The organism is Rathayibacter sp. AY1C5 (assembly GCF_002931705.1).
In the GTDB taxonomy this organism is placed as follows: Bacteria; Actinomycetota; Actinomycetes; order Actinomycetales; family Microbacteriaceae; genus Rathayibacter.
This window is the reverse complement of record NZ_PSWD01000024.1, coordinates 1-51,870: the sequence shown is the minus strand read 5'-3', so window position 1 is coordinate 51,870 and position 51,870 is coordinate 1. Positions and strand designations below refer to the sequence as shown.

The window sequence follows — 51,870 nt, the reverse complement described above, 5'->3', positions numbered from 1 at the left end:
GCGAACGGCCGCCCCCGCCGCTCCGGGAGGAGCAGGGGGACGGCCGTTCGCGGCGGTCGCGGAGGACTACTCCGCGGCGCCCGCCTCACGCTGCGCCAGGGCGCGGCGTCGGAGGCCGGTGATCACAGCACCTGCACCGAGGAGGGCGAGGGCGGCGGCTCCGAGGAGACCGCCGTCGAAGCCCGTCGACGGGAGGCCGCCGGCGCCGTGGCCGGGCGCGCCCGGTCCGGCGGTCGGCGTGGAGGTGGGCTCCCCCGGTCCGGCGGTCGGCGTGGAGGTGGGCTCCCCCGGTCCGGCGGTGGGGCCGGCCGTCGGCGTCGCGGTCGGCTCCGGGGTGCCCGTGGGCTCCGGAGTCGCGGTCGGCGTCGGGGTGGGGGTGACCGCCTCGGTGACGTCGACGCTCACGAGCGACGCGAGTCCCGAGTCGGTGTAGGCGACACGGCCGAGGTAGCGGGCCGGGCCCGCCAGGTTCGACCAGGAGACCGCGTACGCGATCGGCTCGCCCTGCACGGCGTCGACCACGGCGGGGTCGGTGCTCAGCGAGCCGAGACCGTTCTCCGGAGTGATGACGAAGCTGCGGAAGTCGAACGTGACGGTCGAGGATCCCGGAGCGGTCGAGTAGACATCGGCCTGGACCGTGTACTCGCCCGGAGCGGGGTCGGCGATGTCGACGCGCTCGTCGGCCGAGCCGGTCGCCGAGGTGAAGACCTTGTCGGTGCTCTCGCTGGTGACGGTGAGGTCGAGGTCGGCCGCGTCGTCGAGCGAGTCGAGGTCGAAGCGGGCGAACTCGGCGCCCTCCGGCACCACGACGGTGGTCGTCAGCGACTTCCCCGTGGGGAGCGTCGCCGAGTGGCCGTCAGCGGCGGTGGCGTCCTCGGCGAGGACACCCTCGGCGAGACCGCTCGCGGTGAGCGGCAGCGCGCCGGTGATGCCGGGCGTGACCGTCACCGTGCCGGTGCCGGTCGAGCCGGTGCCGGAGACCTCGTAGGGCGCGTCCAGCAGGACGGGTCGCACCGCGATCGGGCTGCGGACGTCGTGCTCCGCGCTCGCCCAGGTCAGGTAGCCGGTGGCGAACTGGTTGAGCGCCGCCGAGCCGGTGGTGAAGGAGACCGTGTACTCCGCCGTCTGGCCCGCACCCGTGAAGGAGAGGGTCGAGGGCGAGACGACGGTGTCGATCCCGGCGAGGCCGTCGACCGAGGCGGTGTAGGTGCCCGCGCCGGTCGAGGTGACCGTGCGGGTCACGGTCTGCGTGCCCGCGAGGGCGCCGATCGCGATCGAGGCCTGGTTGAGGTCGGACGGGTCGATCGCGGCGATCGGGTCGATCACCGGGTTCGAGGTGAAGACGTAGCCCGCACCCTTGAGGAACGCGATCCAGTCCTCCGTGCCGCTCTGGTAGAGCAGTCCGGGGTCGAGGAACGCGGCTGGGTCGACGTGTCCGGCGCCCTGGGCGAAGACGTCCTCGGACGCGGCGCCCGACTGGTCGACGCTGTCGTAGGCGGAGGTCATCATGGCCGACTTCACCGCGGACGGCGAGGCCTTCGGGGTCGCGCCGAGGATCAGCGCGCCGAGGCCCGCCACGTGCGGCGACGACATCGAGGTGCCGGACTCGAACGCGAAGGCGGGGTCGTCGCCCTCGGCGTTGAAGCTGTCGGCGAGGATCGCGACGCCGGGCGCCGTGAGGTCGGGCTTCAGCACGTCGGCGCCGTCCGCCTCAGCGGGTCCGCGCGACGAGAAGCCGGCGACCTGCGGGACGGGGATGGAGGCTCCGGACGAGTTGCCCTCGGAGAGGGTCACGGTCGCACCGGCGGTGCCGGCGTAGGTCGTGATCGCCTGGTAGGCCTGCGAGTCGATCTGGATGCTCGGGACCGAGTGGTCGTCGACGTGCAGGGCGTTCGGGGTCGGGTTGAGCAGCAGCATGCCGATGCCGCCGGCCCGCTCGACCTCGGCCGACTTGGAGACGCGCGCGGTGACGCCCGCGGTGCAGGCGACGATCGTGCCCTTCACCTTGTCGGGGTCGAGGGTGCCGGTCTCGCAGATGGCGGGGTTCTCGGCGCCCGAGCGGACGACGTCGGCGCTGTTCACCAGCGGTCCGGTGACGTCCTCGTGGACCGAGATGGATCCTCCGACGAACTTCTGGCCGTCGCCGAGAGCGGCGGTCGCGGTGTAGGTCGGGATGGAGGACGCGGCGACCGTGGTGTACCAGGGCGACGCGTGGTCGAGCGTGGAGGCGCCCGCGCCCGAGTTGCCGGCCGAGGCCGCGACGAAGACGCCGGCGGCGGCGGCGTTGAGGAACGCCTCGTCGATCGCGGTCAGGGTCGAGGTGGCCGAGCCGCCGCCGATCGAGAAGTTGATGACGTCGACGCCGTCCTTGGTCGCGGCGTCGATGGCCGCGAGGATGCCCGCTCCGGAGCAGAAGTCGTCGTCGTCGGTGCCCTCGTCGGGTCCGTTCCAGCAGACCTTGTACGCGGCGACCTTGGCGGCCGGGGCGACTCCGGAGATCTTCCCGTAGTCGTAGCCGTCGACGCTCGCCTCGACGCCGTTGTTGCCGGCTGCCGTGCTCGCGGTGTGCGAGCCGTGTCCGTCGGCGTCGCGCGGGGAGCGGTACTCGGGGTTGTCCGTCGAGCCGACCTCCTCGTCCGCGAGGAACCAGCGTGCGCCGATGAGCTTCTGGTTGCACTCGTCGCCGTCCCACTGCTCGGAGGCGGGGAGCCCCGGCGAGCAGGAGCCGACGAAGGTGCCGCCGTCCGACTTCACGAAGGAGGTGGTGGTGCCGTCCGTGTAGGGGGCCGCTCCGGGCGAGGTCGCCAGGGGCGGGCCTGCGAAGGAGGGGTTCTCGGGCGCGATGCCGGAGTCGATGACGCCGACGACGACGCCCTCGCCCGCCTTGTCGATGCCGCCCAGCTTCTGCCAGACGCCGTTCTCGCCCTCGAGGCCGAGGAAGTCGGTGGAGCGCTGCTGTCCGGTGTCGGGCACGGGGGTACCGGCGGCGGCCGCGGCGAGCGGCGAGGCCTGCGCGGCGCGGTCGACCTTCAGGTTCTCGACCTTGCGGACCTGGGCGACGTCGCGGCGGCTCGCGAGCTCGCCCGCCTGCTCGCCCGAGAGGGTCGCGGAGAAGCCGTTGAGGGCGACGGTGTAGTGGTAGCCGATGGCGGCGTCGACCGCGGAGGCGACGTCCTCCTGGCGCTGCTCGAGGTGGGCGGAGTAGTCCTCCACCGGAGCCGAGGCGGCCTGCAGCTGCGCACCGTCGACGGGCGCGGTGCGGGCGAAGCGGGCATCGCTGCCCTGGTAGGTGGCCGCGGAGGGCTCGACGAGGGTGACGACGTAGTCGCCGTCGTCGAAGCTCTGGCCGACGGAGAGCCCGCCGACGAGCGAGGCGCTGCCGGCGAGAGGGGCGGCACTGGCGCCGGTGGTGGCGAAGGCCGCGGTCGCGGCGATTCCGAGGACGGCGAGGCCCGCGAGGATGCGCCTCTCAGCGCGGCGGACGGGTGGTCGGTGGGACAGGTGGATCGGCAATCGATGTCCTTACTCACATTCGCTGGGAACCGGATCGGTTTCCACACAGAAACGACCCTACGAACTCGATTGCCCAGCTTTGTTACGAACAGGTAACGAAGTCGACGCTGAAGGGGGCCGATCCGTTGGCACTCCCCCTCCCCGAGTGCTAATTTAATCGCGTTGAGCCGGGTCGGCTCAACTCTTGGAACTCTTCGTTGCACGACTGAATGGAGTGATCTCATGGCTGTCACCTACGACCCCGTCCGCGAGCTGGACCGCCTCGCCACCGCCCTCCTCGGCTCCGGCCAGGGGCCCCGCCGGATGCCGATCGACCTGTACCGGGACGGCGACCACTACGTCCTCACCGCCGACCTCCCCGGCATCGACCCCGGGTCGGTCGACGTCGACGTGGACGGCCAGCTCCTCACCATCCGCGCCCAGCGCACCGTCGCGGGCGGCGACGACGTCACCTGGATCACCCGGGAGCGCCAGTCGGCGACCTTCGTCCGCCAGCTGAGCCTCGGCCAGGGCGTCGACACCGAGCGCATCGCCGCGTCCTACGACAACGGCGTGCTCTCGGTGACCATCCCGGTCAGCGAGAAGGCGCGCCCCCGCCGCATCGAGGTCGTCTCGACCGCCCGCCCCGAGCAGGTGCGGATCGGCGAGGCGGCCGCCGAGTAGGACGACGAGCGAGGGCCCGTCCGCGATCGTGCGGGCGGGCCCTCCGCGTGTCCGCACGCCCTACGCTGGCCGGATGCGCGCCTCCTCCTCCGACACCGCTGTCGGCGTCCTGCTCCCCCGCGATCTCCCCGCCTCCGAGGTGCTCGTCTACGCCCGCCGCGCCGAGGAGCTCGGCTTCGACGAGCTCTGGGTGGTCGAGGACCTCGGCTTCCGCGGCGGCATCGCCCAGGCCGGCGCGGTGCTCGCCGCCACCGAGCGGATCGTCGTCGGCATCGGCATCCTGCCCGCCGCCGTGCGCACGGCGGCCTTCACCGCGATGGAGCTCGGCACTCTCGCCGAACTGTTCCCCGGCCGCGTCCACGCCGGCATCGGGCACGGGATGCCGCACTGGCTGCGCGGCCTCGGCGTCTGGCCGCGCAGCCCGCTCACCCTGCTCGAGGAGCAGTTCGACGCGATCCGCTCGCTGCTCTCCGGCGAGCGCACCGACCGCTCCGGCCGCTACGTGCACGTGGACGGCCTCGTCCTGGAGTCGCCGCCCGCCGTCGTGCCGCCGCTGCTGGCCGGCGTCCGCGGACCGAAGTCGCTGGCGCTCGCGGGCCGGATCGCCGACGGGGTCGTCCTGGCCGAGCCCGTCACTCCGGAGTACCTCGCGGCGGCCCGCGGCCACCTGGGCGGCACCGGACGGATCGTCGCCTACAACGTGGCCGCCGTGGACGACGACGCGGCCGCCGCGCGCGACGCGGTCCGGCCGGGACTCGAGTGGATCGGCGAGCCGGACTGGGCGCCGCACATCGAGCCGCTCCCCTTCGCCGAGGACTTCGCCCGCCTGCGGGTCGAGAGCGCCGACCGCGCCGCCTTCGTCCGCGACCTGCCCGACGCCTGGGTCGACCAGCTGGCCGTCGTGGGCACTCCCGAGGACGCTCGTCGCCGCATCGGCCTGCTGCACGAGGCCGGTGCGTCGAGCGTCGTGCTGATGCCGTCGGGGCCCGATCCGCTCCACGCGATGGAGGACCTCGCCCGGGCGCTCTGAGGCGCTCGGCCCGGGCGCGTCCCACCGGGCCCGGAGACGCGTCCGGCCCGCAGGATCCGAGGATCGTGCGGGCCGGACGCGTCTGCCGAAGCCGGAGATCAGGCCGACATGCGGGCCTTCAGGTTCTCGTCGAGGGTCGCGAGGAACTCCTCGGTCGTCTGCCAGCCCTGCTCGGGGCCGACGAGCAGGGCGAGGTCCTTCGTCATCTTCCCGGACTCGACCGTCTTGATGACCACGTCCTCCAGGGTGAGCGAGAAGTCGATGAGCTCCTGGTTGCCGTCGAGCTTGCCGCGGTGCGCGAGACCGCGCGTCCAGGCGTAGATCGAGGCGATCGGGTTCGTCGAGGTGGGCTTGCCGGCCTGGTGCTGGCGGTAGTGGCGCGTGACGGTGCCGTGCGCCGCCTCCGCCTCGACGACGCTGCCGTCGGGCGTGGAGAGCACGGAGGTCATCAGGCCCAGCGAGCCGAAGCCCTGCGCGACGGTGTCGGACTGGACGTCGCCGTCGTAGTTCTTGCAGGCCCAGACGTAGCCGCCCTCCCACTTCATGGCCGAGGCGACCATGTCGTCGATGAGGCGGTGCTCGTAGGTGAGGCCCGCGGCGTCGAAGCGCTCCTTGAACTCGGTCTCGAAGATCTCCTCGAAGATGTCCTTGAAGCGGCCGTCGTAGGCCTTGAGGATCGTGTTCTTGGTGGAGAGGTAGACCGGGTAGTTGCGCGAGAGGCCGTAGTTCAGCGACGAGCGGGCGAAGTCGCGGATCGACGCGTCCTGGTTGTACTGGACCTGCGCGATGCCGTCGTCCGGGGCCTTGTAGACCTCGAACCTCATCGGCTCGGAGCCGTCCTCGGGCGTGAACTCGACGGTCAGCGTGCCCTTGCCCTTGAAGACGAAGTCGGTGGCGCGGTACTGGTCGCCGAACGCGTGGCGGCCGATGATGATCGGCTTGTTCCAGCCGGGGACCAGGCGCGGGATGTTCGAGATGATGATCGGCTCGCGGAAGATCACGCCGCCGAGGATGTTGCGGATCGTGCCGTTGGGCGACTTCCACATCTTCTTGAGGCCGAACTCCTCGACGCGGGCCTCGTCGGGGGTGATGGTCGCGCACTTCACGCCGACGCCGTGCTTCTGGATGGCGTGCGCCGCGTCGATCGTGACCTGGTCGTCCGTCTCGTCGCGGTACTCGATGCCGAGGTCGTAGTACTCGAGGTTCACGTCGAGGTACGGGTGGATGAGGGTGTCCTTGATCTTCTGCCAGATGATGCGCGTCATCTCGTCGCCGTCGAGCTCGACGACCGTTCCCTCAACCTTGATCTTGGACATTGCTCTCCCATGGTGTCGATGACCCCGCACCTGTGCGGGACGGGCGGCTCTGCACCGCTCCGGATGGCCTCCGCCAGCCTACCCGAGGCCCGAACTGTCTCGATGTCGAGACAGTTCTCGATCGTCCGCGCCGGGGCCGGCGCACGTCGCCCGACAGGAGGATGCCCGCCGTCCTGCGCCGCCGGTACAGTGACGGCATGAGTGACCTCCGCCTGGAAGAGCTGTCCGCCTCGAACATCTCCGCCGTGAACGGTCTGAGCCTCAAACCCGGCCAGGAGCAGTTCATCGCGCCGGTCTCCTACTCCGCCGCCGCCGCGGTGATCGACCCGGGCGCCTCCTGGCAGCGGGCCGTGATGGACGGCGACGAGCTGGTCGGCTTCATCCACGCGCACTTCGACCCGGAGGCGGCGGAGGAGTTCCGCAGCTGCATCTGGCGCATCAACATCGACGCGGCGAAGCAGGGCCGCGGCGTGGGCACCTTCGCCGTCCGCGCCACCGCCGACGAAGCGCGCGCCCGCGGCTTCGACACCCTCACGGTGATCTGGGAGTCCGGCGAGGACGGCCCGGAGCAGTTCTTCCGCTGGATCGGCTTCGAGGTCGTCGGCGAGACGCAGTACGGCGAGAACATCGGGGCGCTGACGCTCTGAGCGCGGCGCCGGAGGCAGCGGAGCCGGCCGACTTCGTCTCCGCCGTCCTCGAGGTGGTCGCCTCGATCCCGCCCGGCCGCGTGATGGCCTACGGCGAGATCGCCGCGGTCCTCGGCACGCGTGCGGCACGCGCGGTCGGCACGGTGATGGCCCGCTACGGCTCCGACACCGCCTGGTGGCGCGTCGTCCGCGCGGGAGGAGCGCCCCCGGTCGGCCACGAGGAGCGCGCCCGCCGGGAGTACGAGCGCGAGGGCACGCCCCTCGTCGTCACGCCGGGCGGCTGGCGCGTCGACGTGCGCAGCGCCCGCTGGCGCCCCTGAGCCGGGAGCGGCTCCGGGACGTGAGTCGCGAGCGGCAGCCGATCAGACGAGCGAGTCCCGCCAGGCCGCGTGCAGGGTGGCGAAGCGGCCCTCGCCGGCGATGAGCGCCTCCGGGGTGCCGTCCTCGACGATGCGGCCGTGCTCCATCACCAGCACCCGGTCGGCGATCGCGACCGTCGAGAGGCGGTGCGCGATGATGACCGCCGTGCGGTCCGCCAGGAGCGTCTGCAGGCCCTGCTGCACCAGGCGCTCGCTCGGGATGTCGAGGGAGGAGGTCGCCTCGTCCAGGATCAGCACCGCCGGGTCGGCCAGGAACGCGCGGGCGAACGAGATCAGCTGGCGCTGACCGGCCGAGACGCGGCCGCCGCGCTTGTTCACATCGGTGTCGTAGCCGTCCGGAAGCGCCTGGATGAACTCGTGCGCGCCGACCGCCTGCGCGGCCCGGACGATCTCGTCGTAGGACGCGGTCGGCCGCCCGATCGCGATGTTGTCGGCGACGGATCCGGAGAAGAGGTACGCCTCCTGGGTGACCATCACGATCGCGCGCCGCAGGTCCTTCGGGTGCAGCTGCCGCAGGTCCACGCCGTCGAGGGTCACCACGCCGTCGCTCGGGTCGTAGAAGCGCGAGATCAGCTTGGCGAGCGTCGTCTTGCCGGCGCCCGTGGACCCGACGAGGGCGATGGTCTGCCCGGCGGGGATGTCGAGGTCGAAGCGCGGCAGCACCTCGCGGTCGGCGGTGTAGGCGAAGCGGACGCCCTCGAAGCCGAGGCGGCCCCGCGCCTGCCGCAGGTCGACCGGGCGGGCCGGATCCGGTACGCTCGGCTCCTCGGCCAGCACGCCCGAGATCTTCTCGAGCGCGGCGGCCGCCGACTGGTAGGAGTTGTAGAACATCGCCATCTCCTGCACCGGGTCGAAGAAGCGCCGTGTGTAGAGCAGGACCGCCAGCAGCGCGCCGATCTCGAGCCCGCCGTCGAGCACGCGGACGCCGCCGATGAACAGCACCACGGCGACGGTGACGTTGCCGATCAGCACGAGCCCGGGGTCGAAGGTGCCGAACACTCCGAAGACGCGCTTGTAGGCGAGCCGGTACTGCTCGACGACCCCGCCGAACACGGACTCGTTGCGCTTCTGCGTGCGGAAGGTCTGCACGGCGCGGATGCCGGTCATCGACTCCACGAACTGCACGATGAGCCGCGACGAGGCGACGCGAGTGCCGCGGAACAGCGCCTGCGACCGTTTCTGGAACCAGCGGGTGAGCAGCGCGAGCGGCACCAGGGCGCAGGCGAGCACGATGCCGCTCACGCCGTCCAGGGAGACCAGGGCGATCGCGACGAAGCCCATGTAGAGCGCACCCTGCACCAGCTGGTTGATGCCGGAGTCGAGCAGCTCGCGGATGGAGTCGAGGTCGCTGGTCTGGCGCGAGATGATCCGGCCGGAGGTGTAGTTCTCGTGGAACTCCAGGCTCAGCTTCTGGGTGTGCAGGAAGACCCGCTTGCGCAGGTCGATCAGGATCGCCTGGCTCACCCGCGCGGAGAGCACGGTGTACCAGGCGACCAGGAGCGCGCCGACGAGTCCGGTGAGGATGTAGGCGCCGACCGTGACCGCCAGCGGGACCGCGTTCCCCGCGAGGACCGCGGGCAGGCCGTTGTCGATGCCCGCCGCGATCAGCGCCGGTCCCGCGACCTGGGCAGCGGTCGCGACGACGACCACGACCGCGGTGAGCACCAGCCGCAGCCGGAGCGGCCGCAGCAGGGAGCCGAGCAGCCGCAGCGAGCGTCGGCGCAGAGCCGCCGACTCCGCTCTGCTGAGGTCGTCGCGCTCCTCGGAGGAACCGAGCGTGCTCATGATCGCGTCTCCTGGTGGGTGGTCGTGGGGCGGGAGCCGATGCGCTCGGTCCCGGCGGGCCGGGTCAGCTCGTCCTCCTCGAGGCTCGAGATGACGAAGCGGTAGTGCGGGCTGCTCGCGAGCAGCTCGCTGTGGGTGCCGACCGCGGTGATGCGGCCCTCCTCCATCAGTGCCACGCGATCGGCGAGCGCCACCGTCGAGGGGCGGTGGGCGACGATGATCGCCGTGGTGTCGCCGAGCACGCGGCGCAGCCCCGCCTCGACGCGCGCCTCCGTGTCGACGTCGAGCGCCGAGAGCGGGTCGTCCAGGACGAGCACCGCCGGACGCGCGGCCACCGCGCGGGCGAGGGCCAGGCGCTGGCGCTGGCCGCCGGAGAGGCTCATCCCCTCCTCGCCCACCTTCGTGTCCAGGCCCTCGGGAAGACGGTGGACGAAGTCGGCCTGCGCGATCTCGAGGGCCTCGAGCAGCTCCTCCTCGGTCGCGTCGGGTCGGCCGAGGAGGACGTTCTCGCGCACGCTGGTGGAGAAGAGCGTCGCGTCCTCGAACGCCATGCCGATGTGCGTGCGCAGCTCGTCGCGGCGGAGCCGGCGGATGTCGACGCCGTCGAGCTCGATGGCTCCGCCGGTCACGTCGTAGAGGCGCGGGAGCAGCGCGGTGAGCGTCGTCTTCCCGGAGCCGGTGATGCCGACCAGTGCCATCGTCTCGCCCGGCTCGACCTCGAGGTCGACGCCGTCGAGGAGGTCGCGGTAGCGCTCGGGGGCGTCCTGGTAGCGGAAGTGGACGTCGCGGAAGCGGACCCGACCGCGCGGCTCGAGGATCGTCTCGGGGTCCTCCGGGTCGGTGATGGTGTTCCGGCTGTCCATCACCTCGAAGTAGCGGTCGACCGCCGTGCGGGTGTCGAAGGTCATCGAGAGGAGGAAGCCGATCGACTCCACCGGCCAGCGCAGCACGGTCGCGGTGGCGAAGAAGGCGAACAGCTCGCCGACGCTCAGCTGGCCGGCCGCGGCGAGCCAGACCCCGCCGAGCAGGCAGAGCGCGAACGCGATGTCCGGCACCAGCAGCAGGACGAGCCAGATCCCGGCGATGGCGCGGGCCTTGTCGATCTCGGTGCCGCGGAGCTTCTCGGCCTGGCCGGCGAAGTTCTCCAGCGCGTGCTGGTGGCGGCCGAAGGCCTTGAGGACGCGGATGCCGTGCACCGACTGCTCGACGGTCGTGGCGAGGTCGCCCGCCTGGTCCTGGCTGCGGCGCGCGATGCTCGAGTAGCGCTTCTCGAACGCGAACCCGTAGATCCAGACCGGGATCGAGCACACGACGAAGAGCACGCCGAGGATCGGGTTCCAGTAGACGAGGACGCCGAAGCCGACGACGATCGTCAGCGCGTTGACCACGAGCAGGACGAAGCCGAAGGCGATCCAGCGGCGGATGAGGCTGAGGTCGCTCATCGCCCGCGACAGGAGCTGCCCGCTCTGCCAGCGGTCGTGGAACGAGACGGGGAGGTCCTGCAGGCGGCTGTAGAGCGCCGAGCGCATGCGCGCCTCGATCCGCGTGCTGGGGGTGAGGACCATCCGGCGGCGCAGCGCGATGGCACCGGCCTCGACGACGCCGAGCACGAGGATGACGGCGACCGGGCCGATCAGCGGCCCGAGGTCGCCGGAGCCGGCGGAGGCCGCTCCGTCCCCCAGCGGCCCGTCGACGAGCTGCTGCAGGACGATCGGGATGACCAGCGACACCAGACTCGCCACGAGCGCGACCGCGATGCCGCCGACCAGCCGGGGCAGGGAGTCGCCGACGAAGGGGACGAGGCGCAGCAGGGTCTGCAGCGTGCTCGGGCGCTTCTGCGCGGGGGCGCCGGGAGACGGGAGGGCGGGAGCGGACACGGCGGAGGGCTTTCGCGACGAGGGCGGGGCCTCCCCTGCCGGTTGGGCGGGGAGGCGGGAGGTGCCACCGGGCCGGAGAGCTCCGGGCAGCCTTGAAGGCTATACCCGGGCTATGTGCTCCGTCCAGCGGCCGCCGCGATCCGGCGGTTCCCCCGCCTCCGCCGTCAGCGGACGCGGACCGAGAGGCAGGTGACGCAGCCCTCGAGCTTCTCGAACTCCGAGACATCCACGGTGAGGACGCGGTAGCCCAGGCTCCGCAGCAGCTCGGCGCTCCGGGGAGCGGAGGCTGCCATCAGGAGGGTGTCGTCGTCGAGGACGACCACGTGGGCGCCCGGCTCCTCGGGCATCGGCAGGAAGGAGGGGAACAGGCGCGGCTCGTCGACGACCGGCTCCCAGCCGATGACCGTGCCGTCGGGCAGCGCAGTCACGGCGCTCTTGAGGTGCAGCACCTTCGTCAGCGGGACCGCGACGACGTCGTACCCGCGGGGGCGGAGGATCGCGCGCAGCTGGGCGACCCCCGCCGCGTCGGTCCGGCCTCCGCGGCCGACGTAGACCGTCGATCCCACCTTGAGGACGTCGCCGCCGTCGAGCGTGCCCGGCTCCTCGATGCGGTCGACCGTCAGGCCGAGGGCGCGGACGGCCTCCTCGGCGCCCGCCGTCTCTCCGCGGCGGGACTCCGCTCCGGACCGGGCGATCACGGCGTGGTCGCCGAAGACGACGACCGCGTCCTCGAGGAAGACGGAGTCGGCGAGTCCGGGCGCCGGTGCGGCCTCGACCGTCTCCCAGCCGGCCCGCTCGAGCAGGTCGACGTACGCCTCCCACTGCTGCTGGGCGCGCTGCTGGTCGACGGGGACGCGCTCGAGGTGGGTGAGCTCGCCCGCCGAGAGGTCGGCGGCCGGGGCCCGGACGATCGCGATGCGGCGGTCGGTGACGACGGCGGCCGGAGCGCCCGTGGTGCGGAGGCGGTTCCAGAGCGTGTGGCCGACGCTCGCCGCCGAGACGGTGAACGCGAGCAGGAAGACGAGGTTGAGTCCGGCGAAGGTCTGGAAGATGGAGGCCCAGACGGCGCCCGTGACGGCCTCGCCGGTGGCGCTGGCTTGGACGAGCGTGCCGAACACGGCTCCGACCACACCCGCGACGAGTCCCGCGAGGGCGGCGCTCCAGGTGCGTCCGAGCGTCCCCGCGACGGCGAGGACGAGGACGACCACGAAGCCGAGCACGCTCGAGAGCAGGAAGTAGGCGTTGACCTGCGGGATGGAGCCGGGCTGCAGCTGGTTGCCGATGAAGAAGGCCAGCACGTTGGCGAGGTGCGCCACGAGCGCGGTCGCCGCGGCGGCGAGCAGCGCGACGAGGATCCGGCGGCCCGTCCCGGGCGCGCGGTCCCGGTTCGGGGCGGTGGTGGTCGCTGCGGTCGGGGTGTCGGGAGTGGACGCGGGCGTCGAGTCGGAAGGCACCCGGCGACCCTACGCGCCCCCGCCCGCGCCTCGCCTGTCGATCCCCTAGCAGCCCCCTAAGAGCCACTCACCGCACCGCAGAGCGGTTTCAGCGGGAATCGCGTGCCCAGCGATTCCCGTGACCGGCGACGCCCCCACTCCATGGAAAGCCTCACGTCGTGGCACCGACCACGCCCCGCCGCGCGAGGAGCGGCCGGGAAACCGCCCACCGCAAGGCAGAGCCGACTCAGCGGGAATCGCGTGCCAAGCGATTCCCGCGGTCGGCGACGCACCCCGCTCTACGGAACGCACCCCGTCGCGAAGCCGACCGCGCCCCGCCGCGCAGGGAGCGGCGGGGAGATCGAACACCACTTCTTCCACCGAGTGACGGGCGCGGAGCGCCCGTCACTCAGTGGAAGAAGTGCCGCTCCCCCGTCGTGTACATCGTGACGCCGGCGCGAGCGGCCGCGTCGATGACCTCGGCGTCGCGGACGGATCCGCCGGGCTGGACGACGGCCTTCACGCCGGCGGCGAGGAGCACCTCGAGGCCGTCGGCGAAGGGGAAGAACGCGTCGGAGGCGGCGACGGAGCCGGGGGCGCGGTCGCCGGCGCGGGTGACGGCGAGGTGGCAGGAGTCGACGCGGTTGACCTGGCCCATGCCGACGCCGACGGAGGCGCCGCCCTTGGCGAGGAGGATCGCGTTCGACTTGACGGCGCGGCAGGCCTTCCACGCGAACTCGAGGTCGAGCATCGTGTCGGCGTCGGCGGGCTCGCCGGCGACGAGCTGCCAGCCGGAGCTGACCTCGCCGGGGCCGCCGATGAAGCGGTCCGGCTCCTGCAGCAGCAGGCCGCCGGAGATCTGCTTGAACTCGCGCTCGACGGGGGCGTAGAAGTCGGGGAGCTGCAGCAGGCGCAGGTTCTTCTTGGTCTTCAGCACCTCGAGCGCCTCGGGCTCGAAGCCGGGGGCGACGAGCACCTCGGTGAAGATCTCCTTCACCGTCTCGGCCATGGCGAGGGTGACGGGCCGGTTCGCGGCGATGACGCCGCCGAAGGCCGACACCGGGTCGCACTCGTGGGCGCGGCGGTGGGCGGAGGCGATGGGGTCGATCGCCTTCGAGCTCGCGATCGCGATGCCGCAGGGGTTCGCGTGCTTGATGATCGCGACGGCGGGCAGCACGAAGTCGTAGGCCGCGCGGACGGCCGCGTCGGCGTCGACGTAGTTGTTGTAGGACATCTCCTTGCCGTGCAGTTGCGTCGCCTGCGCGATGCCGGTGCCGTCGGGTGAGACGTAGAGGGCCGCCTTCTGGTGCGAGTTCTCGCCGTAGCGGAGGACCTGCTGCAGGGTTCCGCGGATCTCGACCGAGCCCTCGACGCCCTCGGCCGCCTCCTGCCCGGCGAACCAGGCGGCGACGGCGGAGTCGTAGGAGGCGGTGTGCGCGAAGGCGCGGGCCGCCAGGGTGCGGCGCGCGGCGAGCGTCGTGCCGCCGTCGGCGAGGGCGGTCGCGATCCCGGAGTAGTCGGCCGGGTCGACGACGATCGCGACGTTCGCGTGGTTCTTCGCGGAGGCGCGGACGAGGGCCGGGCCCCCGATGTCGATGTTCTCGACCACGGTCGCCGGGTCGGCGCCGCCGGCGACGGTCTCGCGGAACGGGTACAGGTTCACCACGACCAGCTCGAACGCGGCGATGTCGAGCTGCTCCAGCTGCTCGCGGTGCGAGGCGAGCCTCAGGTCGGCGAGGATGCCCGCGTGCACGGCCGGGTGCAGCGTCTTCACGCGGCCGTCGAGCGACTCCGGGAACCCGGTGACGGCCGAGACGTCGGTGACCTCGTGGCCGGCGCCGCGGAGGGTCGCTGCGGTCGAGCCGGTGGAGACGAGCTCGACGCCGGCCGCGGCGAGCGCCGCTCCGAGCTCGAGCAGGCCGGTCTTGTCGCTGACCGAGATCAGCGCCCGGCGGACGGGGACCCGGTCGCGGTCGTCGTAGCTGCTGGGGTCGTGGGCGGTGATGCTCATGCGCGGGCGAGCTCCTCGAGGTCGACGGTTCCGTGGGCGATGTCGAGCACCGTCTGCACCAGCAGGCGACGCTCGATGGTCTTGATGCGCTCGTGCAGCGCGTCCTCGCTCTCGCCGGGGAGCACGGCGAGGCTCTCCTGGGCGATGACGGGGCCCGTGTCGACGCCGGTGTCGATCACGTGCACGGTGACGCCGGTCTCGGTCGCGCCGGCGGCGAGGGCGTCGCGGACGGCGTGGGCGCCGGGGAAGAGGGGCAGCAGGGCGGGGTGCGTGTTGATCATCCGCGGGCTGAGCGCGTCCACCACCACGGGCGGCAGGATGCGCATGAAGCCCGCGCAGACGACGAGGTCGGGCTCCCACTCCCGGATGCGCCGGAGCAGGGCGGCGCCCCACTCGTCGCGCGAGGAGAAGCCGCGCGGCGCGACCGTGAAGGCGGGGACTCCGCGCTCCTCGGCGTGACGGAAGCCCTCGGCGTCGGTGTCGCTGCCGACCGCGACGATGCGGGCGGGGAAGCCCTCGTCGCCGGTGGCGTCCAGCAGGGCGCGGAGGTTCGATCCGCCGCCGGAGAGGAGCACGACCAACTTCAGCACTGCGCAAGTCTAGGGGGACGCCTCCGCCGGCGTCAGCCGCGTCGGCTGCGGCCCGCGGCGAGGCCCAGGCCCGCGGCCAGCGCGAGCTCGAGGGCGGCGACCGCCCCGACGACGAGCGGGTCCGGGCCCACCTGGGCGAGCCGCCCGGGCCCGGCGGCGCCCGCCGAGAACCAGGCGAGGAGCCCGAGCAGCAGGCCGCCGACCACGCCGATCCCGCCGGCCGCGGCGGCGCCCCAGCGCAGCAGCGAGCGTCCGTCGAGCGCCTCGATCACGCCGCGCCGCAGCCGCCATCCCGCGGCGAACCCGGCGAGCAGCGGCACGAGCAGTCCGAGGAATCCGAAGGCCGAGTCCCCTGCGGGCAGTGCGGCGAGGACCGGGATCGACGGGATCGGTCCGAGCAGCGTTCCGGCCGCGCTCACGGAGGAGCCGGTGCCGAGGGCGAAGCCCGGGCCGATCAGCCAGCTCGCCGCCCAGATCACCAGGTTCGGGAGGAACGCGAGCTGTCCGAGAGTGAGGGCCAGGCCGCCGAGAGCCTCGGCGCCGAGGCTCTCGTAGAGCGCGACGACCGAGGTGTAGTGCACGACCAGCAGCACGGCGACGAGCACCGCCGCGACTCCGACCACGCCGGCCGCGGCGAGCGCTCCGCCGCGCAGCGACGCGAGGACGAGCCCGGGCCCCGGCGCGGGGACGCGGTCGAGCGCGGAGGCGGCCAGCTCGCCGAGGGGGTCGGCCTCGTCGCTGCGGGCGGAGTGGAGCGCTGCTCCGACGAGCACCCCCAGCGCGAAGACGAGCGGCGGCAGCAGCGTCCCCTGCAGGGGATCGACGGTGGCGGCCGGGTCCGCGGATCCGAGCGAGACCAGGAGCGCGATCGCCAGGTAGGTCGCGATCGCGACGAGGACGCCGATGGCCCGGAACGGCGACTCCTGGGCGCGGCGGCCGGTGCGCGCGCCGAGCAGCACGGTGAGGAGCGCGAAGGCCAGCGGAGCGATCGTCACCGGGAAGGCGTCCGCGCCTCCGGGCAGCGCGACGGCGAGGGCGGAGTCGGGGGCCAGCGCCGCCTGCAGGTCGGCCCCGTGGCCGAGCAGCCAGGCGTCGGCGGCGATTCGCCAGAACACGCCGAAGTCGACCGTCGTGTCGTACTGCACGGCCCAGAGGACGGTCAGCGGGACGAGCGGGATCGCGATCCCGATCAGCGCCGACAGCGCGGCGTCGAAGGCGGCGAGGAGGGCGACGGTGATCCGGTTCATGGGCCTGACGAGCCTAGCGGCGGCGCGCTCGGAGGCGGGTCAGGGGCGCGCCGCCCGGCCCTCTAGTGTCGGAGCCATGACGGGGACCTCGGACGCACGGACGGAGCGCGGCCTGGACCGCCTCGTGAACTTCTCGGACGCCGTCGTCGCCATCGCCATCACGTTCCTCGTCCTCCCCCTCGTCGACGTGGTCGAGGAGGGCCGCGCGGCCGATCTGGGGTCCCTCCTCACCGGGCACTACGGCACCCTCTCCGCCTTCTTCATCACGTTCGCCGTGATCGGGCGGCTCTGGGCGGTCCACCACTCCGTCTTCGAGGGCGTGGCCCGGTACTCGCCCGCGCTCGTCGTCGCGAACTTCGTCTGGCTGGCCGCGGTCGTCCTGCTCCCCTTCGCGGCGAACCTGATCTCGAACGTGCTCGACACCGACGGCAGCGTCATCGCGCTCTACATCGGCACGATGATCGCGGCGAGCGCGGCGACCCTCGCGATGCAGCTCATCGTGCGCCGCGACCCGGATCTCCTGGCCCCGGGGGCGGAGCCGCGGCGCTCCCTCTCGAGGTCGCTGATCGTGATCGGCGTCCTCCTCGCGGCCCTCGTGCTCGCCGTCGCGGTGCCGGCCGTCAACATGTTCGCGCTCCTGCTGCTCCTGCTCTCGGGTCCGATCGAGCGCCTGGTGCACCGCGGGCGCCCCGGGGGACGCGCGGCCCACCGCCGGACGGAGCGCGGGCTCGACCGGCTCGTCAACTTCTCGGACGCGACCGCCGCCATCGCCATCACCGTCCTCGTCCTGCCGCTGGTGCAGCTGGCTCCCGAGGTCGCCCGGGAGGGCGGCGGAGTCCCGGCGCTGCTCGCGGAGCACCTGGACTCGGTCCTCGCCTTCGCGCTCTCCTTCGCGGTCATCGCCGTCTTCTGGATCCCCCACCACCGCGTCTTCGAGATCGCCGGGGACTACGACGGCGCCCTGGTGTGGCTGGACCTGCTCTGGCTGGCCGCGCTGGCGTTCTTCCCGTTCTCGACGAGCGCGCTGGCGCTGTTCCCGGACTCCCGGGCGACGATCGGGCTCTACATCGGCACGATGGCCGCGATGAGCGGGGCGCTGGTCCTGATCGAGCTGCGCCTCTCCCGGCACCCGGAGCTCAGGCGGCCCGGCGCAGGGCCCCTGCCGCTCGCGCCCGCCCTGCTGCCCTTCGCGCTGCTCCTCGTCGCACTGGCGCTGGCGCTGCTGATCCCGTCGGTCGGGCTCTGGTGGCTGCTCCTGCTCCTGCTGCAGCGGCCCGTCCGGGCACTGCTCGCGCGGCGCTGATCCTCAAGCGCCGGGCGTCCAGCCCAGCTGCGGGGCGATGCGCTCGGCGACGGCGCGCAGGATGCGCCGGTGCGACTCCACCCCGCCGACCGCCGGGAGCGTCACCGTGAGCGCGTCCGCCTCCGCGAGCGCCGGATCCGCGGCGAGCGATGCGACGATCCGCTCCGGGCTCCCGACATGGAGGGGGCTGAAGCGCATCGGGGCGGCGATGATCGACCGGTCGGCCGTGCGGGGGCGGCCCACGTCGTCCATCCGCGCGAGGTAGCCCTCGATGAAGGGGCGGTGCGCCTCCTCGTCGGCGGCGTCGAGCAGCGGCAGCACGATCCGGCCCGCCGTCACCCTCGACGTGCGCCCCGGGTGCGCTGCGGCGAAGGCCTCGCGGTAGGCGCGGATCTGCACCGCCTGCTGCTCGGCGAACGGCAGGCCCGTCTCCTCCGTGTTGAGCGTGGACACCTGCAGGTGCATGCCCTGCTCGCCTGCCCGGACCGCGGAGGACACCGTTCCCGCCCCGTACCAGAGCCGGTCGGCGAGGCCGGGCGCGTGCGGCTGCTGAACCAGCGGAGCGCCGACCGGGACCGACATCAGGGCCGACTCCGCGACGCCGAGCACGGCGCCCGAGAGCGCCTCGCGGAGTCGCGCGATGCGCTCCTGCGCCTCCTCGCGGAAGTCGCGCTCGGCCTGCCCGAACACCCCGTCGAAGACGGAGGAGAGATGCGCGAAGCCGCTGCTGACGCCGAGGTCGAGGCGTCCGCCCGAGAGCAGGTCCACGGTCGCGGCGTCCTCGGCGAGGCGCACGGGCGACTCGTAGCGGGCGCCGATGACCGCGGTCCCGAGGCGGAGGCGGCGGGTCCGCTGGGAGGCGGCCGCGAAGAAGGTCATCGGAGACGCGAGGTAGCGCTCGAAGTGCCGCACGCGGACCCAGCCGGTGCCGTAGCCGAGATCCTCGGCGAGCTCGAGCAGGGCCAGCCCGTCCTCGAGGCTCCGCGCGGCGTCGCCGGGCTGCTCGGGGCCCTCCGGGTACGGCACGAAGGTCAGCAGGTCGAGTCCGAGGCGGCGGGTCACGCTGCGACGCTACTCCGGCCGGACCCGCCCCGACGACGGAACGGACGGCGCCGCCCGCCGGAGCAGGGGCACCGTCCGTTCCGACGGTGGTGCGGGGAGGACGGGCGCTAGAGCGCCGCGTAGACCTCGCGGAGCAGGGCGGCCGTCTCGGAGGGCGTCTTGCCGACCTTCACGCCCGCGGCCTCGAGGGCTTCCTTCTTGGCCTGCGCGGTGCCGGCCGAGCCGGAAACGATGGCGCCGGCGTGGCCCATCGTCTTGCCCTCGGGGGCGGTGAAGCCCGCGACGTAGCCGACGACGGGCTTCGTGACGTTCGCCTTGATGAAGTCCGCGGCGCGCTCCTCGGCGTCGCCGCCGATCTCGCCGATCATCACGATCGCCTTCGTCTCGGGGTCGGCCTCGAACGCGGCGAGCGCGTCGATGTGCGTCGTGCCGATGATCGGGTCGCCGCCGATGCCGATGGCGGTCGAGAAGCCGAGGTCGCGCAGCTCGTACATCATCTGGTAGGTCAGGGTGCCCGACTTCGAGACGAGGCCGATCGGGCCCTTGCCGGTGATCATCGCGGGGGTGATGCCCACGAGCGACTCGCCCGGCGTGATGATGCCGGGGCAGTTGGGGCCGATGATCCGCGTCTTGTTCCCCTTCTCCTGCGCGTACGCCCAGAACTCCGCGGAGTCCTGCACCGGTATGCCCTCGGTGATGACGACGAGGAGGCCGATCTCGGCGTCGATCGCCTCGATGACGGCGTCCTTCGAGAAGGCGGGCGGCACGAACGCGATGGAGACGTCGGCGCCGGTGGCCTCCATCGCCTCCTTCACGGTGCCGAAGACGGGGAGCTCGACGTCGCCGTGGGTGACGGTCGTGCCGGCCTTGCGGGCGTTGACGCCGCCGACCACGTTCGTGCCGGCCTTGAGCATCAGCGCGGTGTGCTTGGTGCCCTCGCCGCCGGTGATGCCCTGGACGATGACCTTGGAGTCCTTGGTGAGGAAGATCGACATGCTTGTTCTCTGATTCCTTGAGTCGTCGGGTCCGTTAGGCGGCGGCGAGTTCGGCGGCCTTGTCGGCGCCCTCGTCCATGGTCGCGGCGAGCGTGATGAGCGGGTTGGCGGCGGCCTGGAGGATCGCGCGGCCCTCCTCGACCTTGTTGCCGTCGAGGCGGACGACGAGCGGCTTCGTGGCCGAGTCGCCGAGGATCTCGAGCGCCTGGAGGATGCCGTTGGCGACCGCGTCGCACGCGGTGATGCCTCCGAAGACGTTGACGAAGACGCTCTTGACCTGCTCGTCGCCGAGGATCACGTCGAGGCCGTTCGCCATCACCTGGGCGGAGGCTCCGCCGCCGATGTCGAGGAAGTTGGCCGGCTTCACGCCGTTGTGCCTCTCTCCGGCGTAGGCGACGACGTCGAGGGTCGACATGACCAGGCCCGCGCCGTTGCCGATGATGCCGACCTCGCCGTCGAGCTTCACGTAGTTGAGGTCGTTCTCCTTGGCCTTCGCCTCGAGCGGGTCGGCGGCGTCCTTGTCCTCGAGCGCGGCGTGGTCCGCGTGGCGGAAGCCGGCGTTCTCGTCGAGCGAGACCTTGCCGTCGAGCGCGACGATGTCGCCCTCCTCGGTGAGCACGAGCGGGTTCACCTCGACGAGCGTGGCGTCCTCGCCGGTGTAGACGTCGTACAGCTTCACCAGGACGGGCGCGACCTTGGCGATCAGCTCCTCCGGGAACTTCGCCGCGCGGGCGATCTCCTCGGCCTTGGCCTGGTCGATGCCCCGGCCGGGGACGACCTCGACGCGCGCGAGGGCGTCGGGGCGCTCGACGGCGAGCTGCTCGATCTCCATGCCGCCCTCGTAGGAGGTGAGCGAGAGGTAGGAGCGGTTGGCCCGGTCCAGCAGCACCGAGAAGTAGAACTCGCGGTCGATGCGCGCACCGCCGGCGACCATGACGCGCTTGACGACGTGGCCCTTGATGTCGAGGCCGAGGATCGACTGCGCCGCGGCGAACGCGTCCTCGGGGGTCTTCGCGACCTTCACGCCGCCCGCCTTGCCGCGGCCGCCGATCTTGACCTGCGCCTTGACGACGGTGACGCCGCCCAGCTTCTCCGCCGCGGCGCGCACCTCCTCCGGCGTGTCGGCGACGATGCCCGGGAGCACGGGGACGCCGTACTTCTCGAACAGATCACGGGCCTGGTATTCGAAGAGATCCACGCTGCATTCCCATTCCGCGCCGAGCGCGCTTGCGTTTCGAGTTCGAGGTGGCCCGGACGACGCCGGAGTCTCGGCACTGTCCCTGGGCCGCGCCGAGTCTACTCCGCACCCGCCGGGGGCTTCCCGTGCGGTCGCTCCGCGCCCGCCGGACGCCCGCCGGGGGCACCGGCTCCTATTCCGCCCGCCGCTCCCGCGTAGCGTGGAGCCATGTCGTCGGCCTCCCGCACCCCGGACGTCTTCCGCGAGGGCGTGTTCCTGCTGGCGGGCGCGCGCGCGATCCTCCTCCAGATCGCGCACCCGGCGGTCGGGCAGGGCGTCGCCGACCACTCCGACTTCGTGCACCGGGCCGTGAACCGCCTGCACGGGACGCTCTCCTACCTCTACGTCCTGCACTACGGCACTCCCGAGGACGTGCGCGCCGTCCGCCGCCGCGTGAACAGGGCGCACGTGCCCGTGCGCGGCCCCGGCTACACGGCCTTCGACCCGGAGCTGCAGCGCTGGGTCGCGGCGACGCTCACCCAGTCGATGCTGCAGCTCTACGAGGGCGCCTTCGGTGCGCTGAGCGAGGAGGAGGCGGACGACATCGTGCGCCGCTCCGTCGTCGTCGGCGCGGCCCTGCAGATGCCCGCGGACCTCTGGCCCGACTCCCGCACCGCGTTCGACGCCTACTGGGAGCGGGAGCTGGAGCGCCTCGAGGTCACGCCCGCGGCCCGCCGGGTCGCCCACGACCTGCTGGGCCCGAGCATCGCCGCCTGGTACCTGCGCCCGCTCGGCCCCTACCTCCGCCTGATCACCGCCGGTCTGCTCCCGGCGGCGCTCCGCGAGCCCTTCGGCTTCCAGTGGACCGCACGGCAGGAGGCGCGGTTCGAGCGGGCGCTCTCGCGCACCTTCGCCGCCTACCGCCTGCTTCCCGCGATCGTGAGGACGGCGCCCAGCCGCTACTACCTCGCCCGGGTCCGACGCGACGCTCAGAAGCCGGCCACGACCTCCCAGCCCGCGTAGGCGGCGAGCTCCAGCCCGAGCGCCTGCGCGGCCGCGCGCGCCTCGTCGATCCCGCGCTCGTCGCGCACGTCGACGGTGACCGGCACGCTGTCGCCGAACCCCGCGATCTCGACCCGCGCGCTCGTCGGACCGCTGTAGAGCGGAACGTGCGCGTCCGCGGTCCGCGCGCCGACCACTCGCGAGCCGGTCGCCTCCGCGATCACCGCGAGGGCGAACGGAGCCGTCACCACCGCGTCCGTGTAGAGCGTCGCCTCGCCGCGCATCGCGCCTCCCGTCGTCCGACCCGCGGGACCGGGCCGCAGCAGTCCGACTGTAGGCAGCCGCCCGCGCCTCCCGCACCCCCTTCCGCTCGGCGCCGGGATGCGCACTCCCCGCCCGTCCGTGCTGAACATCCGATGCGGATCGCTCGACGCGGCCTCTCGGCGGATCTACGGTGAAGCACCCGGCATCCGCCGCGGCGGTCAACGACGACTGGAGCCTTGATGAGCATCACCGAACCCCGCACGGCCGAGGCCCCCGCCGCTCCCCCGCCCGCCGCCGGCTTCGGCACCCTCTCCGTCGCGGCCATCCTGGCGGAGGCGGCGCGGCGCACCCCTGACACGATCGCCATCCGCGTCGGCGAGCAGGCCGTCGACTACGCGACCCTCTGGCGGCAGACCCGTGCCTACGCCGGAGCCCTGCGCGCCCAGGGGATCGGACCGGGCGACCGCGTGGCCCTGCTCGTCCCGAACGTCCCCGACTTCCCCCGCGGCTACTTCGCCGTCCTCGCGCTCGGCGCCGTGGTGGTCCCCGTGCACGCCCTGCTCAAGCACGACGAGATCGCCTACGTCCTGCGCGACTCCGGAGCCGTCGCGCTCGTGTGCGCCGCTCCGCTGCTCGCCGAGGGGGCCGCCGGAGCGGACCTCGCCGACGTTCCCGTGCTGAGCGTGATGGTGCCCGACGGCACCGCCTCGCCCCTCCCGCGCCTGGAGGACCTCGCCGCGGAGGCGACCCCGATCGACGGCTACGTGCCCCGCTCCCCCTCCGACACGGCGACGATCCTCTACACCAGCGGCACCACCGGCCGCCCGAAGGGGGCGGAGGGGACGCACTTCGCGATCGTCTCGCAGTCGGACGTGCTGCTGATGAACACGTTCGACCTGCACCGCGGCGACGTGGTGCTCGGGGCGCTGCCGCTCTTCCACACCTTCGGGCAGGTCTGCGCGATGAACACGGCCTTCCGCACCGCCGCGACGGTCGTCCTGGTGCCGAAGTTCGACGGCGACGCCGCGCTCGAGGCGATGATCGCCCACGGCTGCACGGTCTTCGAGGGCGTGCCCACGATGTACGTCGCCCTGCTCGACGCCGCGACCCGGCGCGAGGACCGGCCGCCGCTGCGCTACGCGGTCTCGGGAGGCGCCGCCCTGCCCGTCGCCGTGATCGAGCGCTTCCGCGAGGTGTTCGGCGTCGAGATCTACGAGGGCTACGGGCTCACCGAGACCTCCCCGGTCGCCACCTTCAACCACGTCGGAGTCCCGCCGCGGCCGGGCACGGTCGGCACGCCGATCTGGGGCGTCGAGGTCGAGGTCGCCCGCCCCGACGTGACCGACCGCGTCGAGCTGCTCCCCCGGGGCGAGCTCGGCGAGATCGTGGTGCACGGGCACAACCTGATGAAGGGCTACCTCGGCAATCCGGCGGCGACCTCGGAGGCGGTGATCGACGGCTGGTTCCGCACCGGCGACCTGGGCACGAAGGACGAGGAGGACTACGTCCGCATCCTCGACCGCACGAAGGACATGATCATCCGCAACGGCTACAACGTGTACCCGCGCGAGGTCGAGGAGGTGCTGATCGGGCACCCGGCCGTGCAGAACGCAGCGGTCTTCGGGATCCCGGACGAGCGCCACGGCCAGGAGGTGATGGCCGCGGTGATCCTCGCCCCGTCGGCGACCGCCACCGCGGAGGAGCTGATCGCCTACGCGAACGAGCACCTCGCCGCCTTCAAGTTCCCCCGCCGCGTCGAGTTCGTCGACGCCCTCCCGCTCGGGCCCAGCGGCAAGATCCTCAAGCGGGAGCTCGTCGCGCGCTACGCCGGCTGACCACTTCCGCGAGATGCCGCTCGGGTGAGCCCGCCACGGCGTACCGCGCACCGGAGCGGCATCTCGCGGACGGCGACCAGAGGGCACACGGGAAGGGACGGACGTCAGCCGAGCAGGGACCAGACGGTCCCGGCGAGGACGGTGCCGACCGCGGCGCCCGCGAGGACCTGAGCGGGGGTGTGCGCACCGAGGCGCACCCGCGACCAGAGCACCCAGAGGACGATGGGCACGCTGATCAGCAGGGAGAGCGGTCCGTAGGCGATCAGCACGACGACGGCGCAGGTGGCGACCACCGCCGCGTGCCCGGACAGCTTCCAGACCAGGTTGACCACGCCGACGGCGAGCACCACGGCCACCGTCACCACGCCGAACGTGGTCACCGCGGCAGGAGCGCCGAGCACGGCGAGCAGTACCAGGCCGGCCGCTATCGACACCAGCGCCAGCGCGATCGGCAACGCCCGCTCGCGCCGGTCGGGGACGTGATGGTCGCCGTGGATCCGGCCGGTGCGCATCAGCAGGCGGATGACGAGGTAGGGCACCACCCCGACGAAGAGAGCTGCGAGCGCTCCCCAGGCGACACCGAGCAGGGGCGGATCCGCGACGCGCGCGCCGACCACGACCGGCACGAGCACCGCGAGGACCGCCGGGGAGAACGCCTCCGTCGCGAGCCGCGCGGCCGCCGATCCGGCCGCCACCGGACTAGATCTTCTCGATCGGCGCGACCTTGATCAGCAGCTTCTTCGCGCCCACCTGGTCGAAGAGCACGTGTGCGACGCGCTTCGAGCCCTCGCCCGTCACCGCGTTCACGCGCCCCTCACCGAAGTCGGTGTGCCGGATGCGGTCGCCCGCGATCAGCTCGAGGTCGCCGTTGTCGCGCACCATGCCGGTGATCCGGTTCGGGAACTCGCCCTTGGCCTTCGGCGCCGCGGCAAGCGCCTCCCGGAACTCGGTGTTCGATCGCGACTTGCCGAAGCCGGGCCGCTGAGCGTTCAGGGCCCGGGGCTGCGTACCGCCGCGCGAGGTCGCCGCGCCGGGCGACTGGCGCCACTGGATCAGCTCTCCCGGGATCTCCTGCAGGAACCGGCTCGGCATCGCGACCGACGTCTCGCCGTACTGCGCGCGGGTCATCGCGAGCGAGAGGTAGAGGCGCTTGCGGGCCCGGGTGATCCCCACGTAGAACAGCCGCCGCTCCTCGGCCGGGCCGCCGGGCTCGTTCGCCGAGATGCGGTGCGGGAGCAGGTCCTCCTCGATGCCGGTGAGGAACACGGCGTCGTACTCGAGGCCCTTCGCCGTGTGCAGCGTCATCAGCGAGACGGTGCCGGAGTCGTCGTCGAGGTCGTCGGCCGCGGCGACCAGCGAGACCTCGGTGAGGAAGTCGACGAGCCCGCCGTCCGGGTTGTTGCGCGCGAACTCCTTGGTGACGGCGATGAGCTCGTCGACGTTCTCGGCGCGGGCCTCGTCCTGCGGGTCGCGGCTGGCGCGGAGCATGTCGAGGTAGCCGCTGCGGGTGAGGAGCGCCGTCAGCACCTCGTGCACCTTCGCCTCGCCGCCCTCCCGTGCGGGGTCGAGCATCAGCGCGCACTCGTCGAGGAGGGTCGCGAGGTCGACGATCGCCTTCGTCACCTTCGGGCCCATCCCGAGCGAGCCGGCGTTGCGCATCGCCTCCCGCAGGGTCACCGCGTTGGTGTCGGCGAACGACTGCAGCTGCGCCTCCGTCGCGGGGCCGATGCCCCGCTTCGGAGTGTTCATGATGCGCCGCAGCGCCAGCACGTCGGCCGGATTCGCCACCGTGATCAGGTACGCCAGGGCGTCCTTGATCTCGGCGCGCTCGTAGAACTTCGTCCCGCCCAGGATCCGGTAGGGCAGCGCGGAGCGGATGAAGATCTCCTCCAGCGCGCGGGTCTGCGCGTTGGTGCGGTAGAAGACCGCGATCTCGTCGTAGCCCGTGCCCGCCGCGTGCAGGCGGGCGATCTCGTCGACCACGAACTGCGCCTCGTCGTGGCCCGAGTAACCGGTGTAGCCGACGATCTTCTCCCCGTCGCCGCTGGAGGACCAGAGGTTCTTCGCGCGACGGTCGAAGTTGTTCGAGATGACGGCGTTGGCCGCCGAGAGGATGTTCTGCGTCGAGCGGTAGTTCTGCTCGAGCAGGATCACGCGGCAGCCCGGGAAGTCGCGCTCGAACTCGACGATGTTGCGGATGTCGGCGCCGCGGAACGCGTAGATGGACTGGTCCGAGTCGCCGACGACGGTGAGCGAGGCCCCCGGGATGGAGCCGTCGGCCGTGACCGGTCCGCGGTAGGGGCGGTCGAACTGCGCCGCGGCCATCGTCGCCGGCGGCACGGGCCGGGTCAGCTCGTGGATCAGCGAGTACTGGGCGTGGTTCGTGTCCTGGTACTCGTCGACCAGCACGTGGCGGAAGCGCCGCTGGTACTTCGCGGCGACGTGCGGGAAGGCGCGGAAGAGGTAGACGGTCTGCGCGATCAGGTCGTCGAAGTCGAACGCGTTCGCCCCCTCGAGCGCCCGCGAGTAGGCCCGGAAGACCTGGAGGAACATCTCCTCGTTCGGGTCGCTGAGGTTCGCGGTGCGGGCGTAGGAGTCGACGTCGGCGAGCTCGTTCTTGAGCTTGGAGATCTTCGCGGAGGCGCTCGCGACGGTGATCCCGAGCGAGTCGGCCTCGAGGTCCTTCACGATGCGCTTGAGCAGGGCGCGCTGATCGCCCGAGTCGTAGATCGTGAACGACTTGGTCATGCCGAAGTTCTCGGCCTCGCGGCGCAGGATCCGCACGCACGCGGAGTGGAAGGTCGAGATCCACATCCCCTCGGCGCTCTGCCCCACCAGCTTCTCGACGCGCTCGCGCATCTCGGCCGCGGCCTTGTTGGTGAACGTGATCGCGAGGATCTGGCTCGGCCAGGCCTCGCCGTTGCCCAGGAGGCTCGCGATGCGCCGGGTGAGGACGCTGGTCTTGCCCGAGCCCGCACCCGCGACGATGAGCAGCGCGTCTCCGCGGTACTCGACCGCCTCGCGCTGCTGGGGGTTCAGCCCCGCGACGAGCTGCTCGTGCGCCGGGTCGGTGCGGGGCGCGTCCCCGGGGCCGCCGGGGGGGCCGACGATGACCGGGGTGGCGCGGGAGTCGCTCGGATCGAAGAGGAAGCTCATGTCCCTCCGAGTGTAGATCGCCCCTCCGACACCGGGAGCGGTCAGGCGGTCCGCTGACGCGGCGCGGGCGAGGTGAGTGCCCCACCGACGTCCAGTCCGCGCCACGCGAGGGAGAAGCCGAGCACGGCGAGCGCCGACGTCGACACCGCCAGGAGCTGCAGGAGCGCGAAGGCGGTGAGGTCCTTCGTGTCGTCGGGGTAGTACTGGATGCCCTGGACGGCGAGCGCCGCGAGCAGCACCACCACGATCACCGAGCACACCAGGAGCAGCCGGTTCACCCCGCGCCGCGCGGGCCTCTTCGGCGCTCGGCCCACCTGGGCCCTGGTGGTCAGCCACGCGCAGGCGGCGGAGGCCGAGGCGAGCGCGACGAGGTCGGCCCCGAGAACGTCGCTCGCCCGGTGCCAGGAGGCGGCCATCGTCAGGTTGCCGACCAGCACCACGACCGCGCCGCCCAGCGCGAGCACGACGGTCCGCGCCCGCCCGGGCACGACCATCGCCAGGGCGAAGACCACCGAGACGGCCGCCGCGGTGTGCCCGCTCGGGAAGCTGCCGCCGGTGTACCAGGAGTCGGTGTCGACCAGCTCGGGCCGCTCGAGGACCACGTTCTTGAGCAGCTGGGTGAGCCCGGCCGTGACGACGATCGAGCCGACGGAGGCGACGGCGAGCGCCGGGCGCCTCCGGATCAGCGCGATCGCCGCGACGAGCAGGGCGCCGACGACCATGGAGAGCGGGGTGACGTCCGCGAGCGCCCCCGCGGCGGCGCCGGTGGCGCGGCCGAAGACGAGGTCGGCGCCCCGGAGCCCCGAGTTCTCGACGCCCTGGCCCTGAGGGGTGAGCACGGCGAGCCAGTAGACGACGGCGACGCCGATCACGGCGAGGACGGCGGTGGTGATCCAGCGGCGGGTGATGCGCTCTCGGGTGGACACGGGGCCTCCTCTCGAGGGTCGGGCGGGCGGTGGTGAGCCGATGATGCCAGCGCAGCCTCCGCGTCCGCTCGGCACGCGCCGGAGGAGCGCCCGATCACGATCCGGGTTCAGCCGCGGAGCAGACGCTCCTGCTCGGCCGCCCGCGCCTCGATCGCCAGATCGGGCTGGTCGGCGAAGACGCCGTCCACTCCCGAGCGGAGGATCATCGCGAACTCCTCCTGCCAGCCGCCGTACTCCGCCGGGTCCTTCCCGCGGCGGTGCACCTTCTCGAGGAACCGGTTCTCGGCGCGCAGCGTCCAGCAGTAGACCTCGAGCCCGGCCGCGTGAGCGTCCTCGACGAGCGGACCGGTCCCCGTCGCCCGGCCGGCCGCGTCCCGCGAGAAGAGCATGCTCTTGTCGACGCTGATCCCGTCGACGGCTCCGGCGAGGTTCCGCAGTCCCGCCGGCGTGGTGAAGGCGGAGTAGGGGGCCGCGTCGGCGCCGTGGGCGGCCACGAGGTCGGGCGGGGCGCCGCGCGACTCGAGCAGGTAGATCCGGCGGGTGCCGACTCCGCTCACCGCGAGCCGCTCCAGCACGGTCTTCTCGAAGCTCTCGATCGTGAGCCGCGGGTCGCGCGGACCCCAGCCCGCGGCGGCGAGCTCCTCGCGCAGCAGCACGTCCAGCGGCAGCCCGATCCCGGCGAAGTACGTCGCGTGCTTGATCTCGGCGACGAGCCCCGGCGGAGCGAGCGGATCGTCCTCCGCCGCCCGGTCCAGCAGCGCCAGCAGCTCGCTGAAGCGCAGCAGCGGGAACTGGCCGTCGAACGTGGCGCTGGAGCTGCGCACCGCCGGCAGCCGCTCGCGGGCCCGCAGCTCCGACAGCTCGTCCCAGGTGAAGTCCTCGGTGAACCAGCCGGTGATCTCGCGGCCGTCGATCCGCTTGGTGGTGCGGCGTGCAGCGAACTCCGGGCGCTTCTCGACGTCCGTCGTGCCGGAGATCTCGTTCTCGTGGCGGAGGACGAGCACGCCGTCGCGGGTCGCCACCAGATCGGGCTCGAGCGCATCGGCGCCCAGCGCGATCGCCAGCTCATAGGCGGAGCGGGTGTGCTCCGGTCGGTAGCCGCTCGCTCCGCGGTGGCCGATGACGAGCGGTGACTGACGCGCGGGCATGCCGCGATCCTACGGGCGGCACTGCGCGGCACGCAGCGGAGTCGAGGTCCGCTCGAAGAGAACAGCCAGACTCTGAGAGGTGCTCTCAGATATGGTGGTGTCCATCGTCGCAGTCCTCTCGGATCCGCGGCGCACCCCGCACCCACAGCGACTCAGATCCGCGAGTTCCCTCGGAGACCAGCGCACCTGAGAGAAGAGGAACCATGGCAAGCAACAATCCGGCCTTCGGACGCCCGGAGTTCAGCAACCGCGGCTACGCCGGCCGCGTGCAGGACCTCCCGGACGTCTCCCCCGGCACGCTCGACCAGATGTACTCCCGTCCGGCCGCCGGCTCCGTCGAGACCGACCGGATGACCGTCGAGGACACCCTCGCCAAGACCGCCCTCGCCTTCGTCGTGCTCCTCGCGGGTGCGGCCGTCGGCTGGTTCGTCCCGGGCCTGATGCTCCCCGCCGTGCTCGTCGCGCTGGTGCTGGGCATCGTCAACGCCTTCAAGAAGCAGCCGTCGCCCGCCCTGATCCTCGGCTACGCCGCGACCCAGGGCATCGCGGTCGGCGCGATCTCGAAGTTCTTCGAGAGCGCGTACGCCGGAGCGGTCGTCCAGGCCCTCATGGCGACCGTCATCGTGATCGGCGTCACCCTGGCGCTGTTCATGAACGGCAAGATCCGCACCTCGCCGAAGCTCAACAAGATCTTCTTCATCGGCATGATCAGCTACGCGGTGTTCTCGCTGGTGAACCTGGGCCTCGGCCTCTTCGGCGTCGGCGGCGGCTTCGGTCTCCGCACCGGCTTCATCGGCATCGTGATCGGCCTCATCGCCGTCGCGCTCGCCACGTACTCGCTCGTGATGGACTTCGAGTTCATCCAGCAGGGCGTGCGCAACCGCCTCCCCCGCATCTACGGCTGGACCGGCGCCTACGGCATCCTGGTCACCGTCGTCTGGATGTACCTGGAGATCCTGCGCCTCGTCGCGATCTTCCGCGAGTAGCACGGCGCACCACGTCCGACGGGCGCTCGACCTCCGGGTCGGGCGCCCGTCGTCGTTCCCGGCCCCAGCGTCGTTCCCGGTGCACTGCCGGGAGCGCCTGGCACGATGGAGGGATGAGCGCCGCAGACTCCCGGATCGTCGGCCTCGACGTCGCTCGCGGCCTGGCCGTCCTCGGCATGTTCGCCGCCCACCTCGCCCCGGTCGAGAGCGAGATGCTCTGGAACGGCCGCAGCTCCGTCCTCTTCGCCGTGCTGGCGGGAGTGTCGATCGGGCTGATGACGGGCGGATCACAGCGCTCCTCGCGGCCCTGGCACGACACGGGATCGATCCTGCTCCGCGGGCTGTACCTGCTCGTCATCGGCGTCGCCCTCACCCTGCTCGGGACGCCGATCGCGGTGATCCTGCCGCACTACGGGGTGATGTTCCTCGTCGCGGCGCTGCTGCTCTTCCTGCCGCGGGCGGTCCTCGCCGTGCTGGTCGCGGTCGCGGCGATCGCCGGGCCCCTCGCGGTCGACGCGCTGACGAGCGCCGGCGGCTCCTGGCTCTCGACCCTGTCGCCCGACGAGGCGCTCCTGGCCGCGCAGCCCCTCATCTGGCTCACCCAGTACTACCCGGTGCCGTCGTGGCTGGCGTACGTGGTGCTCGGCCTCCTGATCGCGCGCTGCGACGTCCGGTCCGCGACCACCCAGCGCTGGGTCGTCGTCGGCGGCGCCGTCTCGGCCGTGCTCGGCTACGGCGGCGGGCTGCTGCTCGGGGGTCCGGAGGCGGTGGAGGCGCACGCCAGCACCACCGCCGAGCTCCTCGGGGCGGGCGGGGTCGCCTGCGTGGTCCTCGGCGCGCTGACGGCTCTGCTGCAGCGGCTGCCGCTCCTGGCACGGGCGGCGACTCCGATCGCGGCCGTCGGTGCGATGCCGCTGACGATCTACTCGCTGCAGCTCGTGGCGCTGGCGGTGTACCTGGTCCCGTACGAGCCGTTCGACTTCGAGGCGTGGCGCAGCTGGACGCTGCTCGGCGTCTTCGTGGTCGGCTCGATCGTCGCCGCTCTCCTCTGGAGGCGGCTCGTGGGGCAGGGCCCGCTGGAGTGGCTGCTCGCGCGCGCGTCGCTGCGGCCTCGGGGTCCGCGCGCGGCGCTGGGTTAGGGTGGCCGGATGATCACGCGTCGCGAGGCCGCTCAGCGCCTCGACATCCCCCTCGAGATGGCGACGCGGCACGGCATCCCCACCCGTCTGTCGGAGGAGGAGCTCGCCGCCCTCGAGCAGGATCCGCCCGCCTGGCTCGTCCAGTCGCGCGCGAACCGCACCGGCAGGCGTCCCGTGTGGGTGACCCTCGACTGCGCCGTCTGCGGCCGCTCCGAGGCCGCCCGCCCGAAGAAGTGGTGGCCCGAGTTCACGTTCCTCGTCTGCGAGGACCACTCCCCCGCCTCCTGGCCGCACCACCCCGAGGGCCACCGCCGCGACGAGTACGACGGCATCGGCACCCGCTTCATCGGCGTGCTCGACACCCCCGCCTGACCCGCGCTCGCGAGCCTGCCGCCTCCGCCTGCACCACGGCCCCCGGACCAGCGCCGACCCGCGTTCCCCGACCACCCGGCACGATCACGCTTCTCGGCCGGCACCCCAGGAACGTCCCCGCAGGGCCTCGTTCCGCTGACCGCCACTCGGTACGCCTCGCCAGGCACCGGTCACCCCTGACCGATCCCCCGGCCGCACCGCGGCCACCCGTTCCCTGAACAGCCACCGGAGCTCGTTCCCCGACCTGCATCCCGGGAACGGCCCCGCAGGGGCTCGTTCCCTCTACCTGCACGCGGGAACGGCCCCGCAGGGGCTCGTTCCCCCACATTCTCCCCTCAACAAGAAACGGCCCCCTCGACGGGAGCCGTTCCTGACGTTCCGCGGGTCTCCGCGCGGTCAGCTGCAAGGCGGAGAAGGGCGCGATACCGGAGGTATCGCAACCGCCGACAACGCCGCAGATGACCGTGCGGAGACCCGCGGAATCATTCCCACTCGATGGTGCCGGGGGGCTTGGACGTCACATCCAGCACCACCCGGTTCACGCCGCTCACCTCGTTGGTGATGCGGTTGGAGATTCTGGCGAGGAGGTCGTAGGGCAGGCGGGTCCAGTCGGCGGTCATCGCGTCTTCCGAGGAGACGGGGCGCAGGACGATGGGGTGGCCGTAGGTGCGGCCGTCGCCCTGGACTCCGACGGAGCGGACGTCGGCGAGGAGGACGACGGGGCACTGCCAGATCTCGGTGTCGAGGCCGGCGGCGGTGAGCTCGGCGCGGACGATGGCGTCGGCGTCCTGGAGGAGGTCGAGCCGCTCCTGGGTGACCTCGCCGACGATGCGGATGCCGAGGCCGGGTCCGGGGAAGGGCTGGCGGCCGACGATGACCTCGGGCAGGCCGAGCTCGCGGCCGATCGCGCGGACCTCGTCCTTGAAGAGGGTGCGGAGCGGCTCGACGAGCGCGAACTGCAGGTCCTCGGGGAGTCCGCCGACGTTGTGGTGGGACTTGATGTTGGCGGTGCCGGTGCCGCCGCCGGATTCGACGACGTCGGGGTAGAGCGTGCCCTGGACGAGGAAGTCGATCGTCTCGCCCTCGCCCTGCGCTTCGAGCACGAGCGCTTCGGCGGCGGCCTCGAAGGTGCGGATGAACTCGCGGCCGATGATCTTGCGCTTCTGCTCCGGGTCGCTGACGCCGGCGAGCGCGTCGAGGAACTGCTCGCGCGCGTCGACGGTGACCAGGCGGACGCCGGTCGCGGCGACGTAGTCCTCCTCGACCTGGCGGCGCTCGTCCTTGCGGAGGAGTCCGTGGTCGACGAAGACGCAGGTGAGCTGGTCGCCGATGGCACGGTGCACGATCGCAGCGGCGACGGCGGAGTCGACTCCGCCGGACAGGCCGCAGATGACGCGTCCGGTGCCGACCTGCTCGCGGATCACGGCGACCTGGTCGTCGATCACGTTGGAGGAGTTCCAGTCGGCCGGGATGCCCGCGGCGCGGTGGAGGAAGTTCTCGATGACGGCCTGGCCGAAGGCGGAGTGCTTGACCTCCGGGTGCCACTGCACGCCGTAGAGGCGGCGCTCGTCGTTGCCGAAGGCGGCGACCGGTGTGGAGCTCGTGGAGGCGAGGACCTTGAAGCCCTCGGGCGCCTGTGCGACCGAGTCGCCGTGGCTCATCCACACCGTCTGGTCGGCGGGCTGCTCGCCGAGGAGCACGCCACCGTCGGTCGAGAGGGCGGCGTCCGTCGCTCCGTACTCGCGCAGCCCTGTGTTGGCGACCTCGCCGCCGAGCGTCTTCGCCATCACCTGGAAGCCGTAGCAGATGCCCAGGACCGGGATCCCGAGGTCGAAGATCGCGGGGTCGAGCTGCGGGGCGCCCTCCTCGTACACGCTGGAGGGGCCGCCCGAGAGGATGATGCCGACGGGCGACTTCGCGGCGATCTCGGCGGCCGTGGCGTTGGAGGGCACGATCTCGGAGTAGACGTTCGCCTCGCGGACCCGGCGGGCGATCAGCTGCGCGTACTGCGCGCCGAAGTCGACGACGAGGACGGGCTGCGCGGCCAGGTGCGGCTGGGGAGCGGTGGGCTGCTCGCTAATGGGGGGCCTCCACGGAGTCGGTCGGGGTCTTCGGGTCGGTGCCGGCGGTCCGGCGCTCGAGGTACTGCTCGACCTCGCGGGCGATGCGGGACTCGACGAAGAAGGAGAGGGTGGGCACCACGCCGCCGAGCGCGATGAGCACGAAGCGCGTGAACGGCCAGCGCATGAGGCTCCACAGGCGGAAGTCGGCGAAGAGGTAGACGACGTAGAACCAGCCGTGCGCGATCAGGATGCCGGTGGACAGGTTCGCGCCGGTGCCGCTCGACGTGAACTCGCCTCCGGGCACCTCGTACATCGGGGCGAAGTGCAGGACGCCCTGCTGGCCGAAGGCGAACAGCTCGAGGTGGAAGACGTACTTGAGGAGCATCTCCGCGCAGAGCAGGAGCAGCATCACGCCGGTGATGATCGAGGTCACCCGGTAGAAGCGCAGCGCGCTCCGGATCGCAGGGAACTGCGCGGGCTTGGGCTCGAGGGGCATGACGACCAGTTTACGGTGCGGGGGCGGGGGCCTCGGCCCGGTCGCCCAGGTCGGCGCGGGCGCGCTCCTCGGCGTCGAGCGCCTCCTCTGCCTCGCGCTCCCACGCGTCCTTGACGAGGCGGAACCAGAGGTAGAGGGCGAAGCCGGCGAAGACGACCCACTCGATCGCGTAGAAGACGTTGAGCCAGTTCAGCGAGACGTCGCTCACGCGCGCCGGGGAGTCGATGGCCCCGAGGCCGGCGACCGGCTCGTCGACGACGACGTAACCCTGGTAGACGTCCTGCGGCGGATCCGGCCAGCGGTTGATCAGCGCGGGGACGGAGAGCGCGGTGAGGGTGGCGGGGTCCAGGCCCTCCGCCGGCGCCTCCGCGGCCTCGTTGGCCACGAGGCGGCCGGTGAAGGAGGAGGGCGCCTGCTCGCTCCCGCTGTTGAGCGCGTCCGCGACGGACTGCGCCTGCGTTTCGTCCTGCGTCCAGCCGTAGGCGAGCACCAGGTCGGCGTCGGCGGTGCGGGTGCGGGCGATGACCCACCAGCCCGGCTGCTCGCCGTTCAGGCGGCCGCCGAGGATCTCGGCACCGCCCGGCACGAAGACGGACGAGCCCTCCACGCGCTGTCCGTCGGCGGTCGCCGTGATCGAGCGGGAGGGGGTCGCGACCTCGGCGAGCGGGAGCGTCGTCTCCGACACTCCGGAGTCGGGCGCGGCGGCTTCGACCGCGCGGCCGACCTGCCACTGCCCGAGCGCGGCGAAGAGCCCGGCGATCAGGAGTGCGAGCGCCAGCGCGGCGATCCAGCGCGGGCGCCGGGCCACCTGCCCGACCGTGCTCTGCGTCATTCGTCCCTCGTCCGCCCTCGATCCGTGCGGTGTCCCGCGGGCCGGATCGAGCCTAACCCGTGAGTGTGGGAGCTCCGTGGGATCAGTAGTCGGGCTCCCTCGGGCGGCGGGGCCGGGCGTCGTCGGCACCGTCGGACTGCTGCATCGCCTGGTCGATGAGCGCCTGGCGCATCGGATCGGGGAACTCGTCGTCGAGCTCGTCCGGCTCCGCGGGGCGCCTCGGAGGAGCGGGAACCTCCTCCGCGGAGACGGCGGGCGCGGCCATCGCCGCCTCCACGAGCGCGAAGTCCTCCTCGTCCATGGCCGTGGCCGCTGCGGGTGCCGGGCGTTGCCGCCGCCGCGAGAGGAACGCGCCGATGCTCTCGGAGCGCGAGGCGAGGATCGGCCCGACGATCGCCATGATCAGCACGTAGAGGCCGGCGAAGGGCTGGATCCGCTCGTCGAGCCCCGCCGAGAGCGAGAGCGTCGCCAGGATGAGCGCGAACTCGCCGCGGTTGTGCAGGATGAACGCCGCGTTCAGGCCCGCGCGCGGTCCGAGCTTGTTGAGCCACGCGACGAACTGCCCCGCGCCGAGGTTCAGGACGATGGTCATCACCGCGGCGATCAGCACCGGGACCACGACGCTCGGGAACGCGCCGGGATCCAGCCCGAGACCGAAGTTGACGAAGAAGAAGGCTCCGAACACGTCACGCAGCGGGATCGCGATGTGCTCGACCCTCGACCGGAACCGCGTCGCTCCGATGACCAGTCCGATCAGGAACGCGCCGATGGCGTCCGTCACTCCGAGGACCTCGCCGATGCCGCCGAACAGGATGGCGAGACCGAAGAACAGGATCGTGAACAGCTCGTCGTCGCGAGTGCGGAAGAAGCGGGAGACGACCTTCCCGCCCCAGCGGGCGATCGCGAACATCACCACGAGGAACGCGAACGCGATGACGAGCTTGAGCACCACCGGCCACGGCTCCGTCTCGCCCGAGAGCACGACGGACACGATCGCCAGGTAGACCGCGATGAAGATGTCCTCGACGACCGTGACGCCCAGGATCATCGGCGTCTCGGGGTTCGCCAGGCGCTTGAGCTCGATCAGCAGCTTGGTGACGATCGCGCTCGAGCTCGTCGCCGTGATGCCGGCGATGATCAGCGCCTCGCGGCTCCCCCAGCCCAGCGCGAAGCCGAAGCCGAGGCCGACGGCCATGTTGACCGCGATGTAGGAGCCGCCGGAGAGGATCAGACGGCCGGCGTTCCCGAAGAACTCGTCCTGGTCGAACTCCAGGCCGAGATTGAACAGCAGCAGGATCAGCCCGAAGACCGCGGTCAGCTCGATGTAGCTCGACTCGAAGTCGAGTGGGAAGAGGTGGAAGTTCGGGCTCGCGAGGAGCCCGACGACCATGTAGATCGGGATGGCCGGGAGCCCGATCGTCCTCCCCAGCCGGCCGAGGACGTAGGCGACGACGAACAGGACGCCGAGGACGATGAGGTCTTCGCCGTGGTGCATCCTCAGGCTCCGGGCGGGGCGTCGACCGTCTTGGCGAAGCTGCCGGTGCGGAAGAACGCGAACGCCTTGGCGACCTTCTCGGGGCTGCCGGCGACCACGAGGGTGTCGCCGGGGAAGACGCGGAAGTCGGGGGCCGGCGCCGGATTGGCGGCGTCGCCCCGGACCACGGCGACGACGGTCAGCCCGACGATCCCGCGGTCGGCGGGCTTGCCGAGCTGCTGTCCGGCGATGTGGTCGTCGTAGTCGACGGTGAACCAGTCGATCGAGAGGCCCGGGATCTGGTCGAGCGCGGTCAGCGACTCCGTGATCTGCGTGCCGCCGAGGAGCTCGGCGAGGGTGTGCGCCTCGTCGTCGCTCAGGCGGAGCGACACCTTGGCGCCGTCCTGGTCGCCCTCGGCGAACGTGATCAGGTCGCTGTGGCCGGAGCGGTGGGCGATGACGCCGACCTTGCCGCCGTCGGCCGTCAGGAACGTGTGCAGAACGCCGACACCGGGCAGTTTGACCCTGCGGACCTCGACCATGCGTGCTCCCTCCGCGCCGTGCGGCGCTCCCACTCGGGACTTCCAGCTTAGGCGCGTGCGGAGCCCTCCTGCCGAGGGAACCCCGACCCGTCGAGGGATCCCGCGGTTCCCGGCCGGCTCGGCGGTCCTGCGTTCCCTCGCTGCCCACAGGTGGTGGGGGGAGTCTCCACAGAGGGAGCGGAGGGAGGGAAGGGGGGCGGAAGCGTGCAGTGGGGATCTGTCGAGACGGGGCGTGCCGCCGGTCGGACGAGTCCGTGCGGCTGCGCCGCGGTACGCGCGGACCGGCGAGTGGGCGGGGGCCTCCGCGGACGAGCGGCAGCGGGCGCGGATCGACGCCGTGGCCGCGACCTGGAGCGCGCCCTTCGTCCTCCGCGAGTCGGCGGCGGCGGTCCGGGACGCCCCTTGGTCGAGCCGCTCGCGGAGACCGTGCATGTCGAGGGGCGACTGACCTGGGCAGCCGGACGTGGAACGGCGTCGCGGAGCGCGCGTCCGCCCCCACCCGCACTGATCGACGGACGCGCCGTCTCGGATCTGGCGCAGACCGCCGTCGATCCGAATCGCCCCGGCGTTCCTCCGGGACCGCTCGCCCGAGCACGTGCTTCTCGCCGTGAATTGCCGGGAGGATCGGGTCCGCAGCGTCGTCCGCTGGGGCCGACGCGAGGCCTGCGATGCCCGCCCGCTGATCGTCCGGCCGACCCGGGCCCGCGTCCGCCGCGTCGACGGACCCCCGGGCCGTCGAGGGAGCCCGCTGTTCGCGGCGGCCTCGACGGTCAGGATCGCCTCGGTCAGTGAGCGTCAGCTGGGCTGGTACGGCGCGACGACGACCTCGACCCGCTGGAACTCCTTGAGGTCGGAGTAGCCGGTCGTCGCCATCGAGCGGCGCAGGGCGCCGATGAGGTTCGCCGTGCCGTCGGCGCCGGTCGCCGGGCCGTAGAGGACCTGCTCGAGGGTGCCGACGGTGCCGACCTCGACGCGGCGGCCTCGCGGCAGCTGCGGGTGGTGCGCCTCCGCGCCCCAGTGCCAGCCGCCGCCCGGAGCGTCGGTCGCGCGCGCCAGCGCCGAGCCGAGCATCACGGCGTCCGCGCCCACCGCGACGGCCTTCACGATGTCGCCGGAGGTGCCGAGGCCGCCGTCCGCGATGACGTGCACGTAGCGTCCGCCCGACTCGTCGAGGTAGTCGCGGCGAGCGCCGGCGACATCGGCGACCGCGGTCGCCATCGGAGCCTGGATGCCGAGCGTCGTGCGAGTGGTGGAGGCGGCACCGCCGCCGAACCCGACGAGGACACCCGCGGCGCCCGTGCGCATGAGGTGCAGGGCCGCGGTGTAGGTGGAGGCGCCGCCGACGATGACGGGCACATCGAGCTCGTAGATGAACTTCTTGAGGTTCAGCGGCTCGGTAGCGCGCGAGACGTGCTCGGCCGAGACGGTCGTGCCGCGGATGACGAACACGTCGACCCCGGCGTCGACGACGGTCTGGTAGAGCTCCGCGGTCCGCTGGGGCGACAGGGCCCCGGCGACGGTCACGCCCGCGGCGCGGATCTCGGCCAGGCGCGCGGTCACCAGCTCGGGGCGGATCGGAGCGGAGTAGATCTCCTGCATCCGCTGCGTCGCGGTCTCGGCCGGAAGCCTGCGGATCTCCTCGAGCAGCGGCTCCGGGTCCTCGTACCGCGTCCACAGGCCCTCCAGGTCGAGGACGCCCAGCGCCCCCAGATGCCCGAGCCGGATCGCCGTCGCCGGCGACACCACCGAGTCCATCGGCGCGGCGAGGATCGGCGTCGCGAACTGGTACGCGTCGATCGACCACTTCACCGACACGACCTCGGGGTCGCGCGTCCGGCGGCTCGGGACGACGGCGATGTCGTCGAAGGCGTACGCGCGGCGGGCGCGCTTGGCGCGCCCGATCTCGATCTCCATGACGCAGAGTTTACTGTGGCTCGCTCCTCGCTTCGCTCGTCGCTCGCCCGCCGTCGGCCCGAGCGGGCGGTCGCGTTCCCAAGAGCGTCTCGCGTCCGCGCTACGACGATCCGCTCGCACGCGGATCGCCGGTTACCGCTGAGCGGCGTCAGCCGTGGCTCGCTCCTCGCTCCGCTCGCCGCTCGCCGCTCGCCCGCGGTCGGCCCGAGCGGGCGGTCGCGTTCCGCAGAGCGTCCCGCGTCCGCGCTACGACGATCCGCTCGCACGCGGATCGCCGATTCCCGCTGAGCGGCGTCAGCCGTGGCTCGCTCGTCGCTCGCCCGCGGTCGGCCCGAGCGGGCGGGTCCATTCGGAAGAGCGGGTCGCGTCCGCGCTACGACGATCCGCTGGAACGCGGATCACCGGCTACCGCTCCCACCGGGCTCCGCACCAGGCCGCGATCGACGCGAGCGGGCGCACACCACCAGCAGGTGGAGCCAGCGCGGCCGCCACCACGATTCGCTGCAACGCGGGAAGCCCGTCCCCACTCCGTCGCGCTCGCGCGCGGCGCACGACCACTCCCCCGTCGGCACAGGCGGAAGCCTCCCCCCGCAGTCGCGGCGGCGCCTCGCGCCGCTCGCGCTGCGTCCCCCGCCCCTCAGCCGAGGACCGGTGCTCGTCTCCCGGAGGGAGGCGGCGGATCGGGATCGCGGCCCCTCCGGCGTGGTGGGCGTATGGGCCGCAGGCCCATCGGGCAGAGGGGCCGCGATCCCGATCCGCCGCCGGCCCCCACCAGACCCTTCAGCGCCGGTAGTTCGGCGCCTCCACCACCATCTGCACATCGTGCGGGTGCGACTCCTTCAGCCCGGCCGCCGTGATGCGCACGAACTTCCCGCGCTCCTTCAGCTCGGGGATGGTGCGCGCTCCGACGTAGAACATCGACTGGCGGAGCCCGCCGGCGAGCTGGTACGCCACGTTCGCGAGCGGGCCGCGATAGGGCACCTGGCCCTCGATGCCCTCGGCGATCAGCTTGTCGTCGGTGGGCACGTCGGACTGGAAGTAGCGGTCCTTCGAGTAGGAGGTCCGCTCGCCGCGGGTCTGCAGGGCGCCGAGGGAGCCCATGCCGCGGTAGGTCTTGAACTGCTTGCCGTTCTGGAACACGAGGTCGCCGGGGCTCTCCTCGCAGCCCGCGAGGAGAGAGCCGAGCATCACGGTGTCGGCGCCGGCGACGAGCGCCTTGGCGATGTCGCCGGAGTACTGGAGGCCGCCGTCGGCGATGACGGGGACGCCGGACTCGCGCGCGGCGAGGGACGCCTCGTAGACCGCGGTGACCTGCGGGACTCCGACGCCGGCGACGACGCGGGTGGTGCAGATCGAGCCGGGGCCGACGCCGACCTTGATGGCGTCGGCGCCCGCGTCGACGAGGGCCTGCGCCCCGGAGCGGGTCGCGACGTTGCCGCCGATGACGTCGACGCCGGCGAACGCGGAGTCGGACTTCAGGCGGCGGATGATGTCGAGCACGCCGGCGGAGTCGCCGTTGGCGGTGTCGACGACGATCACGTCGACGCCCGCGTCGAGCAGGGCGGTGGCGCGCTGCCAGGCGTCGCCGAAGAAGCCGATCGCGGCGCCGACCCGGAGGCGGCCCTCGTCGTCCTTCGTGGCGTTGGGGTACTGCTCCGACTTGTCGAAGTCCTTGACCGTGATGAGGCCGGCGAGCTTGCCCTGCGCGTCGACCAGCGGCAGCTTCTCGATCTTGTGCTGCGCGAAGAGGGCGATGACCTCGCTGTCGGGGATGCCGACGCGGCCCGTGATCAGGCCGGTGCTGGTCATCACGTCGCGGACGAGCGTGGTCGCCTTCTCGAACGGCGAGACGAAGCGCATGTCGCGGTTGGTGATGATGCCCACGAGCACGCCGGTCGAGTCGACGACGGGGAGGCCGCTGATCCGGTACTGGCCGCAGAGGTCGTCGACCTGGGCGACGGTGGCGTCCGGGGTGGTGGTGACGGGGTTCGAGACCATGCCCGACTCGCTCCGCTTCACCCGGTCGACCTGGTCGGCCTGGTCGGCGATGGAGAGGTTGCGGTGCAGGACGCCGAGGCCGCCCTGGCGGGCCATCGCGATCGCCATGCGCGCCTCGGTGACGGTGTCCATCGCCGCGGAGAGCAGCGGGGTCGCCACGCTGATGCGCTTGGTGAGACGGGAGGCCGTGTCGGCCTCGCTCGGGATGACGTCGGTGTGCCCCGGGAGGAGCATGACGTCGTCGTAGGTGAGTCCGAGGAATCCGAAGGGATCCGGCTGGTCCATCAATGCCCCTTAGCAGGTCGAGTGCGGGAGCCCGGAGAGGACGGGAGGAGTCCGCTCACGAGCGCCACGGTTGTTCGATCTTAAGCGCCGCAGGGCCCGCGGTATTCCTCGACGGCGCGGCCGCCGGGCCGCGGATGGGCGCTGGAGCGCTCTCCTCTCCCTCATAATGTCGTCACGCGTAAGTGCGGACGGTGAAACACCGCCGACACATGCGGAACGTATGGTCAACCAACGTTGTTTGACGACGGCGATTCGGGCGTGCCCGGAGACCCCATCCGTCTGTGCACCCTGACGAGAGGTAGACGTCTTGCTCACAGCCAGCCGTTCGATGCGCCGCCAGCGCTCGACGACCCTGCATCCGACGGACCGGGAGGCGCCCCGTGGATAGGAGACGCCCGAGGCTCCGAGACCGGCTCCTGGCCCTGGGTCTGCTCGCCGCGACCCTCACCGGGATCGCCGCCGCGGCCCCCGCCGCACTCGCCGCCACCACCGCCGACCAGTCGATCATCGCCTGGGTCCGCGTGCAGGGGACGAACGAGAACCTGACGGGGGTGACCGTCGAGATCGGCGGCGACGCCTCCGCGACCGTGACCACCGGCGAGGACGGCCGGGCCACGTTCCCCCTCGACGCCGCGGGCACCTACACGGTGACCGTCGACGAGGAGTCCCTGCCCGCCGACAAGGGCTACCCCGCCGCGGGTCAGAACCCGAAGCAGGTGAAGATCGTCGCCTCGCAGAACCAGATCGTGAACTTCATCGTCTCGACGGCCAACCCGAAGGGCTCCGGAGCGACCGTCCCGGTCCCGACGGACTCCGCGGCTCCGACGAGCCCCGCGACCGAGGGCACGACCGGCAACGACGCGACGAACCCCGACGGGACGTCCAACGCGGTGAACCAGCCGGTGTCGGCCGACACGTTCTGGATCATCTTCTGGCCGAAGGTCGTCACCGGCCTGATCTTCGGGCTCCTGATCGCCCTCGCGGCGATCGGCGCCTCGCTGATCTACGGCGTGACCGGCCTGAACAACTTCGCCCACGGCGAGCTGGTCACCTTCGGGGCGCTGATGGCGTACCTCTTCTCCGGGGTCTTCGGACTCCCGGCGCTGCTGGCCATCCCGATCGCGGTGATCCTCGGCGGGGCCTTCGGCTTCGTCCAGGACGGACTGCTCTGGAAGCCGCTGCGGAAGAAGGGCATCCAGCTCATCCCGCTGATGATCGTGACGATCGGCCTCTCGCTGGCCCTGCGCTACGTGTTCGTCTTCTTCTTCGGAGCCGACCGCCTCTCGCTCCCCAACAGCACCGCTCCGTTCTTCACGGTGCCGGAGCTCGGGATCAGCCTGAAGTTCACCGACATCGTCGGCGCCGTCGTCGGCGTCGTCTGCATCGTCGCCGTGGCCTACGTCCTCACGAAGACGAAGATCGGCAAGGCGATGCGGGCGGTCTCGGACAACCGGGCCCTCGCCTCCGCCTCGGGCATCAACGTCGAGCGCGTCATCCGCGTCGTCTGGGTGATGTCGGGCGCTCTCGCCGCGCTGGCGGGCGTCTACATCGGCTACTACCAGTCGCTGCGCTGGGACACGGGAGCGTCGATCCTGCTGCTGATCTTCGCGGCGATCACGCTCGGCGGACTCGGCTCCGCCTACGGCGCGCTGGTCGGCTCGCTCATCATCGGACTGATGATGAACATCTCGACGATCTGGATCCCGGAGAACCTCAAGTACGTGGCTCCGCTCGTTCTCATGATCATCATCCTCCTGGTCAGGCCGCAGGGAATCCTGGGCCGCAAGGAACGGATCGGCTAGGACACCATGAACCTCAACTTCATCTGGCTGGCGATCGGGCAGATCGTCGATCCCACTGTCGCCGCGTACGCGCTGGCGACCATCGGCCTGGTCATCCACTTCGGATTCACGGGGCTGCTCAACTTCGGACAGGCCGGCTTCATGGCAGTGGGCGGCTACGCCTTCGCCATCACGTCGGTCAAGTTCGAATGGCCCGTCTGGGGCTCCTTCCTCGCGACGATCGTCGCGGCGACCGTCTTCGCGCTCATCCTGGGCATCCCGACGCTGCGGCTGCGGGCCGACTACCTCTCGATCGTCACGATCGCGGCGGCGGAGATCATCCGGCTCTCGGTCAAGACCCCCGAGTTCTCGGCGATCACCGGCGGCTCGGAGGGCATCAACGGCGCGGCGAAGGCGTTCAACGACCTCAACCCGCTCCCCGAGGGCCGCTGGGGCATCGGCGTCCTCACCTACAGCCAGGACCAGTGGTGGGTGCGGATCGTCGGCTGGGGCCTCGTGCTCCTGGCCTGCCTCCTGGTGTTCCTCCTGATGCGCAGCCCCTGGGGCCGCGTCATCAAGGGCATCCGCGAGGACGAGGACGCCGTGCGCTCGCTCGGCAAGAACGTCTTCTCGTACAAGATCCAGGCGCTCATCCTGGGCGGCGTGCTTGGAGGCCTCGCAGGAGCGCTGTTCATCCTCCCCCGCTCGCTCCAGCCCGACAACTACGGCACCCAGCTCACGTTCTTCCTCTACACGATCATGCTGCTGGGCGGCGCCGCGACGGTCTTCGGACCCGTCGTCGGCTCGATCATCTTCTGGGTCGTCCTCGGTCTGACCGACGGACTGCTCACGCTCGGGATCGACACCGGGGTCCTCAACAACGACCTCATCCGCCTCACCACCGTGCAGACCGGACCCATCCGGTTCATCGTGGTGGGGGTAGCCCTCATGCTCCTGGTGATCTTCAGACCCCAGGGGATCTTCGGCAAGAAGAAGGATCTGCACTTTGCCTAAGACGCCGGTCTCGGACATCACCGAGGAAGCAATCGTTCCCGGGGTCAGGAAGAAGGACCCCATCGTCGTCGCCGACAACGTCAGCCGCCGCTTCGGCGGCCTGACCGCGGTCGACGTCGAGCACCTCGAGATCCCCCGCGGATCCATCACCGCCCTGATCGGCCCGAACGGGGCCGGAAAGACCACGTTCTTCAACCTGCTGACGGGCTTCGACAAGCCCAACACCGGCAAGTGGAACTTCAAGGGCAAGAACCTCGCCAACGTCCCGGCCTACCGGGTGTCGCGGATGGGCATGGTGCGCACGTTCCAGCTCACCAAGGCGCTCGGCGGCATGACGGTGCTCGAGAACATGCTGCTCGGCGCGAAGGGGCAGAAGGGCGAGAACATCTTCACCTCGCTCATCCGCCCGCTGTGGTCGAAGGAGGAGGACTCGATCGAGCAGCGCGCGATCCGCCTGCTCGAGAAGTTCAAGCTGGACACCAAGCGGGACGACTACGCGTCGAGCCTGTCGGGCGGCCAGAAGAAGCTGCTCGAGATGGCGCGGGCGCTGATGTCGGAGCCCGAGCTCGTCATGCTCGACGAGCCGATGGCCGGCGTGAACCCGGCGCTGACGCAGTCGCTCCTGGGTCACATCGTGAACCTGAAGGACGAGGGCATGACCGTGCTCTTCGTCGAGCACGACATGCACATGGTCAACACGATCGCCGACTGGGTGATCGTGATGGCCGAGGGCAAGGTCGTCGCCGAGGGCCCGCCCTCGACCGTGATGAACGACCCGGCCGTCATCGACGCGTACCTCGGCGCGCACCACGACACCGACCTGGGCACGATCGAGGGCCAGCTCGAGATCGCCGAGGAGATGGACTCCGACCTCGTCCGCGAGGACGTGGAGCGGCAGGCGGAGCAGGCCGGCGTCCCGACGCCCGGCCACGACGCTCCGGCGGCCGGAACGGCGTCCCCGTCGGCCTCCGCGCCGACGAGCGTCGCCCCGACGACCGACGCCCCGGCCGTCGAATTCGAGAAGGACGAGAGATGACCGCCGACACGACGACTCCGAACACCCTCGAGACGCACGATCTGCACGCGGGCTACGTGCCGGGGGTCAACATCCTCAACGGCTCGAACGTCTACGTGAAGCGCGGCGAGCTCGTCGGGATCATCGGCCCGAACGGTGCAGGCAAGTCGACGCTGCTGAAGGCGATGTTCGGCCTGGTCAACATCCGCCAGGGCACCGTCCTGCTGAACGGCGAGGACATCACCGGCCTCAAGGCCGACAAGCTGGTGTCCAAGGGCGTGGGCTTCGTGCCGCAGAACAACAACGTCTTCCCGTCGCTCACCATCGAGGAGAACCTCGAGATGGGCATGTACCAGAAGCCGAAGCTGTACAAGGAGCGGCTCGAGTTCGTCACCGAGCTCTTCCCGGAGCTCAGCAAGCGGCTCAAGCAGCGCTCGGGGTCGCTCTCGGGCGGTGAGCGCCAGATGGTGGCGATGTCGCGGGCTCTGATGATGGACCCGTCGATGCTGCTGCTCGACGAGCCCAGCGCCGGCCTGTCCCCGATGCGGCAGGACGAGACCTTCGTCAACGTGCAGCGGATCAACCGCGCGGGCGTCTCGATCATGATCGTCGAGCAGAACGCGCGGCGGGCGCTGCAGATCTGCGACCGCGGCTACGTCCTCGACCAGGGCCGCGACGCCTACGAGGGCGCGGGCCGGGAGCTGATGAACGATCCGAAGGTCATCGAGCTCTACCTGGGCACGCTCGCGACGACCAACGAGGTCACCACGAGCACCCCGACCGTCGGCGGCTGACCCCCGCTGCGAAGGGCCCGTCGTCTCCGGACGGCGGGCCCTTCGTCGTTGCCGGGGCGCGGAGCGGGCGCGAGCGGGCCGAGGGGCCGGTGCGGCTCCGGGGCGGAGGCGGGGCCGCTCGCGCAGGGCGCCGGGCGGCTCGGAGACCACTCCGAGCAGGGCGGGAAGGCAGGCGGCTCGGTGCCCGGAGACGCGCCGGCACGGGGTGCCGCAGAAGGGAGGCGGGGGGGGGCCGCTCTCCCGGCGCGGACAGGCCTTCACCGGTCTCTCCGCGATGCCCGCCGAACCCCCGGGAAGTCGGCGGAACGGCGGGCCAGACCCTCGGTCTCCTGTCCGCGGGACGAGGGCAGGACAGCGAGAGTCTCTCCGCACCAGCGACACCCACGAGGGGGACAGGATATCGCCCTGCCTGCCGTAGTTTTGGGTACACGGGACAGCCCTGCAGGGGGACGTCCCGCTCCCCTCTCCCCCGGTAGGGACCGCGATCGGCCGCCGATCTCCTCCCCTCCCCGCAGCGCCTCGAGCGCCGCGTCGTCCGCCTCGAAGGAGCCGACCATGAAGAGATACACCCCCGCCCCTGTGGAACTCGGAGCCGGCTTCGGCACCGGTGCGATCGGCGACTACGAGCGCTGGCGCGTCGTCGGCGTCTACGCCCAGGTCGTCATCGCCGAGACCACCGGCGGCAAGCGCCGCAACTACAGCCGTTCCTTCGTCACGTACCGCCTGGCGCAGGAGGCGGAGCTGCTCCGCGCCTCCTAGGCCCTCCGCACTCCACGAGCGCGCGTCCTCCCACTGGAGGGCGCGCGCTTCTGCGTTCCCGCTCGACGTCGTCGCTCCCGCCCGCGGTTCGGCAGGGCGCCCCCTCGAGGCCGGGAGAGGCGCTCGGAGGCGCGTACAGGCCGTCAGAGCCGCTCCTCCTCCCGGGTGGCTCCTCGACGCCACGCCGGGCCCTGGACGCCGCGGAGCCGTCCGCCCGCACCCGACAGCGGCCACCCTCCCGGACGACCGCCGCGCCTCGCTGCGTCCGCACGACCGGCGCGTCTCCTGCTCTTCGCTCCGGGAACGGCGGAGGGGCCCGGTCCGAAGACCGAGCCCCTCAGGGATGCGGCAGGAGCCGCGTCACCGCGTCGTCAGTTCAGCGAACCCTCGACGGTCTCCTCGAAGGAGGTGGTGTTGCCCGTGCCGTACTTGTAGATCGAGACCGAGGCCTCGCTGGTGTCGCCGTTCTCGTCGAACGAGATCGGGCCGGAGAGGCCGTCGTAGTCGACGTCCTCGCCGTCGGCGATGAGCTTCGCGCAGTCGGCGAAGGTCGTGCACTTGGTGCCGCCCTCCGAGACCGACATGAGGTTGTCGCGGATGGTCGCACCGTCCGTCGCCTTGCCCTGGAGCGCGGCGAGAGCGGTCAGGACCGTGGCGTCGTACGACTCCGGCGCGTAGCTGAACACGGTCAGCGCGTCGTTGCCCTGCGACTCGACGAGCGACTGCAGCTTGCCCTGGAAGTCCTCGGACGCCTGGACGCCCGGGTTGGTGAACTGGGCGCCGGCGATGTCGACGTTGGTGTCGGACTCGCCGATGACGCCGTAGTTGCCGTCCGTGCCGTAGAGCTTCGAGAAGTCGAAGCCCTTGGCCGAGAGCTGCTCCGCGATGGTCTTGATCTCGTCGAACGAGATGACGACCAGCGCGTCGGGGTTCGGGGCGAGGACCGAGGTCAGCGCCGAGTTGAAGTCGGTCGAGGCCGGCTCGAAGATCTCCTCCGCCGCGACGGATGCTCCGCCCGCCTCGAGGGTCTCCTTGATGTTCTTCTCGAGGCCGGTGCCGTACGCGTCGTTCATGTACAGGATCGAGACGTTGGTCTTGCCGTCGCCGAGGATCTTGTTGCCGAGGATGCGGCCCTGGAGCACGTCCGAGGGAGCGGTGCGCCAGTAGTAGCCGTCGTCGTCGTAGGTCGTGAAGTCCGGCGAGGTGTTGGCCGGCGAGATCTGGACGACGCCCGCCTGGGTCACCTGGTCGATGAAGGTCTTCGAGACGCCCGAGGACGCCGCGCCGATGATGGCGGAGACGTTGTCGGCGATGAGGGACGTGGCCGACTGCGTCGCGATGTCGGTCGTGGTGTCGCCCGAGTCCTTCTGCTCCACGTCGATCGTGATGCCGGCCTTGGCGTCGTTGATGTCGACGACCGCCTGGTCGACGCCCGCGATCTCGGGCGGGCCGAGGACGGCGAGGGTGCCGGTCTGCGGGAGGATCGTGCCGATCTTGAGGGACAGGTCGCCCGAGCCGCTGTCGCCGCTCGATCCGCTGTCGCCGCCGCCGGCGCAGCCGGCGAGGACGAGAGCGCTGGCGCCCAGAATGGCGACGCCGCCGAGGGTTGCCCGGAGGGACCGCGCGCGGGCCGAGCCGGCCTTCGCGTAAACGCCCATGTTGCTCCTTGAGAGGTGTGTGTCAGTGGGAGCGGCGCCGGTGGCAACCGCTCGGCCAACCTAACCTTCGAAGCAGCCGTGAACAATACAGGGGTGTTACCAATACGTTTCGCGACCGGATCGTTACCATTCCGCTGTCGCGCCGCGCCAGGACGACGCGTTCCGCAGATCAGACGGAGGATCGGCGCCGTCTGCGCTCCGCGGCGACGAGGTCGCCTGAGAAGATCGCCAGGGCGGCCCACACCAGCGCGAAGCCGATCCAGCGCTCGAGCGGCATCTCCTCGTGCAGGACGAAGGCCCCGACGAGGAACTGCAGGAACGGCGTCAGGTACTGCACGAAGCCGACGATCGACAGCGGGAGGCGCCGGGCGGCGCCCGCGAACAGGAGCAGCGGGACGGCCGTGACGATCCCGGCCGAGGCGAGGATGAGGGCGTGCCCCGTCCCCTCCGTCGTCAGGGTCAGCCCCACCGTGGAGCCGACGACCGCCAGCTGCACCACGGCGAGCGGCGTCAGCCAGAGCGTCTCGAGCGTCAGCCCGCCGACCGCGTCCACCGTGCCGCCGACGCGGCTCTTCACCAGGCCGTAGAGGCCGAACGAGAAGGCGAGGGCGAGCGAGATCCACGGGAAGGATCCGTAGTCCACCGCGATGACCAGCACCGCGACCGCGCTGACACCCATCGCGGCCCACTGCAGGGGCCGGAGGCGCTCGCGCAGCACCAGGACGCCCAGCAGCACCGTGACCAGCGGGTTCATGAAGTAGCCCAGGGCCGCCTCGATGACGTGGCCCGTGGTCGTGGCGATCACGTAGACCTGCCAGTTGACGTAGATGAGCACGCCCGCGATCGCCATCACGCCGAGCAGGCGGGGGCGGCGCAGCAGCGCGCCGAAGGAGCGCCAGCCGCGGAGGACCGTGAGCAGGATCACGCAGAAGACGAGCGAGAAGAGCACCCGGAACGCGACGATCTCGAACGGCGAGGCCGGCGCCATCGCGATGAAGTAGAGGGGCATCGCACCCCAGAGCAGGTAGGCCGAGAACGCGAACAGCAGCCCCGTGCCGGACATCCCGCCCGGGCGTCCCGCCGCTCCGAGCGCCTCCACTCCTTCGCCGACGGGCACGTCCGAAGGGGACGGCGAGACGGCCTCGGCAGGGGTGCGGGAGCTGGTCACTCCCCCGATGCTACGCAGGCGCGGGGTGGGAGGACGGCCCCGCAGCGGGCGGATCAGGCCACTGGTCGCGAGGAGGACCGGGAACGACGGAAGGGCCCGCCGACCGAGGTCGACGGGCCCTTCCGAGGGATGCTGCCTAGCGGACGACGACCGCGAGGACGTCGCGAGCGGAGAGGACCAGCAGGTCCTCGCCACCGAACTTGACCTCGGTTCCGCCGTACTTGGAGTAGATCACCTTGTCGCCGACGGCGACGTCGAGCGGCACGCGGTTGCCGTTGTCGTCGATGCGACCGGGTCCGACGGCGAAGACCTCGCCCTCCTGCGGCTTCTCCTTGGCGGTATCGGGGATGACGAGACCGGAAGCGGTCACCTGCTCCGCCTCGACCTGCTTGATGACGATGCGATCTTCGAGCGGCTTGATGGACACCGACACGGTTGACCTCTTTCTTGACGACGATGTGGGCGGAACGCGGTTCTGGCACACACGCTCCGAGAGTGCTAGATCCATCGTAGGGGCTCCGCTGGCACTCGTGCAATCAGAGTGCCAAGCGGGGCGGCGGACCCGCCGGGAGGCCGTGGCCTACCATGGCCGGATGCGACGCGACGAGCTGGTCGAGCTCCTCTCCCCCGAGGGCCTCCGGCTCCTCGACTCCCTCGACGGCTACCGGTCCGACGACCTGGTGCGGGCCGTGGCACGCCTCCGGGCCGCCGGCCACTCCCCCGTCCTCGTCGCCGCGGTGCTCACCCAGGCGAGGCTCCGGCAGAAGGCGGAGGCGAAGTTCGGAGAGTTCGCCCGCTCGATGCTCTTCACGGACGCGGGACTCGAGCAGGCGACGCGGCTGCGCGTCGCCGCCCTGCACGCCGGCCGGTTCGCCGCGGCGGGAGCGGCGCGCGTCGCCGACCTCGGCAGCGGGATCGGCGGCGACGCCCTCGCGATGGCCGCGATCGACCTGGCGGTCACCGCCGTCGAGGCCGACGAGGTCACCGCGACCCTGGCCAGCTTCAACCTCGCCCCGTTCCCCGCGGCGAGCGCCGTGCACTCGACGGCCGAGGCCTTCGACCTCGACGGCTTCGACGCCGTCTACCTGGACCCGGCACGCCGCACGGCGGGCCACCGCGAGACCCGCCGGCTCGACGATCCGGACGACTACTCCCCCTCGCTCGACTTCGCGTTCGGCCTGGCCGAGCATCGTCCCGTGGGCGTGAAGGTGGGTCCCGGCTTCGACCGCGAGCGCCTGCCGCGGGACGCCGAGGCGCAGTGGGTCTCGGTCGACGGGGAGCTGGTCGAGACCGGGCTCTGGTTCGGTTCTCTGGCGCGCCCGGGCGTGCGCCGCTCCGCTCTGCTGCTCGGCGCGACCGGCTCCTCCGAGCTCACCGCGGCGGGCGACAGCGAGGACGAGGAGGTCGGCCCCCTCGGCGCGTTCGTGCACGAGCCGGACGGCTCCGCGATCCGCGCGCGCCTCCTGGGCGAGCTCGCGCGCTCCAGCGGCTCGCGGATGCTCTCGCCCGGCATCGCCTATCTGACGGGCAACGATGCGGCCGCCTCGCCCTTCCTCCGCAGCTTCCGGGTCCTCGCCGAGCTGCCGCTGGACGAGCGCACGCTGGCGAAAGAGCTGCGCACCCGCGGCATCGGCGTGCTCGAGATCAAGAAGCGCGGGGTGGACGTCGACCCCGCCCGCTTCCGCAAGCGGCTGGGCCTCTCCGGCACCGGCAGCGCGGTGCTGATCCTGACGCGGATCGCCGGGCGCCACCGCGCGCTGCTCGCGGAGCGCGTCGAGCGGCCCGCGCCGGCTCAGTAGCCGGAGGTGCCGGCGGCGAGGGCGACCACGACGAAGACGAGGAAGACCGCCAGGTAGATCAGCGAGACGGCGATGCCGGCGAACCCGGTGATGATCGCGGTCAGCGCGAAGCCGCGCGCGGCCGGCTCGCGCCGGCGTCCGAGGAAGCCGAGCACGACGGCCGGAGCCGACAGCAGGAAGCCGAAACCGGCGGCGAAGAGCGTGATGACCAGGCCGACGATGCCGAGGATCATCCCGACGAGGCTCAGCGTGCGGGGGACGACGGGCGCCGGAGCGGCCGCGTAGGCGGCGGGGTGGCCGGGCGCGGAGGAGTAGGCGGGCGCCGAGGGGTACGCGGGCGGCGGCGGCGGCGACCCGTAGGCCGGCGGTGCGGAGTCGGCGAGCGGCACCGACGGCTGCGACGCGGCCGCCGCCCGCGTAC

General features: G+C 71.9%; 42 protein-coding genes and 1 pseudogene. 16 read left to right on the top strand and 27 right to left on the bottom strand.

What is annotated here, in order from left to right; genetic code table 11:
* Positions 1-66: 66 nt before the first annotated feature.
* Positions 67-3,513 (bottom strand): S8 family serine peptidase, encoded by a 3,447-nt coding sequence (locus tag C5C57_RS14350; protein WP_104297764.1) that lies wholly within the window; start codon positions 3,511-3,513, stop codon positions 67-69.
* A 222-nt stretch (positions 3,514-3,735) separates the two neighbouring features.
* Here C5C57_RS14350 and C5C57_RS14345 point away from each other — a divergent pair, with 222 nt between their 5' ends.
* Together C5C57_RS14345 and C5C57_RS14340 are read left to right on the top strand one after the other, a co-directional pair.
* Positions 3,736-4,176: an Hsp20/alpha crystallin family protein gene (locus C5C57_RS14345; RefSeq protein WP_104227284.1), complete on the top strand. Its 441-nt coding sequence runs from the start codon at positions 3,736-3,738 to the stop codon at positions 4,174-4,176.
* Positions 4,177-4,249: 73 nt separating this feature from the next.
* Entirely contained in the window at positions 4,250-5,206 is a 957-nt protein-coding gene (locus C5C57_RS14340; protein ID WP_104297763.1) for an LLM class flavin-dependent oxidoreductase, read from the top strand.
* Between the two features lie 98 nt (positions 5,207-5,304).
* Here C5C57_RS14340 and C5C57_RS14335 read toward each other — a convergent pair whose 3' ends face one another.
* Positions 5,305-6,522 carry an NADP-dependent isocitrate dehydrogenase gene (locus C5C57_RS14335; RefSeq protein ID WP_104224939.1) on the bottom strand — a complete coding sequence of 406 codons (1,218 nt, stop codon included), beginning with the start codon at positions 6,520-6,522 and terminating at the stop codon, positions 5,305-5,307.
* A gap of 197 nt (positions 6,523-6,719) precedes the next feature.
* Between C5C57_RS14335 and C5C57_RS14330 the strand changes: the two genes are divergently transcribed.
* Entirely contained in the window at positions 6,720-7,169 is a 450-nt protein-coding gene (locus C5C57_RS14330; RefSeq protein ID WP_104224946.1) for a GNAT family N-acetyltransferase, read from the top strand.
* A complete protein-coding gene (locus tag C5C57_RS14325; RefSeq protein WP_104238475.1) occupies positions 7,166-7,489 on the top strand; it encodes an MGMT family protein in 324 nt (107 codons plus the stop codon). Before C5C57_RS14330 ends, C5C57_RS14325 begins: the two co-directional genes overlap by 4 nt.
* 42 nt (positions 7,490-7,531) lie before the next feature.
* Here the strand turns inward: C5C57_RS14325 and C5C57_RS14320 are convergent, their stop codons facing one another.
* From C5C57_RS14320 to C5C57_RS14295, 6 genes are all read right to left on the bottom strand, one after another.
* Positions 7,532-9,334, bottom strand: a complete 1,803-nt coding sequence (locus C5C57_RS14320) for an ABC transporter ATP-binding protein (RefSeq protein WP_104258297.1) — start codon at positions 9,332-9,334, stop codon at positions 7,532-7,534.
* Complete coding sequence (locus C5C57_RS14315; protein ID WP_104227288.1) at positions 9,331-11,211, bottom strand: ABC transporter ATP-binding protein; 1,881 nt, start codon at positions 11,209-11,211, stop codon at positions 9,331-9,333. The genes C5C57_RS14320 and C5C57_RS14315 overlap by 4 nt, the downstream gene beginning before the upstream one ends.
* A 164-nt stretch (positions 11,212-11,375) precedes the next feature.
* On the bottom strand, positions 11,376-12,665 hold the full coding sequence (gene ddaH, locus C5C57_RS18615) for a dimethylargininase (protein ID WP_104297762.1): 1,290 nt from the start codon (positions 12,663-12,665) through the stop codon (positions 11,376-11,378).
* Between the two features lie 388 nt (positions 12,666-13,053).
* Entirely contained in the window at positions 13,054-14,655 is a 1,602-nt protein-coding gene (purH, locus tag C5C57_RS14305; RefSeq protein ID WP_104251068.1) for a bifunctional phosphoribosylaminoimidazolecarboxamide formyltransferase/IMP cyclohydrolase, read from the bottom strand.
* Positions 14,652-15,245, bottom strand: coding sequence for a phosphoribosylglycinamide formyltransferase (purN, locus tag C5C57_RS14300; protein ID WP_104251067.1), 594 nt, complete (start codon positions 15,243-15,245; stop codon positions 14,652-14,654). The genes purH and purN overlap by 4 nt, the downstream gene beginning before the upstream one ends.
* A 32-nt stretch (positions 15,246-15,277) precedes the next feature.
* Positions 15,278-16,492: a DUF6350 family protein gene (locus tag C5C57_RS14295; RefSeq protein ID WP_104248132.1), complete on the bottom strand. Its 1,215-nt coding sequence runs from the start codon at positions 16,490-16,492 to the stop codon at positions 15,278-15,280.
* A 76-nt stretch (positions 16,493-16,568) separates the two neighbouring features.
* Between C5C57_RS14295 and C5C57_RS14290 the strand changes: the two genes are divergently transcribed.
* The gene (locus C5C57_RS14290; protein WP_181027258.1) at positions 16,569-17,795 is read left to right on the top strand and encodes a TMEM175 family protein; all 1,227 of its coding nucleotides are present in this window, start codon (positions 16,569-16,571) and stop codon (positions 17,793-17,795) included.
* Positions 17,796-17,798: 3 nt separating this feature from the next.
* Here the strand turns inward: C5C57_RS14290 and C5C57_RS14285 are convergent, their stop codons facing one another.
* From C5C57_RS14285 to sucC, 3 genes are all read right to left on the bottom strand, one after another.
* On the bottom strand, positions 17,799-18,857 hold the full coding sequence (locus C5C57_RS14285; protein ID WP_104248134.1) for an LLM class flavin-dependent oxidoreductase: 1,059 nt from the start codon (positions 18,855-18,857) through the stop codon (positions 17,799-17,801).
* Between the two features lie 107 nt (positions 18,858-18,964).
* The gene (gene sucD, locus C5C57_RS14280) at positions 18,965-19,852 is read right to left on the bottom strand and encodes a succinate--CoA ligase subunit alpha (RefSeq protein ID WP_104248135.1); all 888 of its coding nucleotides are present in this window, start codon (positions 19,850-19,852) and stop codon (positions 18,965-18,967) included.
* 34 nt (positions 19,853-19,886) lie between these two features.
* Complete coding sequence (gene sucC, locus C5C57_RS14275) at positions 19,887-21,050, bottom strand: ADP-forming succinate--CoA ligase subunit beta (RefSeq protein ID WP_104227296.1); 1,164 nt, start codon at positions 21,048-21,050, stop codon at positions 19,887-19,889.
* Between the two features lie 207 nt (positions 21,051-21,257).
* On the opposite strand from sucC, the gene C5C57_RS14270 reads away from it, so the two are divergent.
* Positions 21,258-22,052 carry an oxygenase MpaB family protein gene (locus C5C57_RS14270; RefSeq protein WP_104248136.1) on the top strand — a complete coding sequence of 265 codons (795 nt, stop codon included), beginning with the start codon at positions 21,258-21,260 and terminating at the stop codon, positions 22,050-22,052.
* On the opposite strand, the gene C5C57_RS14265 is transcribed toward C5C57_RS14270, so the two are convergent.
* A complete protein-coding gene (locus tag C5C57_RS14265; RefSeq protein ID WP_104224926.1) occupies positions 22,019-22,315 on the bottom strand; it encodes a hypothetical protein in 297 nt (98 codons plus the stop codon). The genes C5C57_RS14270 and C5C57_RS14265 overlap by 34 nt on opposite strands.
* Positions 22,316-22,534: 219 nt before the next feature.
* On the opposite strand from C5C57_RS14265, the gene C5C57_RS14260 reads away from it, so the two are divergent.
* Positions 22,535-24,130, top strand: a complete 1,596-nt coding sequence (locus tag C5C57_RS14260) for a long-chain fatty acid--CoA ligase (RefSeq protein ID WP_104297760.1) — start codon at positions 22,535-22,537, stop codon at positions 24,128-24,130.
* 104 nt (positions 24,131-24,234) lie between these two features.
* On the opposite strand, the gene C5C57_RS14255 is transcribed toward C5C57_RS14260, so the two are convergent.
* The 4 genes from C5C57_RS14255 to C5C57_RS14240 form a co-directional block, all read right to left on the bottom strand.
* On the bottom strand, positions 24,235-24,825 hold the full coding sequence (locus tag C5C57_RS14255) for a phosphatase PAP2 family protein (protein WP_104267785.1): 591 nt from the start codon (positions 24,823-24,825) through the stop codon (positions 24,235-24,237).
* A gap of 4 nt (positions 24,826-24,829) precedes the next feature.
* Positions 24,830-27,286 carry an ATP-dependent helicase gene (locus tag C5C57_RS14250; protein ID WP_104261607.1) on the bottom strand — a complete coding sequence of 819 codons (2,457 nt, stop codon included), beginning with the start codon at positions 27,284-27,286 and terminating at the stop codon, positions 24,830-24,832.
* Positions 27,287-27,327: 41 nt separating this feature from the next.
* On the bottom strand, positions 27,328-28,212 hold the full coding sequence (locus C5C57_RS14245; RefSeq protein WP_104224743.1) for a phosphatase PAP2 family protein: 885 nt from the start codon (positions 28,210-28,212) through the stop codon (positions 27,328-27,330).
* A gap of 107 nt (positions 28,213-28,319) precedes the next feature.
* Positions 28,320-29,360, bottom strand: coding sequence for a glycerophosphodiester phosphodiesterase family protein (locus C5C57_RS14240; RefSeq protein ID WP_104224742.1), 1,041 nt, complete (start codon positions 29,358-29,360; stop codon positions 28,320-28,322).
* 203 nt (positions 29,361-29,563) lie between these two features.
* Here C5C57_RS14240 and C5C57_RS14235 point away from each other — a divergent pair, with 203 nt between their 5' ends.
* From C5C57_RS14235 to C5C57_RS14225, 3 genes are all read left to right on the top strand, one after another.
* On the top strand, positions 29,564-30,346 hold the full coding sequence (locus C5C57_RS14235) for a Bax inhibitor-1/YccA family protein (protein WP_104224741.1): 783 nt from the start codon (positions 29,564-29,566) through the stop codon (positions 30,344-30,346).
* A 113-nt stretch (positions 30,347-30,459) separates the two neighbouring features.
* Entirely contained in the window at positions 30,460-31,485 is a 1,026-nt protein-coding gene (locus C5C57_RS14230) for a DUF418 domain-containing protein (protein ID WP_104273405.1), read from the top strand.
* A 9-nt stretch (positions 31,486-31,494) separates the two neighbouring features.
* Positions 31,495-31,857 carry a DUF5997 family protein gene (locus tag C5C57_RS14225; protein ID WP_104224739.1) on the top strand — a complete coding sequence of 121 codons (363 nt, stop codon included), beginning with the start codon at positions 31,495-31,497 and terminating at the stop codon, positions 31,855-31,857.
* Between the two features lie 482 nt (positions 31,858-32,339).
* Here the strand turns inward: C5C57_RS14225 and guaA are convergent, their stop codons facing one another.
* From guaA to guaB, 7 genes are all read right to left on the bottom strand, one after another.
* Positions 32,340-33,905 carry a glutamine-hydrolyzing GMP synthase gene (guaA, locus tag C5C57_RS14220; protein WP_104297759.1) on the bottom strand — a complete coding sequence of 522 codons (1,566 nt, stop codon included), beginning with the start codon at positions 33,903-33,905 and terminating at the stop codon, positions 32,340-32,342.
* A 28-nt stretch (positions 33,906-33,933) separates the two neighbouring features.
* Positions 33,934-34,416, bottom strand: a complete 483-nt coding sequence (locus C5C57_RS14215) for a DUF3817 domain-containing protein (protein ID WP_104224737.1) — start codon at positions 34,414-34,416, stop codon at positions 33,934-33,936.
* Between the two features lie 10 nt (positions 34,417-34,426).
* Positions 34,427-35,248, bottom strand: a complete 822-nt coding sequence (locus C5C57_RS14210) for an SURF1 family cytochrome oxidase biogenesis protein (protein WP_104238461.1) — start codon at positions 35,246-35,248, stop codon at positions 34,427-34,429.
* 82 nt (positions 35,249-35,330) lie between these two features.
* A complete protein-coding gene (locus tag C5C57_RS14205) occupies positions 35,331-36,743 on the bottom strand; it encodes a cation:proton antiporter (protein ID WP_104297758.1) in 1,413 nt (470 codons plus the stop codon).
* Between the two features lie 2 nt (positions 36,744-36,745).
* The gene (locus C5C57_RS14200; RefSeq protein WP_068256939.1) at positions 36,746-37,264 is read right to left on the bottom strand and encodes a cation:proton antiporter regulatory subunit; all 519 of its coding nucleotides are present in this window, start codon (positions 37,262-37,264) and stop codon (positions 36,746-36,748) included.
* A 795-nt stretch (positions 37,265-38,059) separates the two neighbouring features.
* Positions 38,060-39,178 (bottom strand): GuaB3 family IMP dehydrogenase-related protein, encoded by a 1,119-nt coding sequence (locus tag C5C57_RS14190; protein ID WP_104248095.1) that lies wholly within the window; start codon positions 39,176-39,178, stop codon positions 38,060-38,062.
* 780 nt (positions 39,179-39,958) lie between these two features.
* Positions 39,959-41,461 (bottom strand): IMP dehydrogenase, encoded by a 1,503-nt coding sequence (gene guaB / locus C5C57_RS14185; protein ID WP_104224733.1) that lies wholly within the window; start codon positions 41,459-41,461, stop codon positions 39,959-39,961.
* 380 nt (positions 41,462-41,841) lie between these two features.
* Between guaB and C5C57_RS14180 the strand changes: the two genes are divergently transcribed.
* The 5 genes from C5C57_RS14180 to C5C57_RS14160 all read left to right on the top strand — a co-directional run bounded on the left by C5C57_RS14180 (position 41,842) and on the right by C5C57_RS14160 (position 46,824).
* Positions 41,842-43,263: a branched-chain amino acid ABC transporter permease gene (locus C5C57_RS14180; protein ID WP_104224732.1), complete on the top strand. Its 1,422-nt coding sequence runs from the start codon at positions 41,842-41,844 to the stop codon at positions 43,261-43,263.
* Between the two features lie 6 nt (positions 43,264-43,269).
* A complete protein-coding gene (locus tag C5C57_RS14175) occupies positions 43,270-44,256 on the top strand; it encodes a branched-chain amino acid ABC transporter permease (protein ID WP_104224731.1) in 987 nt (328 codons plus the stop codon).
* Positions 44,249-45,292 (top strand): ABC transporter ATP-binding protein, encoded by a 1,044-nt coding sequence (locus tag C5C57_RS14170; RefSeq protein ID WP_104224730.1) that lies wholly within the window; start codon positions 44,249-44,251, stop codon positions 45,290-45,292. Before C5C57_RS14175 ends, C5C57_RS14170 begins: the two co-directional genes overlap by 8 nt.
* Positions 45,289-46,065: an ABC transporter ATP-binding protein gene (locus C5C57_RS14165; protein ID WP_104224729.1), complete on the top strand. Its 777-nt coding sequence runs from the start codon at positions 45,289-45,291 to the stop codon at positions 46,063-46,065. Before C5C57_RS14170 ends, C5C57_RS14165 begins: the two co-directional genes overlap by 4 nt.
* A 555-nt stretch (positions 46,066-46,620) precedes the next feature.
* Positions 46,621-46,824 carry a hypothetical protein gene (locus tag C5C57_RS14160; RefSeq protein WP_146076626.1) on the top strand — a complete coding sequence of 68 codons (204 nt, stop codon included), beginning with the start codon at positions 46,621-46,623 and terminating at the stop codon, positions 46,822-46,824.
* Positions 46,825-47,195: 371 nt separating this feature from the next.
* Here C5C57_RS14160 and C5C57_RS14155 read toward each other — a convergent pair whose 3' ends face one another.
* The 3 genes from C5C57_RS14155 to groES form a co-directional block, all read right to left on the bottom strand.
* The gene (locus C5C57_RS14155; RefSeq protein WP_104234163.1) at positions 47,196-48,482 is read right to left on the bottom strand and encodes an ABC transporter substrate-binding protein; all 1,287 of its coding nucleotides are present in this window, start codon (positions 48,480-48,482) and stop codon (positions 47,196-47,198) included.
* Positions 48,483-48,651: 169 nt separating this feature from the next.
* Positions 48,652-49,545, bottom strand: coding sequence for an EamA family transporter RarD (rarD, locus tag C5C57_RS14150; protein WP_104297757.1), 894 nt, complete (start codon positions 49,543-49,545; stop codon positions 48,652-48,654).
* A 241-nt stretch (positions 49,546-49,786) separates the two neighbouring features.
* The gene (gene groES, locus C5C57_RS14145) at positions 49,787-50,083 is read right to left on the bottom strand and encodes a co-chaperone GroES (protein WP_104297756.1); all 297 of its coding nucleotides are present in this window, start codon (positions 50,081-50,083) and stop codon (positions 49,787-49,789) included.
* A 160-nt stretch (positions 50,084-50,243) separates the two neighbouring features.
* Between groES and C5C57_RS14140 the strand changes: the two genes are divergently transcribed.
* Positions 50,244-51,449, top strand: a complete 1,206-nt coding sequence (locus C5C57_RS14140) for an SAM-dependent methyltransferase (protein WP_104297755.1) — start codon at positions 50,244-50,246, stop codon at positions 51,447-51,449.
* Here C5C57_RS14140 and C5C57_RS18200 read toward each other — a convergent pair.
* A pseudogene (locus tag C5C57_RS18200) lies at positions 51,443-51,870 on the bottom strand (hypothetical protein); the annotation flags it as partial. The gene C5C57_RS14140 and the pseudogene C5C57_RS18200 sit on opposite strands and share 7 nt — an antisense overlap.

What these genes read in the sequence shown, in the direction of transcription:
- C5C57_RS14345 (WP_104227284.1), top strand. Translation starts at nt 3,736, where the DNA reads ATGGCTGTCACCTACGACCCCGTCCGCGAGCTGGACCGCCTCGCCACC.
- C5C57_RS14340 (WP_104297763.1), top strand. Translation starts at nt 4,250, where the DNA reads ATGCGCGCCTCCTCCTCCGACACCGCTGTCGGCGTCCTGCTCCCCCGC.
- C5C57_RS14335 (WP_104224939.1), bottom strand. Translation starts at nt 6,522, where the DNA reads ATGTCCAAGATCAAGGTTGAGGGAACGGTCGTCGAGCTCGACGGCGAC.
- C5C57_RS14330 (WP_104224946.1), top strand. Translation starts at nt 6,720, where the DNA reads ATGAGTGACCTCCGCCTGGAAGAGCTGTCCGCCTCGAACATCTCCGCC.
- C5C57_RS14320 (WP_104258297.1), bottom strand. Translation starts at nt 9,334, where the DNA reads ATGAGCACGCTCGGTTCCTCCGAGGAGCGCGACGACCTCAGCAGAGCG.
- purH (WP_104251068.1), bottom strand. Translation starts at nt 14,655, where the DNA reads ATGAGCATCACCGCCCACGACCCCAGCAGCTACGACGACCGCGACCGG.
- C5C57_RS14295 (WP_104248132.1), bottom strand. Translation starts at nt 16,492, where the DNA reads ATGAACCGGATCACCGTCGCCCTCCTCGCCGCCTTCGACGCCGCGCTG.
- C5C57_RS14290 (WP_181027258.1), top strand. Translation starts at nt 16,569, where the DNA reads ATGACGGGGACCTCGGACGCACGGACGGAGCGCGGCCTGGACCGCCTC.
- sucD (WP_104248135.1), bottom strand. Translation starts at nt 19,852, where the DNA reads ATGTCGATCTTCCTCACCAAGGACTCCAAGGTCATCGTCCAGGGCATC.
- C5C57_RS14270 (WP_104248136.1), top strand. Translation starts at nt 21,258, where the DNA reads ATGTCGTCGGCCTCCCGCACCCCGGACGTCTTCCGCGAGGGCGTGTTC.
- C5C57_RS14265 (WP_104224926.1), bottom strand. Translation starts at nt 22,315, where the DNA reads ATGCGCGGCGAGGCGACGCTCTACACGGACGCGGTGGTGACGGCTCCG.
- C5C57_RS14260 (WP_104297760.1), top strand. Translation starts at nt 22,535, where the DNA reads ATGAGCATCACCGAACCCCGCACGGCCGAGGCCCCCGCCGCTCCCCCG.
- C5C57_RS14250 (WP_104261607.1), bottom strand. Translation starts at nt 27,286, where the DNA reads ATGAGCTTCCTCTTCGATCCGAGCGACTCCCGCGCCACCCCGGTCATC.
- C5C57_RS14240 (WP_104224742.1), bottom strand. Translation starts at nt 29,360, where the DNA reads ATGCCCGCGCGTCAGTCACCGCTCGTCATCGGCCACCGCGGAGCGAGC.
- C5C57_RS14235 (WP_104224741.1), top strand. Translation starts at nt 29,564, where the DNA reads ATGGCAAGCAACAATCCGGCCTTCGGACGCCCGGAGTTCAGCAACCGC.
- C5C57_RS14230 (WP_104273405.1), top strand. Translation starts at nt 30,460, where the DNA reads ATGAGCGCCGCAGACTCCCGGATCGTCGGCCTCGACGTCGCTCGCGGC.
- C5C57_RS14225 (WP_104224739.1), top strand. Translation starts at nt 31,495, where the DNA reads ATGATCACGCGTCGCGAGGCCGCTCAGCGCCTCGACATCCCCCTCGAG.
- C5C57_RS14215 (WP_104224737.1), bottom strand. Translation starts at nt 34,416, where the DNA reads ATGCCCCTCGAGCCCAAGCCCGCGCAGTTCCCTGCGATCCGGAGCGCG.
- C5C57_RS14210 (WP_104238461.1), bottom strand. Translation starts at nt 35,248, where the DNA reads ATGACGCAGAGCACGGTCGGGCAGGTGGCCCGGCGCCCGCGCTGGATC.
- C5C57_RS14205 (WP_104297758.1), bottom strand. Translation starts at nt 36,743, where the DNA reads ATGCACCACGGCGAAGACCTCATCGTCCTCGGCGTCCTGTTCGTCGTC.
- C5C57_RS14200 (WP_068256939.1), bottom strand. Translation starts at nt 37,264, where the DNA reads ATGGTCGAGGTCCGCAGGGTCAAACTGCCCGGTGTCGGCGTTCTGCAC.
- C5C57_RS14190 (WP_104248095.1), bottom strand. Translation starts at nt 39,178, where the DNA reads ATGGAGATCGAGATCGGGCGCGCCAAGCGCGCCCGCCGCGCGTACGCC.
- guaB (WP_104224733.1), bottom strand. Translation starts at nt 41,461, where the DNA reads ATGGACCAGCCGGATCCCTTCGGATTCCTCGGACTCACCTACGACGAC.
- C5C57_RS14175 (WP_104224731.1), top strand. Translation starts at nt 43,270, where the DNA reads ATGAACCTCAACTTCATCTGGCTGGCGATCGGGCAGATCGTCGATCCC.
- C5C57_RS14165 (WP_104224729.1), top strand. Translation starts at nt 45,289, where the DNA reads ATGACCGCCGACACGACGACTCCGAACACCCTCGAGACGCACGATCTG.
- C5C57_RS14160 (WP_146076626.1), top strand. Translation starts at nt 46,621, where the DNA reads ATGAAGAGATACACCCCCGCCCCTGTGGAACTCGGAGCCGGCTTCGGC.
- C5C57_RS14155 (WP_104234163.1), bottom strand. Translation starts at nt 48,482, where the DNA reads ATGGGCGTTTACGCGAAGGCCGGCTCGGCCCGCGCGCGGTCCCTCCGG.
- rarD (WP_104297757.1), bottom strand. Translation starts at nt 49,545, where the DNA reads ATGTCCGGCACGGGGCTGCTGTTCGCGTTCTCGGCCTACCTGCTCTGG.
- C5C57_RS14140 (WP_104297755.1), top strand. Translation starts at nt 50,244, where the DNA reads ATGCGACGCGACGAGCTGGTCGAGCTCCTCTCCCCCGAGGGCCTCCGG.